The sequence below is a fragment of the Lacinutrix salivirga genome, from assembly GCF_053604675.1.
Map to the genome: position 1 here is coordinate 1 of NZ_JBSHNP010000101.1, position 57,671 is coordinate 57,671.

General features: G+C 31.8%; 51 protein-coding genes and 1 other RNA gene. 34 read left to right on the plus strand and 18 right to left on the minus strand.

All coding sequences use genetic code 11. The features are described from left to right. Positions 1-278 precede the first annotated feature (278 nt). Together ACVC5O_RS06520 and ACVC5O_RS06525 are read right to left on the minus strand one after the other, a co-directional pair. On the minus strand, positions 279-2,201 hold the full coding sequence (locus ACVC5O_RS06520; protein WP_452220668.1) for an ATP-binding protein: 1,923 nt from the start codon (positions 2,199-2,201) through the stop codon (positions 279-281). Positions 2,202-2,338: 137 nt separating this feature from the next. Beyond that, positions 2,339-3,343 (minus strand): hypothetical protein, encoded by a 1,005-nt coding sequence (locus ACVC5O_RS06525; RefSeq protein WP_452220669.1) that lies wholly within the window; start codon positions 3,341-3,343, stop codon positions 2,339-2,341. Positions 3,344-3,465: 122 nt separating this feature from the next. Here ACVC5O_RS06525 and ACVC5O_RS06530 point away from each other — a divergent pair, with 122 nt between their 5' ends. Further along, on the plus strand, positions 3,466-4,305 hold the full coding sequence (locus tag ACVC5O_RS06530) for a tyrosine-type recombinase/integrase (protein WP_452220670.1): 840 nt from the start codon (positions 3,466-3,468) through the stop codon (positions 4,303-4,305). Here ACVC5O_RS06530 and ACVC5O_RS06535 read toward each other — a convergent pair whose 3' ends face one another. Next, positions 4,306-6,771: a TonB-dependent receptor gene (locus ACVC5O_RS06535; RefSeq protein ID WP_452220671.1), complete on the minus strand. Its 2,466-nt coding sequence runs from the start codon at positions 6,769-6,771 to the stop codon at positions 4,306-4,308. It lies immediately after the preceding gene. Between the two features lie 12 nt (positions 6,772-6,783). Further along, entirely contained in the window at positions 6,784-8,478 is a 1,695-nt protein-coding gene (locus ACVC5O_RS06540) for a M23 family metallopeptidase (RefSeq protein WP_452220672.1), read from the minus strand. Positions 8,479-8,670: 192 nt separating this feature from the next. Here ACVC5O_RS06540 and ACVC5O_RS06545 point away from each other — a divergent pair, with 192 nt between their 5' ends. From ACVC5O_RS06545 to rny, 4 genes are all read left to right on the plus strand, one after another. Next, complete coding sequence (locus ACVC5O_RS06545; protein ID WP_452220673.1) at positions 8,671-8,961, plus strand: hypothetical protein; 291 nt, start codon at positions 8,671-8,673, stop codon at positions 8,959-8,961. Between the two features lie 15 nt (positions 8,962-8,976). Then, on the plus strand, positions 8,977-9,270 hold the full coding sequence (locus ACVC5O_RS06550; protein ID WP_452220674.1) for a cell division protein ZapA: 294 nt from the start codon (positions 8,977-8,979) through the stop codon (positions 9,268-9,270). A gap of 53 nt (positions 9,271-9,323) precedes the next feature. Continuing rightward, a non-coding RNA gene (gene ssrS, locus ACVC5O_RS06555) (6S RNA) lies at positions 9,324-9,452 on the plus strand. A 54-nt stretch (positions 9,453-9,506) separates the two neighbouring features. After that, positions 9,507-11,081, plus strand: coding sequence for a ribonuclease Y (gene rny, locus ACVC5O_RS06560; protein WP_452220675.1), 1,575 nt, complete (start codon positions 9,507-9,509; stop codon positions 11,079-11,081). A gap of 65 nt (positions 11,082-11,146) precedes the next feature. On the opposite strand, the gene ACVC5O_RS06565 is transcribed toward rny, so the two are convergent. Both ACVC5O_RS06565 and xerD read right to left on the minus strand, forming a co-directional pair. Further along, the gene (locus tag ACVC5O_RS06565) at positions 11,147-12,283 is read right to left on the minus strand and encodes a sensor histidine kinase (RefSeq protein WP_452220676.1); all 1,137 of its coding nucleotides are present in this window, start codon (positions 12,281-12,283) and stop codon (positions 11,147-11,149) included. A gap of 110 nt (positions 12,284-12,393) precedes the next feature. Beyond that, on the minus strand, positions 12,394-13,290 hold the full coding sequence (gene xerD, locus ACVC5O_RS06570; RefSeq protein WP_452220677.1) for a site-specific tyrosine recombinase XerD: 897 nt from the start codon (positions 13,288-13,290) through the stop codon (positions 12,394-12,396). Positions 13,291-13,463: 173 nt separating this feature from the next. Between xerD and ACVC5O_RS06575 the strand changes: the two genes are divergently transcribed. The 4 genes from ACVC5O_RS06575 (at position 13,464) to aroQ (ending at position 15,977) form a co-directional block, all read left to right on the plus strand. Continuing rightward, positions 13,464-13,958, plus strand: coding sequence for an outer membrane beta-barrel protein (locus tag ACVC5O_RS06575; protein WP_452220678.1), 495 nt, complete (start codon positions 13,464-13,466; stop codon positions 13,956-13,958). 129 nt (positions 13,959-14,087) lie between these two features. Further along, entirely contained in the window at positions 14,088-14,705 is a 618-nt protein-coding gene (locus tag ACVC5O_RS06580) for an outer membrane beta-barrel protein (RefSeq protein ID WP_452220679.1), read from the plus strand. Between the two features lie 142 nt (positions 14,706-14,847). Then, on the plus strand, positions 14,848-15,471 hold the full coding sequence (locus ACVC5O_RS06585) for a porin family protein (protein WP_452220680.1): 624 nt from the start codon (positions 14,848-14,850) through the stop codon (positions 15,469-15,471). 83 nt (positions 15,472-15,554) lie between these two features. Beyond that, positions 15,555-15,977 carry a type II 3-dehydroquinate dehydratase gene (aroQ, locus tag ACVC5O_RS06590; RefSeq protein ID WP_452220681.1) on the plus strand — a complete coding sequence of 141 codons (423 nt, stop codon included), beginning with the start codon at positions 15,555-15,557 and terminating at the stop codon, positions 15,975-15,977. 106 nt (positions 15,978-16,083) lie between these two features. Here the strand turns inward: aroQ and lpdA are convergent, their stop codons facing one another. Continuing rightward, entirely contained in the window at positions 16,084-17,460 is a 1,377-nt protein-coding gene (lpdA, locus tag ACVC5O_RS06595) for a dihydrolipoyl dehydrogenase (RefSeq protein ID WP_452220682.1), read from the minus strand. Between the two features lie 155 nt (positions 17,461-17,615). Beyond that, the gene (gene msrB, locus ACVC5O_RS06600) at positions 17,616-18,098 is read right to left on the minus strand and encodes a peptide-methionine (R)-S-oxide reductase MsrB (RefSeq protein ID WP_452220683.1); all 483 of its coding nucleotides are present in this window, start codon (positions 18,096-18,098) and stop codon (positions 17,616-17,618) included. Between the two features lie 248 nt (positions 18,099-18,346). Here msrB and ACVC5O_RS06605 point away from each other — a divergent pair, with 248 nt between their 5' ends. The 4 genes from ACVC5O_RS06605 to ACVC5O_RS06620 all read left to right on the plus strand — a co-directional run bounded on the left by ACVC5O_RS06605 (position 18,347) and on the right by ACVC5O_RS06620 (position 22,333). Next, positions 18,347-19,177 carry a M48 family metallopeptidase gene (locus ACVC5O_RS06605; RefSeq protein WP_452220684.1) on the plus strand — a complete coding sequence of 277 codons (831 nt, stop codon included), beginning with the start codon at positions 18,347-18,349 and terminating at the stop codon, positions 19,175-19,177. 68 nt (positions 19,178-19,245) lie between these two features. Next, entirely contained in the window at positions 19,246-20,583 is a 1,338-nt protein-coding gene (locus tag ACVC5O_RS06610) for an MFS transporter (RefSeq protein WP_452220685.1), read from the plus strand. A 37-nt stretch (positions 20,584-20,620) separates the two neighbouring features. Further along, complete coding sequence (locus ACVC5O_RS06615; protein ID WP_452220686.1) at positions 20,621-21,472, plus strand: hypothetical protein; 852 nt, start codon at positions 20,621-20,623, stop codon at positions 21,470-21,472. Between the two features lie 114 nt (positions 21,473-21,586). Beyond that, on the plus strand, positions 21,587-22,333 hold the full coding sequence (locus ACVC5O_RS06620) for a hypothetical protein (protein ID WP_452220687.1): 747 nt from the start codon (positions 21,587-21,589) through the stop codon (positions 22,331-22,333). A gap of 82 nt (positions 22,334-22,415) precedes the next feature. Here the strand turns inward: ACVC5O_RS06620 and ACVC5O_RS06625 are convergent, their stop codons facing one another. Genes ACVC5O_RS06625 through ACVC5O_RS06640 form a run of 4 tightly spaced genes read right to left on the minus strand, consistent with a single transcriptional unit; the run spans position 22,416 to position 25,437 of the window. After that, complete coding sequence (locus tag ACVC5O_RS06625) at positions 22,416-23,153, minus strand: head GIN domain-containing protein (protein ID WP_452220688.1); 738 nt, start codon at positions 23,151-23,153, stop codon at positions 22,416-22,418. A 51-nt stretch (positions 23,154-23,204) separates the two neighbouring features. Further along, positions 23,205-24,290 (minus strand): hypothetical protein, encoded by a 1,086-nt coding sequence (locus ACVC5O_RS06630; RefSeq protein ID WP_452220689.1) that lies wholly within the window; start codon positions 24,288-24,290, stop codon positions 23,205-23,207. Beyond that, positions 24,271-24,837 (minus strand): hypothetical protein, encoded by a 567-nt coding sequence (locus ACVC5O_RS06635; RefSeq protein ID WP_452220690.1) that lies wholly within the window; start codon positions 24,835-24,837, stop codon positions 24,271-24,273. The genes ACVC5O_RS06630 and ACVC5O_RS06635 overlap by 20 nt, the downstream gene beginning before the upstream one ends. A 42-nt stretch (positions 24,838-24,879) precedes the next feature. After that, a complete protein-coding gene (locus ACVC5O_RS06640; RefSeq protein ID WP_452220691.1) occupies positions 24,880-25,437 on the minus strand; it encodes an RNA polymerase sigma factor in 558 nt (185 codons plus the stop codon). 313 nt (positions 25,438-25,750) lie between these two features. Here ACVC5O_RS06640 and lon point away from each other — a divergent pair, with 313 nt between their 5' ends. The 3 genes from lon to porQ are packed head-to-tail and all read left to right on the plus strand — an operon-like array spanning position 25,751 to position 30,234. Then, positions 25,751-28,198 (plus strand): endopeptidase La, encoded by a 2,448-nt coding sequence (gene lon, locus ACVC5O_RS06645; RefSeq protein WP_452220692.1) that lies wholly within the window; start codon positions 25,751-25,753, stop codon positions 28,196-28,198. Position 28,199: 1 nt separating this feature from the next. Next, a complete protein-coding gene (locus ACVC5O_RS06650) occupies positions 28,200-29,162 on the plus strand; it encodes a LysM peptidoglycan-binding domain-containing protein (RefSeq protein WP_452220693.1) in 963 nt (320 codons plus the stop codon). A gap of 52 nt (positions 29,163-29,214) precedes the next feature. Beyond that, complete coding sequence (gene porQ, locus ACVC5O_RS06655) at positions 29,215-30,234, plus strand: type IX secretion system protein PorQ (protein WP_452220694.1); 1,020 nt, start codon at positions 29,215-29,217, stop codon at positions 30,232-30,234. Positions 30,235-30,247: 13 nt separating this feature from the next. Here porQ and ACVC5O_RS06660 read toward each other — a convergent pair whose 3' ends face one another. After that, complete coding sequence (locus tag ACVC5O_RS06660) at positions 30,248-31,138, minus strand: sterol desaturase family protein (protein ID WP_452220695.1); 891 nt, start codon at positions 31,136-31,138, stop codon at positions 30,248-30,250. A gap of 62 nt (positions 31,139-31,200) precedes the next feature. On the opposite strand from ACVC5O_RS06660, the gene ACVC5O_RS06665 reads away from it, so the two are divergent. The 6 genes from ACVC5O_RS06665 (at position 31,201) to ACVC5O_RS06690 (ending at position 39,198) form a co-directional block, all read left to right on the plus strand. After that, complete coding sequence (locus ACVC5O_RS06665) at positions 31,201-32,235, plus strand: o-succinylbenzoate synthase (RefSeq protein WP_452220696.1); 1,035 nt, start codon at positions 31,201-31,203, stop codon at positions 32,233-32,235. A gap of 3 nt (positions 32,236-32,238) precedes the next feature. Beyond that, complete coding sequence (locus ACVC5O_RS06670) at positions 32,239-33,189, plus strand: CPBP family intramembrane glutamic endopeptidase (RefSeq protein ID WP_452220697.1); 951 nt, start codon at positions 32,239-32,241, stop codon at positions 33,187-33,189. After that, the gene (locus ACVC5O_RS06675) at positions 33,173-34,243 is read left to right on the plus strand and encodes an AMP-binding protein (protein WP_452220827.1); all 1,071 of its coding nucleotides are present in this window, start codon (positions 33,173-33,175) and stop codon (positions 34,241-34,243) included. The genes ACVC5O_RS06670 and ACVC5O_RS06675 overlap by 17 nt, the downstream gene beginning before the upstream one ends. A 41-nt stretch (positions 34,244-34,284) precedes the next feature. Further along, complete coding sequence (sppA, locus tag ACVC5O_RS06680; RefSeq protein ID WP_452220698.1) at positions 34,285-36,045, plus strand: signal peptide peptidase SppA; 1,761 nt, start codon at positions 34,285-34,287, stop codon at positions 36,043-36,045. Positions 36,046-36,201: 156 nt separating this feature from the next. Continuing rightward, a complete protein-coding gene (locus ACVC5O_RS06685) occupies positions 36,202-36,834 on the plus strand; it encodes a hypothetical protein (RefSeq protein ID WP_452220699.1) in 633 nt (210 codons plus the stop codon). Positions 36,835-36,852: 18 nt separating this feature from the next. Then, a complete protein-coding gene (locus tag ACVC5O_RS06690; RefSeq protein WP_452220700.1) occupies positions 36,853-39,198 on the plus strand; it encodes a YfbK domain-containing protein in 2,346 nt (781 codons plus the stop codon). A gap of 77 nt (positions 39,199-39,275) precedes the next feature. On the opposite strand, the gene ACVC5O_RS06695 is transcribed toward ACVC5O_RS06690, so the two are convergent. Beyond that, positions 39,276-40,904, minus strand: coding sequence for an acyl-CoA carboxylase subunit beta (locus ACVC5O_RS06695; RefSeq protein WP_452220701.1), 1,629 nt, complete (start codon positions 40,902-40,904; stop codon positions 39,276-39,278). 146 nt (positions 40,905-41,050) lie between these two features. Here ACVC5O_RS06695 and ACVC5O_RS06700 point away from each other — a divergent pair, with 146 nt between their 5' ends. The 3 genes from ACVC5O_RS06700 (at position 41,051) to ettA (ending at position 43,698) form a co-directional block, all read left to right on the plus strand. Then, positions 41,051-41,581: an NADPH-dependent FMN reductase gene (locus tag ACVC5O_RS06700; protein ID WP_452220702.1), complete on the plus strand. Its 531-nt coding sequence runs from the start codon at positions 41,051-41,053 to the stop codon at positions 41,579-41,581. Positions 41,582-41,752: 171 nt separating this feature from the next. Then, positions 41,753-41,935 (plus strand): CAL67264 family membrane protein, encoded by a 183-nt coding sequence (locus ACVC5O_RS06705; protein WP_452220703.1) that lies wholly within the window; start codon positions 41,753-41,755, stop codon positions 41,933-41,935. A gap of 71 nt (positions 41,936-42,006) precedes the next feature. Continuing rightward, complete coding sequence (gene ettA / locus ACVC5O_RS06710) at positions 42,007-43,698, plus strand: energy-dependent translational throttle protein EttA (RefSeq protein ID WP_452220704.1); 1,692 nt, start codon at positions 42,007-42,009, stop codon at positions 43,696-43,698. Positions 43,699-43,781: 83 nt separating this feature from the next. On the opposite strand, the gene ACVC5O_RS06715 is transcribed toward ettA, so the two are convergent. Then, positions 43,782-44,030 carry a hypothetical protein gene (locus ACVC5O_RS06715; RefSeq protein WP_452220705.1) on the minus strand — a complete coding sequence of 83 codons (249 nt, stop codon included), beginning with the start codon at positions 44,028-44,030 and terminating at the stop codon, positions 43,782-43,784. A 91-nt stretch (positions 44,031-44,121) separates the two neighbouring features. Then, on the minus strand, positions 44,122-44,901 hold the full coding sequence (locus ACVC5O_RS06720) for an MBL fold metallo-hydrolase (RefSeq protein WP_452220706.1): 780 nt from the start codon (positions 44,899-44,901) through the stop codon (positions 44,122-44,124). A gap of 151 nt (positions 44,902-45,052) precedes the next feature. Here ACVC5O_RS06720 and ACVC5O_RS06725 point away from each other — a divergent pair, with 151 nt between their 5' ends. From ACVC5O_RS06725 to ACVC5O_RS06760, 8 genes are all read left to right on the plus strand, one after another. Next, complete coding sequence (locus tag ACVC5O_RS06725; protein ID WP_452220707.1) at positions 45,053-46,405, plus strand: microtubule-binding protein; 1,353 nt, start codon at positions 45,053-45,055, stop codon at positions 46,403-46,405. A gap of 208 nt (positions 46,406-46,613) precedes the next feature. Then, entirely contained in the window at positions 46,614-47,651 is a 1,038-nt protein-coding gene (locus ACVC5O_RS06730) for a hypothetical protein (RefSeq protein WP_452220708.1), read from the plus strand. A gap of 34 nt (positions 47,652-47,685) precedes the next feature. Next, positions 47,686-48,045, plus strand: a complete 360-nt coding sequence (locus ACVC5O_RS06735; protein WP_452220709.1) for a four helix bundle protein — start codon at positions 47,686-47,688, stop codon at positions 48,043-48,045. Between the two features lie 135 nt (positions 48,046-48,180). Beyond that, positions 48,181-50,142: an AAA family ATPase gene (locus ACVC5O_RS06740; RefSeq protein WP_452220710.1), complete on the plus strand. Its 1,962-nt coding sequence runs from the start codon at positions 48,181-48,183 to the stop codon at positions 50,140-50,142. A gap of 537 nt (positions 50,143-50,679) precedes the next feature. Continuing rightward, complete coding sequence (locus tag ACVC5O_RS06745; protein ID WP_452220711.1) at positions 50,680-51,915, plus strand: DUF6638 family protein; 1,236 nt, start codon at positions 50,680-50,682, stop codon at positions 51,913-51,915. 94 nt (positions 51,916-52,009) lie between these two features. After that, on the plus strand, positions 52,010-52,558 hold the full coding sequence (locus tag ACVC5O_RS06750; protein ID WP_452220712.1) for a hypothetical protein: 549 nt from the start codon (positions 52,010-52,012) through the stop codon (positions 52,556-52,558). A gap of 334 nt (positions 52,559-52,892) precedes the next feature. After that, entirely contained in the window at positions 52,893-54,659 is a 1,767-nt protein-coding gene (locus tag ACVC5O_RS06755) for a hypothetical protein (RefSeq protein ID WP_452220713.1), read from the plus strand. Then, positions 54,660-55,142 (plus strand): hypothetical protein, encoded by a 483-nt coding sequence (locus tag ACVC5O_RS06760; protein WP_452220714.1) that lies wholly within the window; start codon positions 54,660-54,662, stop codon positions 55,140-55,142. On the opposite strand, the gene ACVC5O_RS06765 is transcribed toward ACVC5O_RS06760, so the two are convergent. Together ACVC5O_RS06765 and ACVC5O_RS06770 are read right to left on the minus strand one after the other, a co-directional pair. Continuing rightward, on the minus strand, positions 55,126-55,596 hold the full coding sequence (locus tag ACVC5O_RS06765; RefSeq protein ID WP_452220715.1) for a GNAT family N-acetyltransferase: 471 nt from the start codon (positions 55,594-55,596) through the stop codon (positions 55,126-55,128). The two genes, ACVC5O_RS06760 and ACVC5O_RS06765, sit on opposite strands and share 17 nt — an antisense overlap. Beyond that, complete coding sequence (locus ACVC5O_RS06770; protein WP_452220716.1) at positions 55,586-56,605, minus strand: formimidoylglutamase; 1,020 nt, start codon at positions 56,603-56,605, stop codon at positions 55,586-55,588. The genes ACVC5O_RS06765 and ACVC5O_RS06770 overlap by 11 nt, the downstream gene beginning before the upstream one ends. A 111-nt stretch (positions 56,606-56,716) precedes the next feature. On the opposite strand from ACVC5O_RS06770, the gene ACVC5O_RS06775 reads away from it, so the two are divergent. Then, positions 56,717-57,610, plus strand: coding sequence for a chromosome partitioning protein ParA (locus ACVC5O_RS06775; protein ID WP_452220717.1), 894 nt, complete (start codon positions 56,717-56,719; stop codon positions 57,608-57,610). The last annotated feature ends 61 nt before the right edge of the window (positions 57,611-57,671 follow it).

Genomic DNA, 57,671 nt, shown 5'->3' on the forward strand with positions numbered 1-57,671 from the left:
AGCTATGCGATTTAGTCTCTACAGTTTTATGCCGAAAAGTCTCTACAAACGAGTAGGTAAGTAGCACGATTTTTTTAATAAATAGTCTGGAAAAAAGATCAGATTTACGGACTTTAAAAAATTAGCCCTTGTTTTGCACAACGTGTTTGTATATGGTTTGTTGCGTGGTTTAAGCACTAAAGTTAGCAAATAAAAACCGAATAGAAAATCCGCGAGGATTTTCGTAAGTAGGCTCGAACTAGCAATAAATTATATACGGTGTTGTAAGCTGGCTTTTTTTATTCTGTAAATTCTTTAATTTTATCTAACCAGTTTTTAATTTCATCATAACCTCCACGTTCGGTTAATCTTTCGACAGTCATTTTATTAATCGCATTTGTGTTTAATTGGCGTTTGGCTTTTGATATTTTTTTCTTTTGCTTTTCTTCCGTTTTTAATGGGTTTGGATTAATCGCATCCCAATCAGTATCACTTGTAACACTATGTACTTCTCTTGCAACTTTTTCAGGAACATCGTCTGTATCTATTATCTCTGTTAAGTTAATAGTAATATTTAAATCTTGATAACATTCGTTAATAGCTTCGTGATGTAAGTAGTTTTCAAACTCTAATTTAGTTGTGTTGTAACCAATTTTTTTATCATTATTTTCTGCATTCAAATCTGCGACACTTTGTACATATGCAGGAATATCTGAGTCATAAATATGTACTTGAGATTGAAGAAGACCATCTAAATATTTTTTTTCTATATAATACTTTAATTGAGAACCACCAGTAGGAATAAAAGCAACAGATTCATTGTTCTCTAAATTAATGATTGAGTTATCATTTGAGTTTAAAATTTTACTTATACCAATTAGGCCATTTATATCATTTTCGCCTTCTACAAAAATTAATACTTTGACTTTGTTTTTTGGGTCTGGTAACGCTCCTAACGTGTCTATAATTTTATCAATTATTTCTGTATTATCAGTACCATCTGGATTTATACCACTTTCAATTTTTGTATTACCATTGTCTGAATAAACATATCTCAATGATTTTTTTGGAATTTCTTTTGCAAGATTAGAATTATGTGTTGTAAAAAATACTTGAGCATTATCTGTCTCAGATAAATCTCTTAGAGCATTTACAATCATTAATTGGAAATCTGGGTGTTGAGATGTTTCAGGTTCTTCTAATGCATAAATAATGTTTGGAGCATTAGCAGTTCTTCTATTTTCAACTTGTGCTCTAAAAAAGCTTAGCAAGACTAAACGTCTCATTCCGCTTCCTCTTTTGTTTAAAGGAACACCTCTGTTATCTTCTAATGTTAATTTGAATATAGAATTCCAAGTCGGTTCTTTTGGAAAGTTAGAACGTAAAGTTTCAGCTAAATCTGAATCTAATTCGTTTAATTTATTTATTGTATCATCAGCAAGAGATGTAGAAGCGTTTTGAACAGCTTCTTTTAATTGAACTAATAAAGGTGTAATGTTGTCTCTTTTAAGAACTTCCTTTATTATTTCTTTCATTGGGTCTTGAATATCTGAATCTTGGTCAGTCAATGGTTTGTCTACGAAGAATAGAGAATATATTGGCAAGTATTTTTTTAAACCAGTCCATATTTTCTTTCTGTTATCTTCATTATCTAACTTTCCATCTATTTTTATTTCTGTGTTTATTTTCGTTATGTTTCCATCAGGGTAAAAGTGATTCCTTATTGCATTTCTTAATTCTTTACTTTTAGTTTTATTTACTCCCTCGGAATCAATGTTTAGCTCCTCAAATTGATTCTTTAATGTTGTTCTTTTTTTAGAAAGTAAATCCTTTAAATTCTCATTATCAGGATATTCACAGATAATAACAGATTCTTCTGAAACACTTCCAGATGCAGAAATTGGGAATTTCTTTTTAACTTCAAGTTTATTTTCAGGATTTAGTAGAAATTCATCTTTTAAACTCGTTTTTATCGTATCGTCAAGAATTAACTCTTCAGGTAAATCATCAAATACACACGTTATTTCTATTTGTGAATTGTCATTTGAAATACATAAATCATATTTGTCAGGCTTTCCATTAAAAAAAATGTCTAAAGCTTCTAAAATTGTTGATTTTCCAACATCATTTTTTCCAATGATAACATTCAAGTCTGAAATATCAATTTCTGTTTCTTGAGAATAGCTTCTGAAGTTTTTTAATTTTAGCTTGTTTAGTTTCATAGTTTATCGGTTCGGTCAGCTTGCTTACAACGTGTTTGTGTATGATTAGTTGCGTGGTTAGGCAACTAATTTAGCAAACTTTTACGAACCCGTGAAAATTCCGAAGGAATTTTCGCAAGTAGGCTAGAACCAAGCAATTAATTATACACGGTGTTGTGCCTCGTTATTTTTTCAGCAGTTATTAAAATCCTTTCCTCATTAGCCTCAAATTTAAATTCTGTATTATATAAAAAAGCCATTTTAGAAATTATCTCCAAATAATTAAAATCTGACTTATTCAACTGACAATATTTATTACATTTCTCTACTGCCTTTCTAAACTCCGTTTCGGTTGAAGCGTTTATGAAATATTTTTTTTCTTTTGTTTTATCTTTTAAGTTTGAAGTTATTTTTTCTTTTAATTCGCCATTCTTTCTATATGAAAAAAGAGTAATAAATTTGGGTTCTTTACTAAATGTTAAATTTTCTTTATCGAATTCAAACATCTTTTCTTCGATAATCACATCGTTTTCATATTTGCTTAATCTTTTAGATGATTCATAATAAGCAATATTACTTTTTTGTATTCTTTCCAATAAATTCTCGTTTTTGTCATATTTTTCTTGAAAATCAATTCTAACTGTTTTATCTAACCGTTCATAAATTTCAGTATAGCCACTTTTAGTATTATTTTCTGAATCGATTATTATTTCTTGCTTTTCGGTAAGAGTAGGTGCAATATCATCATTTGAAAAAGTCAAAACAGTTTCTTTATTACCTTCAATTGAGAAATCTGTGAACTCATCAATTTTCTCTTTTCCATTTTTTATATTGAATATTTCTTCCCCTTTTAATTGTTTGCCTTCATATTCTTTTTTAATAGAGTATTCTTCTACATTATATTCTCTAAATCCTTTTTTGAAGTTAGTTACTTTTACGTATGAAATTAAATTATCTTTATTATAAATTGAATCTTGAATAGTAAAATTGACTTTGATTTTTTCTTTTTCTGAATTTGATAGTTTTAACGATTTTATTTCATCAGTAAAATTATTATTCGATTCTTCTAATCTTTTTATTTCCTTCTCTTTTGTGTTTTTTTCATTCCAATAATAGATTAATCCAAATATTGCAATAATAGTAATGTAATTTCCAATATCCATATAGATTGGTTTTAATGAGGCACAACTAGTATATATCCAAACTTACTTAAATTTATCCTAAATTACAAACCAATTTAAGCATATATCCCAACTTTTTAGTAACTTTTTATATATTTGGGATTATGGCGGATATCACAACTTTTAAGAAATTTAAAGAACTCCTCTATATTAAACGATATAGTGAAAATAGTATAACAACTTATCTTGGTCTTTTAATGGCGTTTCATAAATTTATAGGTTTTCAAATTAATTTAGAAAACCTAGAAAATAAAGAGTTATTAGCACTTATAATAAAAGCTGTAGATCAAAAAAAATTAGCCTATGCTACACATAAACAGTTGTGTGCTGCCTTAAAATTGTTTTATAAAGAGATGTATGGTAGAAATATCGATTTTATTTCGGTATATCCAACACGCAGACCTAAGCCTTTGCCTAATATATTATCTCTAAAGGAGGTAAAAGCGGTGTTGAGTGCTCACGATAATTTAAAACATAAAACCATGCTAACTGTTATTTATGCTTTAGGTTTACGTAGTGGCGAACTTATTAATCTTAAAGTTACAGATATATATAGCGATCGTAAACAAATTCATATTAAAACAGCAAAAGGTAAAAAGGATAGAGTGTTACCATTTCCGGATTCTCTACGGCAAATATTAAGAGTTTATTATAAAGAATATAAACCTAAAGAGTATTTGTTTTATGGTCAAAAAGGAGGGAAGTACTCTAGCGAGAGTTTACGAAAAGTATTTAGTGAGGCTTTAATAAAAGCTAAAATTAGTACTCCTGTAACTTTACATGGTTTGCGTCATGCTTATGCCACACATTTAATGGATAAAGGGATTGATGTTAGAGTTATTAAAGAATTACTTGGTCACAACTCTATAAAAACTACTTTAATTTATACACATGTAACTACTAAAACTTTAGAAAACGTACCCAATCCATTAGATTTTTTATAATTAAAATCGCATAGTTGTTCTTACATTAAATACTCTAGGAGTTAAGTAGTTAGGGATTCCATATTGGCGTTTACTATACACATCTCTAACCCAAGTATTGGTAATGGAGTTTTGCACATCAAACACATTAAATATTTCAAAACCTAACGAGAGTTCTTTAAATGGTTTTTTCCATCCCGAATCAAATTGTCGTTTTGCATCTACTAAAACTAATTGTAAACCTAAATCTGCACGTTTGTAGTCTGGTAAACGATTTTGATACTGGTAAGGGTCTGCGTAACTTGGTGAGCCTCCAGGTAATCCTGTATTATAAACCAAATTTAAATATACTTTTAAATTTGGCACGTTAGGTACGTAATCTTGAAACAGCGCAGCAAACTTTAACCGTTGGTCTGTTGGTCTGGCTATAAACCCTCTATTATCTATGTTTTCTTCGGTTTTTAAATACCCAAAACTAAACCAGCTTTCTGTTCCTGGTACAAATTCGCCATTTAATCTTAGGTCTAACCCATACGCATAAGCTTCAGCATTATTATTAGCTCTGTAGCGTATTCTAACATTTTCTACTGTATAAGGATTAACATTTGTAATGGTCTTGTAATAAATTTCACTGGTTAATTTAAATGGCCTTTCCCATATTTTAAAACTATAATCGTTTCCTAATACTAAATGAAACGATTTTTGTGCTTTAACCTCTGGTTGTACTGTTCCATTAGCATCACGCAACTCTCTATAAAATGGTGGTTGGTAATATAAACCTGTTCCTAGCCTAAACAGCATATCTTTTTGCCAATTTGGCTTAATTGTAAACTGTGCTCTTGGACTAAAAACAACATCAGAGTTGGTTTCTAAACCATCTCCTTTAATTGTCCAACTATGCGCACGAACACCTGCATTATACCAAACATCGTGTTCGCCTAACTTACTGCGTTTACTCCATTGTACAAAGGCTTGTAAACGATTAATTTTTGTGTTATTTGTAGCTCTTACATTTTGGAAGGGTGTAATGGGACCTTCGTCTGGTGCATAAGGTTGCTCGTTAAAAAAGTCTGAGTTTGGCGGATTTATAGAAAAACCTGCCGAGTCTATCACTTCCCATTCTACTAAACGGTCTCTAATATCTTCGTTTGTATATTTTACAGACCATCTAAACTCATTATCATCTATTGTGTAATCTCCTTTTTGTTCTACAGTTGTAATTAAGGCATCCAAATCGTTTCGCCCATGGTTTAATTGGCTTCCAATCCCTTCGCTAAACTCAACTTCACCTAAATCTTCATCACCAATATTACTGTTAACTTCTCCTAATCTGTATTGTGCTAAAATATCAAAATACTCTTCTTCTGTAGTGTGGTAGGAGGAAGCCACAAGGTCTAAATTTAAATCCTCATTTACTTTATAACTTCCTTTTAAAGCTCCAAAAACGGTTTGGTATTGGTCTTTTTCTTGTCCTTGATAAAACACTAACAATGCTAATGGATTGTCCAATGTGCCAAAATTTGTTTGTCTGGTTTGTGGCTCGTAATTATATTTGTTAATAGAGGCATTTCCTAAAAAACTAAGCTGAAACTTATCGTTAAAATCATAAGTTAAAAAGGTTTGTAAATCTGCAAATGTAGGATCGTAATTAGTTTCTGTTTCTTTTGCATTTACTAGTAAACTATTGTCTCTGTAACGAATGCCTGCTATTGCCGAAAATTTTGAGTCCTTACTCACAGTTTCTACTGCAACACTTCCTCCAAGCAAACTTAAATCGGCTTGTACACCAAAAGCATAAGGTTTTTTGTAAGTAATATCTAAAACAGAAGAGAGCTTGTCGCCATATTTTGCTTGGAAACCACCTGCAGAAAACTCAACGTTATCCACCAAATCTGTATTTACAAAACTTAAACCTTCTTGTTGGCCAGAGCGAATTAAAAATGGTCTATACACTTCAATACCATTAACATACACCAAATTTTCGTCGTAATTTCCACCTCTAACGGAGTATTGTGTACTTAACTCGTTATTACCACTTACACCAGGTAAAGTTTTTAATAAGTTTTCTACTCCAGCATTGGCACCAGGTATTTTACGTATGGCTTTTGGCTCTAAAGTGATTATCCCTTCAATATTATCTCTTTGCTTTGCCGAAATTACAACCTCGCTAATTTGTGCAACATCAACAATCATAATAGGATTAAACTCTAAGGCTTCATTTTTTTCTAAATTGAAAATTGCCGTAACCTTTTTATGCGAAATATGTGTAAATTCAATTTTTACATCTATATCTGAAGGAATTTTAAGTAAATAAAAACCATTCTCGTTTGTGGTTGTACCAGAGCCAGTTGCTGTTTTTATATTTACGCCTTCTATGGGTAATTTAGCATCGTTTAAAATTACACCTTTAATAGTAGCTTGTTGTGCAAGGCTTAATAACGGAAGCACTAGTATTATAATGAATAATAAGTTAGGTTTTAAAGTCAAAGTATAAGGGTTTTATTTTCTGTAAAAGGTTGCTTCAAAAGTAGAATTATTTCCAACATTATCTGTAACAATTACTTTTAATTTATTTTCGGTGTCTGTGTTTACGCCATCGTTAAAATCATAAATCAGCGTTTTTTTCTTATAGTCGTACTCCATTAAAATCCATTTTCCGTTTATAGTTGCTCTATAATTAGAAATTCCAGAGGTTTTGTCATCAATTTTTAATTTTAAAAAGCGATACTTACTTAACCATTTTTTATTCTGAAAATTAATAGGTGTAATTGTTGGATTATCTGTGTCTGTTGCCAAAATATAAGTGCCTAAATCTTTAGTTCTGCACACCAAGTTTTCACCTTCTCTTTTTGTCCAAGCATAACTAGCAAAATTATTCCAGCCCACTAATTTTGCAATGTAAAGCTGGTTTTTATCTTCTTTTTTATACCTACTTAAATCATAAGTAATAGTCATGTATTTTGTTAAAGGTACTGTAGGTTGGTGTATTTTAACAGTGTCGTTTTTAATTTCAAAGTCTAAATATAAATCTTCATAAAAGCTGTTGGCTGGTATAGAAACAGTTATATTATCTTGTTTTAATTCGGTTTTTTGGTCTGCAAAAATATAATGGTCTGTCACTAATTTATCTTCACATTCAATATCTTTTAAATCTAACTCTTGCCCTTTAATATTTATACTTATCCAAACATCGTTATCTTTAAAATCTTTTACACGCACTTTGTAAACAGACGACGTGCTATCCTCTACAGTCAGGATGCCTTCTTCTTGCACATTTTTATATAAGCTTAAAGGGTTGTTGGGTTCTCTATATAGTTTTTGTATGCGATGTTTATGGTTTTTGTAATGTTCAAAATCTATTAATCTATTAAGGTGTTTTGTTTCGTCAAAAGAAAAACGCTTAAAATCAATTTCAAAAATAGGAACTCCATTAAAAAAGCTTTGTATAGCATAAACGCCATTTTTGTTGGCAGCCATATTTTGCCTGTCTGTAGTAGATACTCCAAAGCCTATACGACCAAAAGCTTTAATATCTTCAATTATAAAGTCGCCAGAAGGCTGCGATATTAATCTTAATTTTTGTTTTTGGTTAGATTTATTTACATGAGAATACTCATCTAAAGGATAAGCATAAAAACTAGCAATTAAAGGTTTTTTGGTATCTTCCACATCAATACCAAAAAGTAACGGATTTATAGGTCGCTCTGCATTATCTCTAATTTCGTAATGTAAATGTGGTCCACCAGAACTCCCTGTGTTACCAGTATAAGCAACAATTTCGCCTTTAGTTACAATAAGCTCGTCCATAGTAGGAAAAACTTCAATCTCAAACGATTCTTTTTCGTATTGTTTAGCTTTAATATAAGCTTCAATTTTAGGACTAAACTTCTCTAAGTGACCATAAACAGTGACATAACCATTTGGGTGTGTAATATACAGTGCTTTACCATATCCAAAATGCGCAATTTTAATTCGGCTTACATAACCATTTGCTGCAGAAAAAACTTTTTTTCCAGTACGTTGTTGTGTTTTTATATCTAAACCAGCATGAAAGTGATTGTTTCTTAATTCTCCAAACGTGCCAGAAAGTACGATAGGAATGTCCAACGGACTCCTAAAATAATCTTGAGGATATTCTGCTTGAGAGAAGCAAAAAGAAGAAAATAGTAATAAAAAGAATAAAAGTGATCTCATAAGATTGTTAATAACGCTAAAATATTAAAATGAAGTATAAATAACGCAACAAATAGTTAATTACTGCTACAAATTGTTTGTTATTAGTATTGAAAACAAGGCGACTAAACTTAAAAATAAAATTTATGATAAAACTATTGTAAATTATAGTAACTTCTGTTAACTTTGTAAGGTAAGTATTGATATTTGTAAATGAGTCATATTGAAGATATTGTCGATAATCTTGAAACTAAAATTACTAAAGTCTTAAAAAAACTCGATGTTTTAAAGCAAACTAATAGTAAATTAAATAAAGAATTAGCACTATCAGAAACCAAAATAAAAGCACAACAAATAGAGTTGCAAACTTGGGAAGATAAATATGAAGCATTAAAAATTGCAAATACAATGCTAGGTAGTGACGAAAATAAAAGAGAAACTAAACTCAAAATAAATACATTAATTAGGGAAATTGATCATTGTATCGCTCAACTTGCCGAATAATGTTAACTTTACATAATGTCTAATAAGCTTAAAATAAAGCTCTCTATAGCAAATAGAGTTTATCCTTTAACCATTCCGCCAAGTCAGGAAGAAGGATTAAGAAAAGCTGCAAAAAGCATAGATGCGATGATAAAACAGTTTGAGCAAAGTTATTCTGTTAGAGATAAACAAGATGTTTTAGCCATGTGTGCTTTACAATTTGCCTCTCAAGTAGAACAGAAATCTATAGATAAAGTAAATGTTTCTAAGCATGTAGAGGATAAATTAAATTCTCTAAACATGTTGTTAGAGGAGCATTTAAACTCTTAACGTTCTTATAAATAAACATAGGTTACTGCCTACATTAGTTATTTTTTTGATAAACTCAACGTTAATTCTTTTGAGAAGGGTGAGTTTAAGTTGTAAAAGCGTGCTGCTATTGCTATGTATTTAGCTCTTTAGGCAGATTATTGATCAGCTTGTTAGCCCTAAACTTGTATTTAAAGGAGTTTATACAAAACCAAAACTAGTGTAGGCTTTTTTTATATAATTAACTTAACTAAACAATGGATAATCCAATTATACTGGTAGTAGCAGGAATAGCAATAGGAGCAATAATAGGCTATATTATTGCTAAAGTATTAGAAAAAAACAATGCCTCTAAGGTGATTAAAAATGCCAAAAAGAGTGCAGCCTCTATACTTAAAGATGCAAAAAGCGAAGGCGAAAGCATTAAAAAAGATAAAATATTACAAGCAAAAGAAAAATTTATTGAATTAAAATCTGAGCACGAAAAGGTTATTAATTCTAGAGATAAAAAAATGGCAGATACCGAAAAACGTATTCGCGATAAAGAGTCTCAAGTATCTAGCGAACTTTCTAAAAACAAAAAATTAAATTTAGAAGTAGAAAATAAAGTCGCAGATTACAATAAACGTTTAGAATTTCTTGATAAAAAGGAAGACGAAGTAAGTAAAATGCATAAGCGACAAGTAGAGCAATTAGAAGTAATTTCTAGCCTCTCTGCAGAAGAAGCCAAGTCGCAACTCATAGAATCTCTTAAAGGAGAAGCCAAAAACGAGTCTATGGCCTACATTCAAAATGTAATTGAAGAAGCTAAACTTACAGCACAACAAGATGCTAAAAAAATAATTATAAACACCATACAACGTATTGGTACAGAAGAAGCTGTAGATAACTGTGTCTCTGTATTTAATATTGAAAGCGACGATGTAAAAGGACGCATTATTGGTAGAGAAGGTCGTAATATTAGAGCTATCGAAGCTGCAACAGGAGTAGAAATTATTGTGGACGATACACCAGAAGCTATAATACTATCTTGTTTTGACTCTGTTAGAAGAGAAATTGCACGATTGTCGCTACACAAATTAGTAACAGACGGTCGCATACATCCTGCGCGTATTGAAGAGGTTGTTAGAAAAACACAAAAACAAATAGAACAAGAAATTATTGAGGTTGGTAAACGTACAGTTATAGATTTAGGTATTCATGGTTTAAATCCAGAACTTATAAAAATGGTAGGACGTATGAAATACCGTTCGTCTTATGGACAAAACCTATTACAGCACTCGCGTGAGGTTGCAAAACTTTGTGGTGTAATGGCTGCAGAATTAGGTTTAAATCCAAAATTGGCCAAGCGAGCAGGATTACTACACGATATTGGTAAAGTGCCAGATGCAGAAACAGATATGGAAACTCCACATGCGATTTTAGGAATGCAATGGGCAGAAAAATATGGTGAAAAGCCAGAAGTTTGTAATGCTATTGGTGCACACCATGACGAGATAGAAATGACGTCTCTACTATCACCAATAATACAAGTTTGCGATGCCATTTCTGGGGCAAGACCAGGAGCAAGGCGTCAAGTATTAGATTCGTATATACAACGTTTAAAAGATTTAGAAGATGTTGCTTTTGGGTTTAATGGTGTTAAAAAAGCTTATGCTATACAAGCAGGTAGAGAATTACGTGTAATCGTTGAAAGCGAAAAGGTGTCTGACCAAAATGCAGCAGATTTATCGTTTAATATTTCGCAAAAAATACAAACAGATATGACGTATCCTGGTCAGGTTAAAGTCACAGTAATACGAGAAACAAGAGCTGTAAATATTGCTAAATAGGATAGTAGTAAAGTTTACATATAAATAATTTTAAAAAAACCAATTAATACTATTAATTGGTTTTTTTAATGTCGTCTGGCAGTTATTGTAAATGTGGTTCCTTTGTTAACCTCGCTATTTACAGTTATAGAGCCTCCAAACGTTTCTATCTGATTTTTTATGAGGTACAATCCAACACCTTCAGAGTCTGAGTTGTTATGAAACGTTTTGTATAAACCAAAGATATCTTTTCCGTATTTATTTAAATCGATTCCAATACCATTATCTGTAATAGTTACTCTTACTGCATCACTAGAAAAGTGAGATTCAATTGTAATTACTGGATCTCTATCAGGATGTTTATACTTAATTGCATTTGTAAGTAAATTTTGTATCACACTTTCAAAATAAGCAGCATTATAATAAACATATAATTTAGGATCAACTTTATTGTAAATAGTAGCATTGCTTTCTGCTATTACCATATTTAACATCTCCATAATTGTATCAATCTCTTTAGCAATATAAATTTTATTAATAACCTCTTGCTTTTTGGATTGTACAGAAACTACATCGTTTAAATTGGCAATGGTTTTACTTAGAGAGTGCGATACTGCATTAAGGTGGTTGATTAATTCTTCTTTTTCTTCTATGGTTTTTGCTTCAATATAAAATTGTAAAAGACTTTCTAAATTACCAGCATGCTGTTTTAAATTATGTGTTACAATATGTGCAAAGTTTTTTAACTTATTATTTTGCTCTGTAGCAATTTTTAATGCAATATGGTTATTTTCTTCACTATTTACTGTTTCAGTAATATCAACATGAGTACCAATAACTCTTATTTCCTTGCCTTCTTCATTTTTTTCAATAACTTTCCCTCTATCTAAAACCCATTTGTAACTTCCATCTTTACAAAGTATGCGATGTTTGTTTTCGTATATAGGTTGTAATCCGTTAAGATGATTTTGGAAATCCTGAAAGTATTTTTCTCTATCATCAGGATGTACTCTATTATTCCATGCATTAGGATCGTCTCCAAAAGAGGCATCATCCTCAAAGCCAATAATTGCTTTCGAGGCTCTGGAAAAAAATACCTTATTTAATTCGCTATTATAATCCCAAATACCAACATTAGAAATATTTAATGCTAATTGCCACTTTAAATCTTTGTAAATATCAATAGTATTATCTTGGTTTAAATTCTCTTTTTCAATAGCCATTGGTTTAAATTTAACAGAATTAGGCTAGGGATATTACTAAATCTGAATTTTAAATGGATAAATATAAGTTTTTTATCCGATTAAAAACAAATAAAACCGACAAAATGAAACTATTTTCTGGGATGGAATGTATTTACAACCTGTTTAAGGAGGCTTCTATCTACATGCATATATATTTCTGTGGTCGTTATACTTTCGTGGCCAAGCATAAGTTGTATAGCTCTTAAATCGGCACCATTTTCTAATAAATGTGTAGCAAACGAGTGTCTTAAGGTGTGTGGAGAAATGTTTTTTTGTAGATTTATAGCTTTTGCCAGTTGTTTAATAATGGTAAAAATCATGGCTCTAGTAAGTTGCTTACCGCGTCGGTTTAAAAACAAAATGTCTTGGTGACCATCTTCGATTTTTAAATGGACTCTAACCTCATTTTTATAACAATTAATATATTTTTTTGTCGTTTCCATTATAGGAATAAACCTTTGTTTATCGCCTTTGCCTGTTACTTTTATAAAGTCTTCATCAAAAAACAAATCAGAAATTTTTAGATGTATTAATTCGCTAACTCGTAAGCCACAACCATATAAAGTTTCTATAATAGCTCTGTTACGTTCCCCTTGTGGTTTGCTCAAATCAATGGCATCAATAAGCGCGTTAATTTCATTTTCGTTTAATGTATCTGGTAATTTTCTGCCAATTTTAGGTGATTCAATAAGCTCTAAGGGGTTGGTTTCTCTATAGTTTTCAAAAATAAGATAATTAAAAAAACTTTTTAAACCAGAAATTATTCGCGATTGCGATCTACTATTAACTTCTTTAGCAATGGTATAGATAAAGTGTTGTATAGTGTCTTTGTCGATGTCTAAAGGAGAAACATTAATTGTGTTAACCTCTAAAAAGTTAATAAGTTTATTAACATCTAGCACATAATTGTTAATAGAGTTAACCGAAAGGCCTCTTTCTATTTTAAGGTATAATTCGAAATCTTTTAGTGCATGTTGCCATTTCATTGGTTAAATGTATGAATTTTTTAGAAATTACTGGTTAATTGTAAGTGATTGAAAACTAAAAAGTTAAAAACAAATTGTTAACAAAATTGTTAATAAGTGGTTAATGGATGATTAATTATTGGAAAAAAAGTATTTAGTTTGCACAGTAATAACAACTTAAAAACTTTTAAATTATGAAAAAATTAATGTTAGTTGCTGTGTTTGCACTAGTTGGGTTCACAGTAAATGCTCAAAATTTTAATGCTGGAATCAGTGCAGCTCTACCAATTGGTGATGCTGGTGATTCTTATACTTTTGGTATCAATTTGGATATTAACTATTTATGGGAAGTGTCTGATCAATTTGATGCTGGTATTGCTTCTGGTTATGCTCATTCATTTGGTGATTCATTTGAAGTTCTTGGTACTTCTTTCGATGTTGAAGATGCAGGTTTTTTACCTATTGCAGCAGCAGGTCGTTTTAATGTTTCAGATCAATTTACTTTAGGAGCAGACTTAGGTTATGCGGTTGGAATTAGTCCTGACGGTAATGATGGTGGTTTTTATTATGCACCAAAATTACAATATGGAGTTTCCGAAACAATAGATATTGTTGCTGCTTACAGAGGAGTAAGCCTTGATGGTGGGTCTTTTGATACTATCACTTTAGGTGTTGAATTTGGTTTGTAAATTCTACCATTTATAAATTTAAAACCGAAGCAATTTGCTTCGGTTTTTTTTGTTATAATTTTAACATTTAACATTTGCTCATTTTATACAATACCTATAATTTCGCCAACTAATTTTAAACAATCTATTATGAAAAAAACTTTACTTATCGCTGCAATTGCAGTATTTGGATTTTCAAATGTTAATGCACAAGAAGACAAACCTACTTATGGTTTTACAGAAGGAAATGTTTTAATTGAAGGGAACTTAGGTTTTAACAGTGAAAACGATAAAAATTCTGAAACTAAAACAAGTAATTTTACATTTAATCCTAAAGCAGGATATTTTTTAAATGAAGATCTTGCTGTTGGTTTAACATTATCTTACAACTCGTTTAATGAAGAAGTTGCAGGTACAGATACTGAGGATGGCTCTACTTTTGGAGCTGGAGTTTTTGCACGTTACTATTTTTTAGATTTAGGAAAGCGTTTTAAAACTTTTACTGAATTTAACGTAGGATTTGATACTACTAAAGATGATATATCAGATTTTAAATCTAACGGATTAGGTTTAGGACTTGGATTAGGTATTAACTATTTTGTAAAAGAAAATATAGCTATTACTTTTGGTTTATCAGATGTCTTATCATACAGATCAGATAAAGTAGATGTTGATGGAGCAGAAGCTGTAACAGAATTTAACGGAAATGTAAACGTTTTCAATAACTTTTTTGAAACTGCACAATTTGGATTAATGTTCAAATTCTAATTTTTTTAAAAAAATATAAAAACCGAAGCTATGCGCTTCGGTTTTTTTTATGTTTAAATTTTTCAAGATTTTTTAACGTATTTGCCTTGTAAGAAATTTAGTGATTATTTAGTTTTGCAAATAAAATTTATAAAATTTTAAAATGAGAAAATTACTTTCTATTGCTGTATTTACAGTGCTTGGTTTATCGTCTATAAATGCACAAGAAATAAAGTTTGGTGCTAAAGGAGGTGTTAATTTTTCTAGTATTTCTGGTGAGAATACAGATGGAGTTGAAAATCTAACCTCTTTTCATGCAGGAGCTGTTGCAGAGATTATGATTTCTGATAGAGTGTCTTTTCAGCCAGAAGTATTATATTCTAAACAAGGTGCAAATTCTAGTTTCGAAAATGAACTTGAAAAAGATGAGTATAAATATTCACTAGATTATATAAATGTTCCTTTATTAGCTAAAATATATATTGCTGAAGGTTTTAGTGTTGTTGCAGGACCACAAATAGGCTTTCTATTAAATGCAGAAGAAGAGTATAATTATACAAGCAAATCTGGTGTTGTACGTAATATATCTACAACAGAAGATGTGAAAGAATTTTATAAAAGCACAGATTTTAGTACAAGTTTAGGATTAGGCTATCAATTTGATAATGGACTAAATTTTGGAGCACGTTATAATTTAGGCTTATCTAATATAAACGATGGTAATGATACAGACGACTCTAAAAACCAAAATAACGCTATTCAAGTTTCTGTAGGGTTTATGTTTTAAATCTTATTCATAATATACTATTTTAAAACCGAAGCAGTATTAACTTCGGTTTTTTTATGTCTTAAATTTAATATCTTTACTTTATGAAACAACTCATCATCATTAATGGACCTAACTTAAATTTATTAGGTAAGCGCGAAACTAATATTTATGGCGACCACACTTTTACAGAATTTTATGAGACTGTAAAAAGTAAATATTCCTCGATGTCTATAGAGTATTTTCAATCTAATATAGAAGGTGAAATTATAGACAAAATACAAGAAGTAGGTTTTAGTTACGATGGTATAATTTTAAATGCTGCAGCATACACACATACCTCTATTGGTATAGGAGATGCGGTAAAAGCCATTGAAACTCCTGTGGTAGAGGTGCATATTTCTAATACTTTTGGTAGAGAAGAGTTTAGGCACCAATCGTTTGTGTCACCCAATGCTAGAGGTGTAATTTTAGGTTTTGGATTACAAAGTTATGAGTTGGCTATACAGAGTTTTATTAATAAGTGAATAGTGAATAGTGAGAGGTATAAGTTGAAAAATGAAAATAAAAAAATGCGAATTAACTAATTCGCATTTTTTTATTTTCAGCTATCAGCTATCAGCTATCAGCTAATTATAAATGGATCACTTCATCATAAGCGTCTGCAACAGCTTCCATAACAGCTTCACTCATTGTTGGATGCGGATGTATTGCTTTAAGCACTTCGTGTCCTGTAGTTTCTAATTTTCGACCTAAAACAGCTTCAGCAATCATATCTGTAACACCTGCACCAATCATGTGGCATCCTAACCACTCACCATATTTAGCATCAAAAATTACTTTTACAAACCCATCTTTTGCACCAGAGGCGCTTGCTTTACCAGAGGCAGAGAATGGGAATTTACCAACTTTAATATCTAAACCTTGCTCTTTGGCTTGCTTTTCGGTTAAACCAACACTTGCAATTTCTGGAGAACAGTAGGTACAACCAGGTACATTTCCATAATCCAAAGCTTCAACATGCTGACCTGCAATTTTTTCTACACACAAAATACCTTCTGCAGAGGCTACGTGTGCCAATGCTTGACCAGGAGTAACATCTCCAATTGCATAATAGCCAGGAATATTTGTTTGGTAATAATCGTTTACCAAAATTTTATCTCTATCTACTGCTATACCAACGTTTTCTAAACCAATATTTTCAATATTAGACTTAATTCCGACTGCAGACAATACTAAATCAGCCTCTAAAACGTCTTCTCCTTTTTTAGTTTTAACTGTCGCTTTAACTCCAGTTCCAGAAGTATCTACTTTGGTCACTTCTGCAGATGTCATTACCTTAATTCCACTTTTCTTAAATGAGCGTTCTAATTGCTTAGACACATCCTCATCTTCAACAGGAACAATATTTGGTAAATATTCTACAATAGTTACTTCTGTTCCCATAGAGTTATAGAAATAAGCAAACTCAACACCAATTGCTCCAGAACCAACAACAATCAATTTTTTTGGTTGTTTCTCTAAAGTCATTGCTTGTCTATAACCTATAACTTTTTTACCATCTTGTGGTAAACTTGGTAACTCACGAGAGCGTGCACCTGTAGCAATAATAATATGGTCTGCGCTATATTCTTTTCCATCCACTTCAACTTTTTTACCAGTTTTAAGTGTTCCAAAGCCTTCAATAACATCAATTTTGTTTTTTTTCATTAAAAACTGAACGCCTTTACTCATTCCATCTGCAACACCACGACTACGTTTTACCACTGCATCAAAATCGTGAGTAGCTTCTTTAACATTCAAACCATAATCTTCGGCATGTTTTAAGTACTCAAAAACTTGAGCAGATTTTAGTAGCGCTTTTGTAGGTATGCAACCCCAATTTAGGCATACACCTCCTAAGTTTTCTTTTTCTACAATAGCAGTTTTAAAGCCTAATTGCGAAGCTCTAATTGCTGTTACGTAGCCTCCAGGACCACTACCTAAAACTAAAATATCGTATTTACTCATGTGTGTTATTTTTGTCTAATTTTTAAGGTTACGAAGTTACAAAACCTAATGTAAAAATTACAAATTACAAATACAAAATTTCAAAATCCAAAACCTATATAAGCAATGCTTAATTTTTTGAATTTTGAGCTTTTGTTTTTTATTTTAAGTAGTATTTATTTCTCTGGTACAAACTTTAATGCCACACCATTAATACAATGTCTTTTGCCTGTTGTATCACTTGGTCCATCATTAAATACATGACCTAGGTGACCACCACAAGTTGCGCAGTGCTCCTCATTTCTGCTATACCCTAATTTATTGTCTTTACCATAAGCCACATTGCCTTTTATTTCTCTATCAAAACTAGGCCATCCAGTACCTGAGTCAAACTTGTGCTCACTTTTAAACAATGGCGTATTACAGGCAGCACAATGGTAAGTTCCTTTACTATATTCCTTGTTTAATTCACTAGTAAATGGACGTTCAGTTCCTGCTTGTCGAAGTACATAATACTGTTGTTCTGTTAATTGTTTTTTCCATTCGGCTTCTGTTTTAGTAACAGGAAACGCTTTTTTTTCTTTTGTTTCACTTTTTTGAGCTGAAGAATTACAACTAAAAAATAAAGTGATTACAAATACTATTATTATCTTTTTCATACTATAAAAATACTTTTTTGTTTTAATAGTGTCGAAAGGATTAACAAAATCTTACCAATAAAAATAAGTAGGTTTAGGTGTTAAAATGAAGAATTTGTGCTTCCTTTTTAAATATTTTAATAATTAAATGCATTTTAAAGTCATTTAACGTCTTTAATCGATTATTAGCTATCTATTATTATTCCACTTTTGTACATTTTAGGAACAGTTTTTGTAAATTTATAATCAAATAATTAAAACCATTAACAATGAAATTGAAAAATAACGTACTTGGACTTTTGGTAGTTATACTATTTGTCTCTTGTGCAACAAACCCTTTTACAGGAAAAAAGACTATGGCTTTAGTGCCAAACTCGCAATTATTTCCTACAGCTTTTGCACAGTATAATCAAGTATTATCAGAAAGTAAAGTAGTGACAGGAACTGCACAATCCGAAATGATTACTAGAGTAGGACAACGTATAGCAGTAGCTGCAGAACGTTGGCTAAATGCTAATGGATACCAAGGGTATTTGTCAGACTATAAGTGGGAATATAATTTAATTGAAGAAGATGTAGTTAATGCCTGGTGTATGCCTGGAGGAAAAATAGTTTTTTATACAGGAATTTTACCAGTAGCTAAAAACGAAACAGCCATTGCTGCGATTATGGGACACGAAGTTGCTCACGCACTAGCAAACCATGGCCAACAACGTATGAGTGCTGCTTATGTACAACAAGGCTTAGCAGTTGCTGGAAACATAGCAATACAAGACGATGATGCACGTAATGCTTTTAACCAATATTATGGTGTGGGATCTAACGTATTAGGAATGTTGCCTTTTAGCAGAAGCCATGAAACCGAAGCCGATAGAATTGGTTTATACCTAATGGCAATTGCAGGATATAATCCTGATGAAGCTGCAGAGTTATGGAAACGAATGAAAGCTAAAAGTGGTGGTCAAGCTCCACCAGAATTTTTAAGTACGCATCCATCTAGTGATAGCCGTATTGTAAACCTTAAGCAATTAGCACCACAAGCTAAAGCTGAAGCTAAGAAATTTGGGACAACATCGTTTAGACCATTAGGTAGCTATTAATTTTAAATGGATTAAAAAATAAAAAAACTGCTCACATTGTGAGCAGTTTTTTTATTTTTAGCAAATCTATGAGAACACTCGAAAAAGGCAGTAAAAAATTATTAAATGCTTGGGCATTTTATGATTGGGCAAATTCAGTATATACGTTAACTATAGCCTCTTCAATATTTCCAATATTTTATGGTAATTTATTTGACTCTAAAGACCAGTTAGTTTCTGCCTTTGGTTTCGAAATGAAACAAACCGTATTAATTTCAATTATCACAGCATTTACTTTTTTAGTTGTTGCTTTCTCTTCTCCAATATTATCTGGTATTGCAGATTATATTGGTAATAAGAAAACGTTTATGAAGTTTTTCTGTTACGTTGGTGGATTAGGTTGTATAGGTTTGTATTGGTTTAGTTTAGACCATATCCATTTAAGTTTATTATTTTATTTTATGGGACTTATTGGCTATTGGGGCAGTTTAGTGTTTTATAATTCCTATTTGCCAGATATTGCTTTTGAAGAGCAACAAGATGCCATAAGTGCCAAAGGATTTTCTTTAGGGTATTTAGGTAGTGTGCTGTTGCTTATTTTAAACCTGGCAATGGTAATGAAACCTCAATGGTTTGGATTTGATATTGGTACAACCCAAGCGGAGTTAAATGCAGCAAAATTTCAGGCCATGAAAATTTCGTTTATAACTGTAGGTTTATGGTGGATTATATTTAGTCAATACACCTTTTATATTTTACCAAAAGGCGTTTCCGCAGGTCGAAAAGTCACTAAAGCTGTACTATTTAATGGATTTAGAGAATTAAAACAGGTGTGGCAACAATTGCAACAAAATTTAAGACTAAAACGCTATCTGTATGCTTTTTTTGTATTTAGTATGGCAGTACAAACCATTATGTTAATGGCTGTATATTTTGGCGAAAAAGAAATTGCTTGGGCAGATAAAGACGAAAAAACCAGTGGGTTAATAATTAGTATTTTAATCATACAACTTATTGCAATACTTGGAGCTGTTATTACATCGAAAATTTCAGAAAAATTTGGAAACATAAAAACACTAATTGGGATTAATTTTATTTGGATGTGTCTTTGTTTTTACGCCTATTTTATGGAAACTCCATTTCAATTTTATATAGCAGCAACTTTAGTAGGCTTTGTTATGGGAGGCGTTCAATCTTTGGCGCGCTCTACCTATTCTAAATTCTTACCAGAAACAGAAGACACCACATCCTATTTTAGCTTTTACGATGTCGCAGAAAAAATTGGAATTGTAATTGGGATGTCTATTTTTGCTATAGTGGACCAAATAAGTACAATGCGCTATGCTATTTTATTCTTATTTGTATTCTTTTTAATAGGTATTGTCTTGTTGTTAAGAGTGCCTAAAAACAATAGTATAAATCATTAATATTTTACTATTTTTGTTCATATATAAAATTTTAAAAATGAAAAAATTATTATCTATAGTATCATTATCCTTTTTGTTAGTTACTTTAAGCTGTAACGATGAGCCTTTGGAAGGTGATTTTGTAACAGAAAACCCAACCAATTGTGCTGAAACCACACAAGCCTTAGCTACAGCAGCTTTAGATTTTATTAATGTTTCTGATGAAAATTACACAACGTTATGTAATGCTTATAAAGTCGCTTTACAAAACCAAATTGCTGCTTGTGGAGACGAGGATAATAGTTTACAAACTATACTTGAGAGCTTAGGTAATTGTAATGATGATACAGAGCCAGATGCTTGTGAAACTGCTGAAAACGCTTCAAGTGTTGCAGAAGATGCTTTTGATAATGCAACTCAAGACAATTATAACGCACTTTGTGCTGCATTCAAAATGGCATTAGAGAATGAGATTACAGAATGTGGTGATGCAGATGGAAGCTTACAAGCTATGATTGATAATTTAGGAGATTGTACGTTTACTGCTCCAAATGTAGAAATTAGCCTTAGTGCTGGCACACTACCAATTGAGTTTGATTTAGTAAACGTGGTAACAGTTGGAACAACTTTACAGGTTACAGGAGAAACTTCTGCTCAAAATAATTATTCAATATATTTTGAAGTTGAAGAAGGTGCCACAGGAATGGAGATTATAAATAGTACTTTTGTATTAACATTATCTACAACAGATCCTGATTATTTTCCTTCAACGCAAGGATTTGATGATTTTACTTCTACAATTACCGAAAATGGTGCAGGAACCTTAGTAGGTTCTTTTGGAGGAATTGTAACTAATACTAGTGGAGGAGATTTAAGTTTAACACAAGGCACAATTAATATTATGTACTAATTAGTATAAATTTAATAATGCCACAGGTCTTAGTTTAAAGAGTTGTGGCATTTTTTATGGAGTATGACCTCGTATTATTTTTTTTTATTTAAGTTTGCTATCTAAATAATTAAAATGAAACATATCCAATCCTTAATATCTGTATTTATATTATTAATCACTTTAAGTTGTAACGATGAGCCTTTAGAAGGTGATTTTGTAACAGAAAACCCAACTAATTGTGCTGAAACTACACAAGCTTTAGCGACAGCAGCTTTAGATTTTATTAATGTTTCTGATGAAAATTATACCACGTTATGTAATGCTTACAAAGTGGCTTTACAAAACCAAATTGCTGCTTGTGGAGACGAGGATAATAGTTTGCAAACCATATTAGATAGCTTAGGTAATTGTAATGATGAAGAACCAGACGACAACGTAGAGGTTGTTGGTACATGGTTATTAACAGCATGGAATGGAGAAGAAGGTGCAGATTTAAATAACGATGGCACTTCTAGTACAAACTTTTTAGATGAAATGGATTGTTATAATAACGAAACTTTTGTCTTTAATGCAGATAATACAGGTACTGCAATGAGTACTTCTTTTGCAACCTTTACTTTTGAAATTGAAACTGGTACCACAGATTCTTATACATACACAGTAGAATGTGATCAAGAAATAGAAAATAATGATTTTACGTGGACGCAAACAGGAAACGTTATCACAATCACAGATACTGCAACTTCACAAGCTTCTGATTGGACACTTAACGGAAACGAACTGTCAACAGTAGTGCCAAGTGGGTTTGTAGCTTTTGATAGTGAAGATATAACAGTTACTGTAACACAAGATTTAACTTTTGTATATACTAAACAATAGAAATTTATTAAATAAGCAAAAGCCTCAAACGTTATTTAGTTTGAGGCTTTTTTTATAAAATAATGCTAAAAGTATTTGAAGTTTAATTTTGGTCAATATCTCCAGAACCTGTTATTTTTGTATTTATAGTACTAGGATTCCCTTTATAATCTATATCACCAGAACCTGTTACTTTAGCCTTTAATTTTTTAGTACTAACGACTTCAACATCTCCAGAGCCTGTTACACTAGCCTCAGTATTACTAGCATTTAATTTAAAGCCATGGAAATCTCCAGAACCTGTTACACTAGCTTCCAAATCCTCTGTATTACCAGTTAACGTTAAATCTCCAGAACCCGTTACTTTAGCTTTAATACTCTTTGCTTGCACATCTAAAATAATATCTCCAGAGCCAGAAACAGAGGTTTCAAAACGATTTTCTTTTATAGTATCTTTACTAGTAATGTCTCCAGAACCAGTGAGTGTCACTTTATCAATACTTTTAAAAGGAATAGTAATTGTTATAGTGTTATTTCGGCTTGTTTTTAAAGTAGTATTGTTTTCTGTTTTAATTATTAACTCATTGCCTTTTACTTCTACAACAATATATTCTAATAAGTTTTCTTCACCTTTAATAGTAATTTTACCTTCTGTTCCTTCTTCTAGTACAAAATCCATCCATCCAGCACATTTAATACTATCGTAATCACTTGTTGTTTTAGTGATTGTGGTTATAGTTCCATTACCTTTAATGGTTTTGTTTCCCCAAAGTTGGGCTTGTGCTGTTGTAGTTGTTATCACAGCACAAATTATTAAGATGCTTTGTTTTAAATAGTTCATAATTTTTTTGTTTTAATTGATGTTTTTTAAATGAAATGTTATTGGTAAATCTTAGTTTTTATAGAAGGAGACGCTTCCGTAGTCAGACTCTATTTTAACTAAGTTTCCAGAGTTGCTGTTTCCGTAATAGCCTTGGTAGTATTTACTTGTAGATTTAGTATTCTTTCTGGTAAACTCAAAGTCGTTTTCGTCTCTTAAAGAACCATAAGACAAGTCTAAATCGAAATTAAAATAATATTCAGGATCATAGCCAATTTTAATACCAACATAGTCTGAGTTAATATTAACATTACCAGCACCTTTTGCAAGTTTTTCAATTTTAATAGACCCATAATCGGCATCTATATTAATGTTTTTATATACTGTACCAATCACAACAGTAAGGTAGTCGCCATTTCCACTTAAATTATTTACGTTGTTTACAGTTAATCCACCATAATCGCAATTGTATTTTACGTTTTCTGCAATATCAATTTTAGATTTTGTATAGTCTGCATTAATATCTAAGTCTTTAGCTTTGGCAACTGTGTAACCACTATAATCTGCGTTAATGCTTCCGCTTTTTATATACTCAAAATAACAATTGTTTGAGTAATCAAATTCAATTTGATTATTGTCTGCCAATAACTCTTTTGTAGTTATTTTACCATAATCACAATTTAATTCTGCACGACCTTCCAAACGGTCTAAATTAATACTACCATAGTCATTATCTAACTTTACATTGTTTGTAATAGGCATTTTAACCAGGTAATTAATCTTCATGTTTACAGTATTGTTTGAGGTCCAACTAAACCATGATTTAGATTTGTTTTTTTCAAATTTGGTTTCTGCAGAGACCCATTCTTCCGAAGCTGAGAAATCCACATCAATATCGTTTAGTTTTTTCTGTACTTTATCTTCGTTATCTCCTGTGGTTGTGATAATGATTTCAAAAACAATTCTGTTTTCGTCCCAAGTTACTACATCTAAATTGCCATAACTATTATCAATTTTTAAAGTTGCATTGCTGTTAACATTAAACTCTTTTTTTATGGTTTTTGTCTTTTTATACTTTCCGTCTTTGTCTGCAACTGCAAAGCTAATTGTAGGAACTAAGAGCAGGAGTAAAGCATATTTATATAGTGTTGCTTTCATAGTTTTCGTTAATTTTAAGTTGTTTAATTTCTTCTATTTTTTGTAGTGTTGTTTGTAATACTTCAATTCGGTTTTGGAAATTGCTAATCATAGCATAAATCACACGCTTATCGTCTCCACTTTCTGCCAAATCTGTTTTTAATGCGTCATAAGCAGCTTCTAATTTGTTTAAACGCGTGGTAGCATCCTTAATAAGTTGTTGTGCTTCTGGTGTTTTTTCTTCATTTAGTTTTTGAAGTTCTTGTTTAATTGTTCTTGAGAAAAAGCTTTGCGTTTCTGCCATTTCTGGAGAGATACTCGCTAAGTCGTTTTGAGCAGTTTCGGTTTTTAAACCAAAAGTGAATACTATTATTAATGTTACTGTTGCAGCAATACCTAACAAAGGTTTCCAGAGTGAGACTGTTTTCTTTTTAACACTTATAATTGCTGTGTCGTTTTGGTGTTTTAATTTGTTTAAAAACCGAGCTTCGTGTCCAGCATTTGGCGCTTCACTATCAAATTGATTAGCAAGTGTTTCAAACAAAGTATCTAAATTATCTTTTTTCATCTTTTATTTCCGCAAAAGCGGTATTCTTTTAATAATTTAATTTTAGCCAACTAAGGCATGCAATTTTTTTCTTAAACTTTCCTTTGCTCTAGAGATAGTTGTTCTGCAATTGGCATAGCTTATATCCATTATTTTACTAATTTCTTCGTAATCGTAACCTTCGATTAAATGTAGTGTTAGTGCTACTCTGTAATTTGCTTTTAAGTGATTCATAGTCTCTAACACTTGTTTTGCTCTTAGGTTTGTAAATTCGTAATTTTCAACAATACCATCATTGTCTTCAATTTTATAAAGCACATCGTCTAAAGGTGTTTCATTATACTTTGCATTCTTTTTATAATGATAAATACTATTATTAATCACTATGCGTTTTAACCAAGCTCCAAAGGTTTTAATTTCTTTTAAACTATTTAACTTTGAAAAGGCAGTTAAAAACGATTCTTGCATTATATCTTCAGCCTCAAAACTATCTTTCACAATACGAAACGCTGTGTTATACATAGCGTTGTAGTATCTGTTATACAATTCCAACTGCGCAAATTGGTTTTGAGATTTACAGAGCGTTACAAGCTGTTCAATATTGTGGTTAATTAAATTCAATTATGATGGTTTGTTATTATAAAGAGGCTATTTAAATTGATTTGTTACAGTTTACTAAATTTTTTTTAACTTTTTTTCAAAGTTAAAAGATTAACAGCTTGTAATTGCTTGTGGTTGCATATAAACTGAAATGTAGAGTTATTCTATAAGAACATAGTTTTGGCATATTAATTGAACTTTTACAAGTAATGCTATACAACCTGTTGTGCTTAAATGCTTGTTTTACAGTAGGTTTTAATTGAAGTACATTGTATTAATATAAAAATAGAATTGTGTACACTTAAATGAAGTGACATAATGACTTAAAATAGTTATGAAAAAATCAAATTTTATAAGCCTTGACAGTTTGTCATTACAGGATTTTGATGAAAATTCAGAATTAATCCCATTAATGACTCCTGAAGATGAAGAAAAAATAAATAATGAGAGTTTACCAGAAACATTACCAATCCTGTCGTTAAGAAACACAGTCTTGTTTCCTGGTGTAGTAATCCCAATTACTGCAGGACGCGATAAATCCATAAAATTAATTAACGACGCTAATAAAGGGAGTAAAGTAATTGGTGTTGTCTCTCAAAAAGATGAAGCTGTAGAAAATCCAACAGCGCAAGACATTCATTCCATTGGTACAGTTGCTAGAATCCTAAAGGTATTAAAAATGCCAGACGGAAACACAACAGTTATTATACAAGGCAAAAAAAGGTTTAGTGTTGCAGAGGTTATTACTGAAGAGCCTTATATGAATGCTACCATTCGCGAAGTTGCAGAAGCCAAACCAGCGAAAAAAAATAAAGAATTTGAAGTTATTGTGGAGTCTATTAAGGATATGGCACTACAAATTATAAAGGACAGTCCAAATATTCCTAGCGAAGCGTCATTTGCGATTAAGAATATTAAAAGTCCTTCGTTTTTAATCAATTTTGTGTCTTCTAACATGAATTTATCTGTAGCAGATAAACAATCCCTTTTAGAGACAAACGATTTAAAAGAGCGTGCTTTAGCAACTTTAAAGTTTATGAACGTAGAGCTGCAGAAACTTGAACTTAAAATAGATATCCAATCTAAAGTTCAAAACGATATGAACCAGCAGCAACGCGAATATTTTTTAAACCAACAGCTTAAAACCATTCAAGAAGAGTTAGGCGATGGTAATGCAGAGGAAATAGAAGAAATGAAAGCGCGTGCAAAAGAAAAAAAATGGAACGAAAAAGTCGCTAAACATTTTGAGAAAGAAATCGCTAAAATGCAACGTATGAATCCTCAAGTTGCAGAGTACTCCATACAACGTAACTACTTAGATTTGTTTTTAGATTTACCTTGGAATGAGTATAGCAAAGATAAATTTGACTTAAAACGCGCTAAAAAAATATTAGATCGCGATCATTATGGCTTAGACGATGTTAAACGTCGTATTATAGAATATTTAGCTGTTTTAAAGCTCCGTAACGATATGAAATCACCAATTTTATGTCTTTATGGACCTCCAGGAGTTGGTAAAACCTCTTTAGGAAAATCCATAGCAGAAGCTTTAGGAAGAGAATATGTGCGTATGAGTTTAGGAGGATTAAGAGACGAAGCCGAAATTAGAGGACATCGTAAAACCTATATTGGCGCAATGCCAGGACGTGTAATCCAAAGTCTTAAAAAAGCAGGAACATCTAACCCTGTTTTTGTGTTGGATGAGATTGATAAATTATCCAATTCTCATCAAGGCGATCCGTCTTCTGCAATGTTAGAAGTGTTGGATCCAGAGCAAAACAGCGAGTTCCACGATAACTTTTTAGAAATGGGCTACGACCTCTCTAAAGTGATGTTTGTAGCTACTGCAAATAGTTTATCCACCATTCAACCAGCTTTACGCGACAGAATGGAAATTATAAATGTTACAGGTTATACAATTGAAGAAAAAGTAGAAATTGCTAAAATTCACTTATTACCAAAGCAATTAAAAGAACATGGTTTAACCAAAGAACATTTAAAAATTGGGAAAGCGCAACTAGAAAAAATAGTTGAAGGTTATACTAGAGAATCTGGAGTACGTGGTTTAGAAAAGCAAATTGCAAAAATGGTACGTTATGCAGCCAAAAATATTGCAATGGAAGAAGAATATTCTATAAAAGTATCTAACGAGGATATAATTGAAGTGCTTGGAGGTCCAAAACTAGAACGCGATAAGTACGAAAACAATAACGTAGCAGGAGTCGTTACAGGATTGGCTTGGACTAGAGTAGGAGGCGATATTTTGTTTATTGAGTCCATTTTATCTAAAGGAAAAGGAAACTTAACCGTTACAGGTAATTTAGGAAAAGTGATGAAAGAATCTGCAACAATTGCTATGGAATACATAAAAGCAAATGCAGACGAGTTTGGTATCGCATCAGATGTTTTCGATAAATATAATGTTCACATTCACGTGCCAGAAGGTGCAACTCCAAAGGATGGACCAAGTGCAGGAGTCACTATGTTAACGTCTTTAGTCTCTTTATTCACACAGAAAAAAGTAAAGAAAAGCATCGCCATGACTGGCGAAATCACATTAAGAGGCAAAGTATTACCAGTTGGAGGTATTAAAGAAAAAATACTAGCTGCAAAACGCGCAAGAATAAAAGAAATCTTACTTTGCGAAGATAACAGAAGAGATATTGAAGAAATTAAACCAGAATACTTAAAAGGATTAACCTTCCATTATGTTTCAGAAATGAAAGAAGTTATTAACTTAGCGCTTACAAATCAGAAAGTTAAAAATCATAAAACCCTCTAATATGAAAGCTTTAATTTACATTTTATGCTTTGTTTCCTTAATTACCTATGCACAGGAAACTAACGAAGTTAAAGAAGAATTTATTCCTATAATTATTGAAGACAAAGAAGCATTTATCTCAACAAAAACAGGTGAATATACTTATAGAGAACATGCAATTACAGATCCAACACAACTACAAACAACATCGAGTGGTGTAATTTATAAGGATATTAAAACGCATACAGTGAAGAAAAAGGAAACCTTATCTTCTATTGCTAAAAAACATAAAATATCTATAGATGAGCTTATAAAAGACAATGCATTAAAATCAAACGATTTAAGTATTGGTCAAGAACTTAAAATCATAAAACGCTTGCTTATAACCTCAAGTAGTCCTGTTATTGGATATTCTGGAGAGAAACGTATTTTAGCCAAATTACGTCCTGGTCAAACTCCTGGAGAATTAAATCCTCCACCACCTCCAAGTGAAATTCAGGTTTCAAAACCCACTAAAAGCACAAAACCTGCTGCAGGAATAACTCCTGCTGTAAAAGTAACAGAGACAGACGATTTATTTCAGGACTTAACAACTATGGAATCTGCCGAAAATGATAAAAATGAAGAGCAAGAAGATGTTGAAGCCGAAGTTAAAGCTAAAGTTGAACCTAAAATTGTAACTAAAGAACCTTCTCTTAAAGAAACTAAAGAAGACAGTAAACAAGAAATTGAAGAAGTAGTTGAAGTAGTTGAAGTTGCAGAAACAGCTATAGAAAATACAGAGTCAACACATAAAATAAAAAAACCAGAAGTTTTAAGTCCTTCGGAAGACGAAGCAGATGACACTAAGATTTATACAGTAGTAAAAGGCGATACCTTATATGGTATAGCCAAAAAACATAAAATGACTATAATCGCACTTAAAAAATTAAATAATTTAACCTCAAGTAGTTTAAGTATTGGGCAAAAGTTAAAAGTAAAATAAAAATATTTTCAATAGTTATACGTTTAACTATAGATTTATTTACTTTGCAACCATGATAAAAAAAATTGCCTCACTCTATTGTTTGCTACTTAGTTCAATTGCCTTTGCGCAATTAGGAGGTCAATCTACCTATCAATTTCTTAACCTAGTATCATCGCCAAGGCAAGCCGCATTAGGAGGTAAAGTCTTAACTAATGTAGATTGGGACGTTACACAAGCCTTATATAATCCCTCTACGATTAATCCAGATATGGATAATCAATTAGCCATAAACTACACTAATTATCTTGGAGGAATTAGTTATGGAACTGCAGCCTATGCCTATACTTGGGACAGACGTGTGCAAACCTTTCATGCAGGAATAACGTATGTAAATTATGGACAGTTTGATGGTTATGATGAGCAAGGAAACTCCACTGGTACTTTCTCTGGTAGCGAAGCAGCGCTTTCTGCTGGTTATGCGCTACAAATTGGCTATTCTGATTTTTACTTTGGTGCAAACTTAAAACTTATAAACTCTAGCTTAGAACAGTATAACTCTTTTGGAGTGGCAACAGATTTAGGTGTGTTGTATTTAGACGAAGATTTAGACTTCCAAGCCACACTAGTAGTACGTAACTTAGGAACACAAATTACTACGTACGCAGGTCAAAACGAATCCTTACCTTTAGAAATAAATGCTGGTTTATCGCAAACTTTAGAAAACGTACCATTACGTTGGCATTTAACTTTCGAGAATTTACAACAATGGCCAATTGGTACAGCAAATCCTGCACGTGCAACCACAGATTTAGAAGGCAATCAAACACAAGAAAAAGTGGGCTTTTTATCGCAAGTTGTTAGACATACCATTTTAGGCGCAGAGTTATTTCCAGAAGGTGGATTTAATATTCGCCTAGGTTATAATTTTAGACGAGCAGAGGAACTACGTATCGAGGACCAACGTAACTTCTCAGGACTTTCAGCTGGTTTTTCTATAAAACTTAATAAAATGCGTTTTAGCTATACACATGCTAAATATACGAGTGCAGCAAATTCTAATTTTTTCGGTTTACAAATTGATTTAAGATAATTTTTTTTAAAAATTATGTATTCTCCTTAAGCCATTCTTCTTTTAAGTCATTACTTAATTTCCCAGTGCCATCATGTTTCCAACCAGGAGGCTTAATAAGATATAACAGCCTGTTTTTAATCGAAATACCTTCAGTAAAAAAATCTTTAAACAGTTCAATCCATTCAACAAAAGCAATTTTAATAGGATTGTAGGTTTCAATATTTTTAACCAACCCATAAATCACTTTTTCTTCTTTTATCTCTGGCTGAAAAGTACCAAATAACTTATCCCATATAATTAATATTCCTGCATGATTTTTATCTAAATATAAAGGATTACTGCCATGATGCACTCTATGATGCGAAGGTGTATTAAAAACAGCTTCAAACCATTTTGGGAGTTTGTTAATAGCTTCTGTATGAATCCAAAACTGATAGAGTAAACTAATGGACATTTGCAAAATAATCATCCCAGGATCAAAGCCTAAAATAGGAAGCCACAACCAGAATATAAATGTATAAAAGCCGCCAGACCACGTTTGTCTTAATGCAGTACTTAAATTGTAATGTTGTGATGAGTGATGGACAACATGTGACGCCCAAAATAATCTACACTCATGCGAAATACGATGAAACCAATAATATGCAAAATCATCTAAAACAAATAGTAGTAAAAAACTCCACCAACTAATAGGTATAGTGAACACTCTAAAATACTCATAAACAACAAAAAAGGAAGCCAATGCCAAAGCTTTACTTAAAAAACCAAGTATAACATTGCCTAAACCCATAGCAATAGATGCAAAGGCATCTTTTGTTTCATAGGTTTTAATGCCTTGTTTTATAATAACATATAATTCTAAACCCATAGCAACCAAAAAAAATGGGATGGCATACAATAGGATATTTGGGAATTCAGACATTAAATAACTTGTTATTTAGTGTTACAAATTACAAAATTAATTAAGTACTTTTGGTGTACATTATGAAAGCAAATTATAAACAACATATATTAGAATTTAAAGTCCCAAGCGGAACGTCTCGTGGTGTTCTAAAAACTAAGGAAACTTGGTTTATAATTATAGAAAACGAAGGAAAACAAGGCATAGGAGAGTGTGGTATATTAAGAGGCTTAAGTATAGACGACAGACCAGATTACGAAAGTAAATTACAATGGACTTGCCAAAATATTGATAAAGGTTTAGAGGTTTTGTGGAGTGAACTTATTGAGTTTCCAAGTATTCAAATAGGTTTAGAAATGGCATTTAAATCTTTACAAAGCGATCATGAATTTAAACTGTTCCCTTCTGCTTTCACTAAAGACAACGCAACAATACCAATAAACGGTTTAATTTGGATGGGAAACGAAGCGTTTATGAAAACTCAAATTAAAGAGAAATTAAAAGCAGGCTTTAGCTGTATAAAATTAAAAATAGGTGCTATTGATTTTAAAACGGAATTAAATCTACTTAAATCCATACGTAAAGAGTTTTCTGCGGAAGATATTGAACTTAGAGTAGATGCCAATGGTGCTTTTACGCCAACTGAAGCTTTAGAGAAATTAAAACAGCTTTCAGAATTTCAATTACATTCTATTGAGCAACCCATAAAACAAGGTCAATACCAAGCTATGGCAACACTTTGTGAGCAAACACCATTACCAATTGCTTTAGACGAAGAATTAATAGGGCTATTTACTGCACAACAAAAACAAGAAGCATTACTTACAATACAACCACAATATATAATTTTAAAACCTAGCTTTATAGGTGGATTTAAAGGTACAGACGAGTGGATTAATCTTGCCGAAAAACAAAATATTGGTTGGTGGATTACAAGTGCTTTAGAAAGTAATATTGGTTTAAATGCCATTGCGCAATACACCTATTTAAAACATAATAAAAGGCCTCAAGGATTAGGCACAGGAAGCTTATTTACTAATAATTTTGATTCGCCATTACAAGTAAAAAATGGTACATTGCAATACAATAATAACTTAAATTGGGATTTTAAATTATAATTTATGAATTACATACAACAAGCCTTTAAAGGAAAAAACCAAACACTAACATTATTACTAGTTATAATATTTATTTCAGGAATATTTATCGCTAATTTTATAATGTTTCTGTTTACTTCCAAGGAAGATATGGATGCGTTATACGATAGTATGAAAGGCATACCTGCAAATCTCTCTTTAATTATTAATTTGGCACCATTTGCAATTTTATTAATCCTTTTATTTTTAATCGTAAAGTTTGTAAACGAAAGAAGCATATTATCACTAACTACTGCAAGATCAAAAATAGATTGGAGCAGAATTGTATTCTCTTTTTTGTTAATAGTAGGCTTAACTGTTGTAACCTTTGCAATCTCTTATTTTAGTGATCCTAGCCAAGTAGAATTGCAATTCGATGCTACAAAATTTGCCATACTTTTTATTATTAGTATTGTTTTATTTCCGTTTCAAATTGGGTTAGAAGAGTATTTGTTTAGAGGCTATTTTATGCAGCAAATAGGTATAATGGTTAAAAATAAGTGGTTTCCATTAATTTTCACTTCTTTGTTTTTTGGTCTAGCGCATAGTGCAAACCCTGAAGTTGCCGAAATGGGAATGATTACTATGGTGTTTTACGTTGGTACAGGTTTAATGTTAGGTATAATGACTTTAATGGACGATGGTTTAGAACTAGCACTTGGCTTCCATTTAGGAAACAATCTATTAGCAGCATTACTAGTCACAGCAGATTGGTCTGCTTTGCAAACCGATGCTATTTTTAAATACACAGCAGAAGAAGCTAACAATACAGCTTTAGATATTATTTTACCTGTATTGGTGTTTTATCCAATTATTTTATTCGTTTTTTCTAAAAAATACGGTTGGACAAATTGGAAAGAAAAATTAACAGGAAAAGTAATAGAGCCACCAAAAGAAGACTATAAAATTATTGAAGATAGTGGTACCACAGTATAATAAAATTCATAATAAATTCAGATTAAATAACAGTACGTATTTATTTGAAGAGCTTAAGGAAGTCGCTTATAGCCATATAAAAGAAGGACTCCCTTTTGAGAAAACTATTGGCAACTTTTTAATAGATTGGTTAGATGCCAAAGACTATGTAATTGTTAACACGTCTGGCTCTACAGGAAAGCCAAAACCAATACGGTTAAGTAAACAGGCAATGGTACATTCTGCTATTGCAACTGGAGATTTTTTTAATTTACAGCCTGGAGACAAGGCCTTGCATTGTTTACCTAGCAATTTTATTGCAGGTAAAATGATGCTTGTAAGAGCAATGGTTTTAGGTTTAGAGCTAGATTTAACCGAGCCAACATCACGACCAGTTTTTGATTACGAAGTCCCTTATAAATTTTGCGCTATGCTACCAATGCAATTGCACAAAACAATGAGTTATATTCAAAATATAGAGCAACTTATTGTTGGAGGTGCTGCTGTTTCTGGTCCTTTAAAAGCAAGTGTTCAAGGTTTACAAACAACCATTTATGAAACTTATGGAATGACAGAAACCATAACTCATATCGCAGTTAAACAAATTAATAATAGTGGTAATGCTGAAGTAAATCACTTTAAAACATTGCCAAACGTAACTGTTTCTAAAGATTCTAGAAATTGCTTAATAATTAATGCACCAAATATCTTGGAAGAAAACATTGTGACTAACGATGTTGTAAATATACATTCTAAAACAGAGTTTGAATGGCTTGGTCGTTATGATAATATTATAAATTCTGGAGGGTTAAAAATAAATCCAGAACAAATTGAGGAACAATTAAAATCGAGTATAAAAGAGCGTTTCTTTATTGCTTCAGAAAAAAATGAGACTTTAGGAGAGCAATTAATTTTAATTATTGAAGCCGATGAGGTAACTATTACACCTTCAGCTTTTAAAAATTTAAACAAATTAATGAAGCCTAAACAGACTTACGCTATTTCTAAATTTGTTGAAACACCTTCTGGTAAAATCAACAGAAAAAAAACATTAAAACTTTTAAATAAGTTGTAACAATTTATTTAAAACACCTACTAACAAAACAAAAATTAGATATGAATTTTATAAAACGTGTATTTTCTACAGTAATTGGCATCTTTGTCTTTCTATTTATCTGTTTCGGATTTTTAATTATTATTGGTTTACTTTCTGGCTCGTCCTCAAAAGATAAAGTAGTGGTTAAAAAAGACTCCGTTTTGGAGTTAAAATTAGACTTCCCAATAAAAGATTATGCTGCTAAAACAACATTTAAAGACTATCCTTTTTTAGACGAAAACAAAAAAAATGGACTTTTTGATATTATTTATGCCTTAGAATATGCAGCCACAGACGATAATATTAAAGGAATATCAATAGACAATAACTTTGTAATGGCAGGAATAACGCAAACAAAAGCGTTACGAGATGCATTAATAAAGTTTAAAGAGTCTGGTAAATTTGTAGTGTCTTATGGAGATGTATATTCTCAAAAGGATTATTATTTAAATTCTGTTGCAGATACTCTATATATAAACCCAGTAGGTGTTATGGAGTTTAAAGGCTTATCTACAGAGCGTTTATATTTTAAAGATTTTCAGGAAAAATCTGGTATTAAAATGGAAGTTATTCGTTTAGGAAAATACAAAAGTGCTGTGGAGCCTTATTTAGAAAATGAAATGAGCGATAATAATCGTGAGCAAATTAGTGCCTATTTAAATGGAATTTGGACTGAAGTTAAAAAAGAAGTTTCAGAAAGCAGAAACATTTCAACAGAACAATTAAATACAATTGCAGACGATTTATTATCTAGAACACCAGAATTAGCGGTCAAATCGGGTTTAATGGATAAAATTGCATACCACGATGAGTATTTAAACGGAATTAAAAAAGCAGTAGGCATAGACTACAAAAAAGAACTGAATACTATAGAAATTGAAGAGTATGCTAAATATGCCTCAAATAAAAAGCCATTTACGGCAAAAGATAGAATTGCTGTTATTTATACCGAAGGTCAAATATTTTATGGCGAAGGCGACGAAACTTATGTTGGACAAGGCGCAGTAAACAAATCTTTAGAGAAAGCTCGTAACGACGATAAAATTAAAGCAATAGTACTTAGAGTAAACTCTCCTGGTGGAAGTGCTTTAGCGAGCGAGCTAATTTGGAGAGAAGTAGAGTTAACCAAAAAAGTAAAACCAGTAATTGTGTCTATGGGAGACGTTGCTGCTTCTGGTGGTTATTATATTGCTTGTAATGCCAATAAAATTTATGCAGAACCAACAACAATTACAGGTAGTATTGGTGTATTTGGAACTTTACCTAACATAAAAGGGTTAGCAGATAAATGGGGAATTAATGCCGAACAAGTAGTAACCAATAAAAATGCCGTTACGTATAGTTTTTTCGAGCCAATGGACGATAACCAACGCGCGTTTATAAAAGAAGGTGTAAGCTCAATTTATGACTTATTTACCAATAGAGTAGCACAAGGTCGTAACATGACTCAAGAAGCTGTACACGAAATCGGACAAGGTAGAGTTTGGACAGGAACAGACGCAGTAACTAATGGGTTAGTAGATGAGTTAGGTGGTTTAGATGCGGCTTTAGCTTATGCTGCAGAACTTACTGAAGTTGAAGAGTATAAAATAATTGAATATCCTGTGTTTGAAAAAGATTTAGATGCTATTTTGCAAGGTTTTGGCTTGGTACAATCTAAAGAAGCACTTTTAAAAGAAGAACTAGGTGAAGAAAACTATAAAATTTTGCAAGAAGTAAAATCAATGTCTAAACAAAAAGGAATACAATTAATGTTTCCTTTTGCTACAGAAATTAAGTAGTTTTAAAATAAATTCCCAAAATAATAAAAGGTTAAGCATTTCGCTTAGCCTTTTTTGTGTTTAGGGTTCACTCACCCAAAAGTACACTTCACTCATTATTGGTTTTATACATTGCGATTTGGTTATAGGTTTGAGTAAACTTTAAAACCAATTATTATGAAATCAATACTACCACTTCTCTTGTTACTAATAACATTTAATAGTAATGCGCAAAGTAAATCTGTAGAAACAGATTCTATTATTTTGGATGATTTTATTTCTTTTATAGCTGAAAATTTTTCAGTTCATACTAATGAGACTACACCAAATGAAGAAGAAGTAAAGTCGAAACACATCACTTTTCTTCTAGAAACATCAAACAGAAGCTTTTCTTCAGAAGACAAAATTATACTTCAACAAGCATTTAAATTCTTATCAAAACGTTTAAATGAAACCGATAGATTTTCAATAGTACTTTACTCTAAAGTAAACGGATTAATTTTAGAAGAATCGACTCCAAAAAACATAAAAAAAACACTTAATGCTTTAAATAATGACTCTTCTAAATTCATTAAAAACTATAATGATGGTATTACAAGTGCTTATCAATTAGCCGAAAGTTATGCAAATGAAACTACTGAGTCTTCAGTAATAATGGTAAGAAATCCTAACGCAAGTAAAACGGTTGAAGCAACTGCACAAAAAGATATAAAATCAGATTTGACTACTGAAACAAAGCCAAAAAACAATATGGTTTTATTAACTGCAATTGCAGTGTTACCAGAATTAATTTCAATTATTAAAGACTAATTATAAAAACCAATTATTATGAAACAATTACTACATCTGCTCATCTTGTTAATTACACTACAAGTAAGCGCACAAGAAAAAACAATTTCTGGTATTATTACAGATGAAACAGCCATACCATTACCAGGATTAACGGTTATGGTTAAAGGAACAACCTCAGGAACCCAAACCGATTTTGATGGCAAGTACTCAATTAAAGCTAAAGAAGGTGATGTTTTAGAGTACTCTTATGTTGGCTATATCACACAACAAAAAACCGTAGGAAAAGCAACAACAATAAGTTTTTCTATGCAACTAGATAACAACGCTTTAGAAGAGGTTGTTGTTATAGCATATTCAACACAAAGAAGAACAAAGTCTAATACATATTCTGTAAACTCATCATCAATTTCAAACAACTATAAACCATCTGCTTCACAAATAAAAAAGCAAAAACAAAAAACCTATCACAACAAATTGGCAAATCAACTAAATAGCACTTCTACAGTACAAGCTTTGCAAGGTCAAGTTGCAGGTTTAACTGTTACAGAAAAAAAAGAAAACAATAATTCTAGAATTATATTAAGAGGTGTTAATAGCTTAAATGGTAATAGTGAGCCTTTGGTCGTAGTTGATGGAAAAATACAAAGCTACAAGTCAATGCAAAAAATGAATCCGAAGCATATTAACAACATTAATATACTTAAAGATGCTGGAGCAACAGCTATTTATGGAAACAGAGGCAGCAATGGAGTGATAGTCATTTCGACTAAAAATAATAAAAAAAATAACTCTAAGGAGTTGCTATATATTGTAGATGGAAACCCTATTAAAAAAGAAAATAATTTTTTAATCGAAAATTTACCACAATCCGAAATAGATAGTAAAGTGGTTTACGATAAAGCACAATCTAAAAATAAATTTGGAGATATCGCAAAACAAGGCTGTGTTGTAATCACTACACACAAAGGGAATTTTAGAATTAACACGCAAGAGAGTTATGCTGTAATAGACGAAAACCAGTTTGAGCATACAAATGCTTCGCCACTTTCAACCTTTTCTATAGATGTGGATAAAGCTTCTTATAGCAATGTAAGACGAATGATTAATAACGGACAATCCATTGCTCCAGACGCTGTTAAAATTGAAGAAATGGTAAATTATTTCAATTATAATTATCCGCAACCAACAGGAGATCATCCTTTTTCAATACATACCGAATTAGCTATAACGCCTTGGAATACAGAAACTAAAATTGTTAAAATTGGACTACAAGGTAAAACGTATAATAATGAAGAATTGCCAGCCTCTAACTTAACGTTTTTAATAGATGTTTCTGGCTCTATGAGTAACCAAAATAAACTTCCATTATTAAAATCTGCGTTTAAACTATTGGTAAATCAACTTAGAGAACAGGACAAAGTATCTATAGTAGTTTATGCAGGAGCTGCAGGAGTGGTTTTAGAACCAACCTCAGGAAGCGATAAACAAACCATTTTAAAGGCTTTAGATAATTTAAATGCTGGAGGTTCAACAGCAGGAGGAGCTGGCATTGAACTGGCTTATAAATTGGCACAAAAGAATTTTAAAAAGAAAGGCAACAATAGAGTGATTTTAGCAACAGATGGCGATTTTAACGTTGGTATGTCTAGCAATAAAGATATGCAAACACTTATTGAAGAGAAGCGTAAATCTGGAGTGTATTTATCGGTTTTAGGATTTGGTTATGGAAATTACAAAGATTCTAAATTAGAAATTTTAGCAGATAAAGGCAATGGAAATCATGCCTATATAGATACAATGCAAGAAGCACAAAAAGTGTTTGGTAAAGAATTTGGAGGTACTTTATACACTATTGCAAAAGATGTAAAAATACAAGTAGAATTTAATCCTAAAAAAGTACAAGCTTACCGATTAATTGGTTACGAAAATAGAATGTTAGCAGACGAAGATTTTATAGACGACACTAAAGATGCTGGCGAACTAGGAAGCGGACACACAGTGACTGCCTTATACGAAGTCATTCCAACAGGAGTTAAGAGCAACTATTTAAAAACAGTTCCAAATTTAAAATACACTAAAACCACTACAGTTGATGGCTTTAAAGACGAATTGCTAACCGTTAAATTTAGATACAAAAAGCCAGAAGGCACTAAAAGTATAGAAATGGTACATGTGCAAAAGGATAAAATTGAAACCCCTTCCGAAGATTTAAAATTTGCATCTGCAGTAGCACTTTTTGGAATGCAATTAAGACAATCCCAATTTTATAATAACGCAACAGTTAATGATGTTGTGATGTTAGCAGAAGCAGGTAGAGGCAAAGATAAACAAGGCTATAGAGCAGAGTTTATTAGGTTAATAAATTCGTATCAAAATATGTAAATTATTCTAGAAGTAAAAAACACTCCTAATTTGTATTAGGAGTGTTTTTTATTAATCAAATATTTTATAGACGTAATTTACACTTGTAAAATACCCATATTAAATTTCTTTTCAATAGGAGCGTGGTTAGCAGCTTCAATTCCCATGCTAATCCAAGTTCTGGTGTCCAATGGGTTAATAACTCCATCTGTCCAAATTCGTGCAGCTGCATAATAAGGAGACACTTGGTTGTCGTATCTGTCCTTTATTTTATTAAAAAGTTCAGCTTCTTTTTCTGGGGTAATTTTTTCCCCTTTCTTTAAAAGAGAAGCTTTTTCTATTTGTAATAATACTTTTGCTGCACTATTACCACTCATCACAGCAAGTTCTGCACTTGGCCAAGCTGCAATTAATCGTGGGTCGTAAGCTTTTCCGCACATAGCGTAATTTCCTGCACCATAACTATTACCAATAATTATTGTAAATTTTGGTACCACAGAGTTACTTACTGCATTTACCATTTTAGCGCCATCCTTTATAATTCCTCCATGCTCAGATTTACTGCCAACCATAAAACCAGTAACATCTTGTAAAAATACTAATGGTATTTTTTTCTGATTACAATTGGCAATAAAACGTGTCGCTTTATCTGCACTATCATTATAAATTACACCACCAAATTGCATTTCGCCTTTTTTAGTTTTTACTAATTTACGTTGGTTAGCAACAATACCAACAGCCCAACCATCAATCCTAGCGTAAGCAGTTATAATTGTTTTTCCATAACCTTCTTTGTACTCGTCAAACTCACTATTATCTACTAATCGCTTAATAATTTCTTTCATATCGTATTGATCTGCTCGCGATTCTGGTAGGATTCCAAATATATTCTCAGGATTTTCTTTAGGTTTTTTAGCGTCAGTTCTATTAAAACCAGCTTTATCATAATCACCAATTTTATCCATTAAGCGTTTTATAGTATCTAAAGCATCTTTATCGTCTTTCGCTTTATAATCTGTAACACCAGAAATTTCGCAATGTGTTGTCGCTCCACCTAAAGTTTCATTATCAATAGTTTCTCCAATTGCAGCTTTTACTAGGTAGCTTCCAGCCAGAAAAATACTTCCTGTTTTATCTACAATTAAAGCCTCGTCACTCATAATTGGTAAATACGCTCCACCAGCAACACAACTTCCCATCACTGCAGAAATTTGTGTAATTCCCATACTACTCATCACAGCATTATTTCTAAAAATGCGACCAAAATGCTCTTTATCTGGGAAAATTTCGTCTTGCATAGGCAAATACACACCAGCAGAATCCACTAAATAGATTATTGGTAGCTTGTTTTCAATAGAAATTTCTTGAGCACGTAAATTCTTTTTTCCAGTTATAGGAAACCAAGCTCCAGCCTTTACAGTAGCATCATTAGCAACTACAATACATTGTTTACCCTTTATATAACCCATTTTTACAACAACGCCTCCAGAAGGACAGCCACCATGTTCCATATACATGTCTTCACCAGCAAAAGCACCAATTTCTATAGATGGTTTTTTGGTATCTAATAGATAGTTAACACGCTCTCTAGCAGTCATTTTTCCTTTTGCATGGTGTTTTTCTATGCGTTTTTCTCCGCCACCAAGCTTAACTTTTACTAGGCGTTTTTTTAAATCGGAAAGAAGTAATTTATTATAATCTTCGTTTTTATTGAAGTTAATATCCATAGTATAATTTTATTTCCCACGAATTTACGAAACCAAAACTGGTATTAAAAATGAAAATTTACAAATATGTATTACATGTCATTATATATTTAGTAATATAAAGCTGTGGTTACTATATTTGTTATTCAATATTTAATAAAAATTGTATGAAAAACATCATCGTATTTGCAGGAAGTAATAGTAAAACATCAATAAACAAAAGGTTAGCGACTTATGCGTCCACATTAGTTAAAAATGTAGAAACCAAAATCTTAGATTTAAATAATTTTGAATTACCTGTTTTTGGAGTTGATTTAGAAAAGGAGATAGGTATTCCTGAAAACGCGATAGAGTTTTTACAACATATTAAATCGGCCGATGGTATAATTGTTTCGCTTGCAGAACATAATGGAGCGTATGCAGCTGTATTTAAAAATTTATTCGATTGGATGTCTAGAGAAGAACCAAAAAATTTTTATAATAAGCCTATGCTTTTAATGGCTGCTTCTCCAGGAGGAAGAGGTGGGAAATCGGTTTTAGAAATGGCTTCAGATCGTTTCCCTAGGCACAATGCCAATATTGTTGGTAAATTTTCTTTTCCATCTTTTGGCGATAATTTTAAAGATGATAAGATTAGTAATGAAGAATTAAACAAAGAATTATTAGAAAAAGTTGAGCAGTTTCAAAACAGTTTATAAGTGTATAGATGTATTATGCCATAATTAATATAAAGCAGAAGCAATACAACATAATAACCTATTAGATAAAACAAGATAAACAATTATTAAATTAATAAAAAAGCATTCTAAAATAGGATGCTTTTTTTGGTTAAAAATTGCGATATTTGTTATTCGCTTAAAAATTAAAATATGGCAATGAATAAAAACACAGTGTTGGCTTGGGCTACCACTATAATGATAATAGTAGGATTAGGTTTAATCGCTTTAGGCGCTTTTAGATACGATGATACTGCAGGTTGGGGTTTTGCTTCAGTTGGTATTGGGTTTTTCGCAATCGCTTGGGTGTTTAATGCTTTAAAAGGTAGAGTTTAACCAGTTCTAAAACAAAAATTAAAATTAACATTGTAATTCGTAAATCGTAATTCGCAAATCAAAAATTAACAATGGCTGACGATAAAAAAATAATTTTTTCAATGTCTGGTGTAACCAAGACGTTTAAATCTGCAAACACTCCAGTACTTAAAAACATCTATTTAAGTTTCTTTTATGGAGCCAAAATAGGAATCTTAGGTCTTAATGGATCTGGTAAGTCCACACTTTTAAAAATTATAGCTGGTGTCGATAAAAATTACCAAGGCGACGTGGTCTTTTCTCAAGATTATTCGGTTGGGTATTTAGAGCAAGAACCGCAATTAGACGACAATAAAACTGTAATGGAAGTGGTTAAAGAAGGCGCTGCAGAAACTGTTGCTATACTAGATGAATATAACAAAATTAACGATCAATTTGGTTTAGAAGAAGTGTATAGCGATGCCGATAAAATGGAAAAGCTAATGGCAAGACAAGCCGTTTTGCAAGATCAAATAGATGCTGCTAATGCTTGGGAATTAGATACCAAACTAGAAATCGCTATGGATGCACTGCGTACTCCAGATGGCGATAAAAAAATAGGAGTACTTTCTGGTGGAGAACGTCGTCGTGTCGCTTTATGTCGTTTACTTTTACAAGAACCTGATGTCTTATTATTAGATGAACCAACTAACCATTTGGATGCAGAATCTGTACATTGGTTAGAACATCATTTAGCACAATATAAAGGAACTGTTATTGCTGTAACACACGATAGATACTTTTTAGATAACGTTGCAGGTTGGATTTTAGAGTTAGATAGAGGAGAAGGCATCCCTTGGAAAGGAAATTACTCGTCTTGGTTAGATCAAAAATCAAAACGTATGGCTCAAGAAAGTAAAACAGCCTCTAAACGTCAAAAAACCTTAGAGCGTGAGCTAGATTGGGTTCGTCAAGGTGCAAAAGGAAGACAAACAAAGCAAAAAGCGCGTTTAAAAAATTACGATAAATTAATGAGTCAAGATCAAAAACAACTTGACGAGAAATTAGAAATCTACATACCAAATGGTCCTCGTTTAGGAACAAATGTTATCGAAGCAATTGGCGTAAGCAAAGCCTATGATGATAAAATACTGTATGAAGATTTAAATTTTAACTTACCACAAGCAGGCATTGTTGGTATTATTGGACCAAATGGCGCTGGTAAAACTACAATTTTTAGAATGATTATGGGAGAAGAAACTCCAGATAAAGGCGAATTTAAGGTTGGTGAAACAGCCAAGATTGCTTATGTAGATCAAAAGCATTCTAATATAGATCCTAGTAAAACAATTTGGCAAAACTTTAGCGACGAGCAAGAGTTAATTATGATGGGAGGAAAAGAAGTGAATTCTAGAGCCTATTTAAGTCGTTTTAACTTCTCTGGTGGAGAACAAAATAAAAAAGTAGAACTTTTGTCTGGTGGAGAACGTAACCGCTTACACTTAGCAATGACACTTAAAGAAGAAGGCAATGTATTGCTTTTAGATGAGCCTACTAACGACTTAGATGTTAATACATTAAGAGCATTAGAAGAAGGTTTAGAAAGCTTTGCAGGTTGTGCAGTTGTTATTTCACACGATAGATGGTTTTTAGATCGTGTATGTACTCACATATTAGCTTTTGAAGGTAACTCTCAAGTCTATTTCTTTGAAGGTAGTTTTAGTGATTACGAAGAAAACAAAAAGAAGCGTCTTGGTGGCGATTTAATGCCAAAACGTATTAAGTACAAAAAATTAGTACGTTAATAGTGTTACTTATATAAACTAAAAAAACCTGCATTTTGCAGGTTTTTTTAGTTTATACACATATTTTTTATGTTCGATTTATTTTAATCGTTTTTATTTTCGGTATTATACATGTGTCCATGAGTAAAATCTTTATATTTATCATCCATTTCATCAAAGGGATTAAGTTTACTTAAACGCTCATTATCAGCTTTAAGTCTATAATTTTTTATAACTGCCATCGCAATTAAAATTATAAAAACAACACTAACTAATACAAGGAGGTAAGTTAAACTCGAAGTGCTTATAAGTACCACAGAATTGAAAGCTAATTTAGAGATAGCTAAATACATAATTGTTTGTTTGTTAAATTCTGAGGGAACTCAAATATAAAAATTTATTTTAATTAAAGACGTAAAATTAAAATAATTAACACTATTTTGACTATTTATACCAATTTAATTGTATAATTTCTATAGAATTACTGCTCTTTGTTACCAATTCTTTAAATAATGTAACATCACTAAAACCGTCCGTTCCTCTATAATGGTAAGGATAAATTTGTTTTGGTTTAAACTCTAAAACAGCATTTGCTGCACTTTCTACAGTCATTGTATAAGGTAAATTCATGCAAATAAAGGCTCTATCAATATTTTTTAAAGCACGCATTTCTGGAATATCTTCTGTATCTCCAGAAATATAAATGCGCTCACCTCCTAAAGTTAATACATAACCATTTCCACGTCCTTTAGGGTGAAATTTTAGTGCTTCATCTCTTAAATTATACATTGCAATAGCTTCAACAGTTAACGTATTAATAGTATGTTTGTCGTTATTATTTAAAGTCACAATTGTTTTTGCAATGGTTTTAGGTAAAGTTTTAGTTACTGCTTCTGGAGCAATTAATGTAGCATTATTTAGTTTCAATTCTTCTAGCGTAGCTAAATCTAAATGGTCACCATGTATATCTGTAATTAAAACCAGTGTTGGCGTTTTTTGCGCTTCAAAAGCTTGAAGTCCTCCAACAGGATCAACGTAAATCACTTCGTCTCCAGACTCCAAAACCATCGTAGCATGTTCTATTGGTATTATTTTTAAAGGTTCTACAGGTGTCTCTTCTTGTTTAGCTTCAGTTTCAACAATGGTTGTTTCGGTCTTTTTTTCTTTTTTACAAGCAACTACAAATAAGGTAATTAAACATAAGGTTAAAAGTGATTTTTTCATAATTTAGTTTTCTTATAAAGATAAAATAAAAACTCGTGTAACAAATTATATAATTTCGCTACATATATTTTAGGCAGTTTAATTTTATTATACATAAATTTTAGCGAAATTGCTTATCCATAAATTGTTCAACTAAAAAACACTACACAATATGTCTGATGATTTTGATTTATTAGAAACAAATTCCAACGAAAAAACAGAAAAAGTAGATGTCAATTGGGGAAAAGCCATTGACCAAATGAAATCTAAATTGGCACAAGAAGACGACCCAGAAAGTCGCCAAAAAATCTTAAACGCAACTTTAGATAACGTTGTGGATATGGCAGAAAAGGACAGATCAACCTTATTAGATGCTATAAAAGATTTAACAGATTATCAAGATGAAGTAGGTATAATGTTCGAAGGCTTTTCGGCATTAAACGCTGAAGAGCAAAAGATCATTGACGATGCGATTAAACGTTTAGAACGCGCAAAAGTAGAGTTGGAAGATGCTAATGCTAAACCAGATACTTTTTGGAATAACCTTTGGGGAAGAAAAGGAAAAATCAAAAAAGCAGAGCAAGAATTAAAAGACGCACAAAAAACACGCGATGCAGCAGATAATAAAGCAAAAGCACTCTTTCAACAACGTATAGAAAGCGCAGATGTACAAACCTTATTAAATGAGTTGTCGTTTAAAAGTCAAGCAGCAGTAAAACGTTTAAAGGATAGAGAGTTAGAAATTAAAGAAGTTGAAGAAAGCCTTAAAACAGCAATAGTAGAAGCTAGTAATAACCACACGAAAGCACTACAAAAAAAGAAAGAAGTAGAAGATAAGTTAGAGGAGCAATACGCTTTACTAAAGCAATCGCGACAAGCACTTGAGGAAGTTGCAGATAAACAATCCACAGAATATTCAGATGCCTTGGCAAAAGTGACACAATTAGAGCAAAAAGTAGAAGAGTTAGAAGGTCTTAAAAATGCCTACACAACCCTTGCAGCCTCTAAGGATAGCTTTGTACACAAGCACAATTTAACCATTAAAGTATTAACCTCCTTACGTAGCAATTTACAAACACATCGTGCAAAATTAAAGAGTGATACAGACGAAAGATTAAAGTATTACGATGGTTACATCGTAGCTTTAAAAGCACGTACAGACCAAGAATTTGCAGCAATTTTAGAGCATTTAGGTGTTAAAACCGATGAGCATATTGGCGAAACTCTAGCAGCAATGCATACAGCAAGCGCCAAAGCACGTCAGGAAATGATGGATAATATTCCAGTACACGAAAAAGTGATGCAAGGCGTTTATGGTAGCTATGCAGAGGCATTAAGCGAAATTAGAGCTAAAGATTCTGAAATCCAGAAAAACTTCGCAGATCGTTATGGTATAGACATGAAAGAGATTTTCGACGAGTATTATAAAGCAGATCCAAATGCACCTTCAGGTGGAGATGATTCTGGTGGAGTTGGTAATGGGAAGCCAGAGCCAAAAGCCAACGACGACGATTTATTAGGTTAATAAGTAATATAAAATTATGGCGTTACCAACTTTTGCTTTTAAGGCAAAAGTTGGTCAGGCTTTCGGCAGTCGCTCTCTGCGAGGAGCTCCAACAAAGCCTCAATCCTTAACGCAAAAAAGAACTCTCAAACAAATTTTAAACTAATAAAGTAATTTGTTATTACGTGGCAAAACTGCTTACTGAATACTGTAAACTGAATACTTATTTATGATAGTAACCCCTTTAGATTCAGCACAATTAGACTCCAAAGAGCAATACGTCTTCTATCATAAAATGGTAGATTTTGCACTAAAAGAACTTATTGTAGTAGTCCAAGAACAGCAATTGTGTAACAAACAAGAAGTGTTGTTGTTTAAGCAATACAGTGATTTGTTGTTATATTCTATCGAAGCCATGCGTGTAAAATACATGTACGATGATGAAGATAATATGAAGGTAGATTTAACCGATTCTGGTTTTCCTAACTATCTAGAGTTTCGATACCTATTTAATGATTTAGAATTACGCGAAGAGTATCTTGGTAAGTTAACACCAATAGAAACGCTCAAAGAAGAGTTTTTAGACACCTTAATGCGAAAAAAAGAGCCTATTAAAAAGCGCGATTTATTTCAAGCAGCTTCCATAGTCTATTATACTTCAGCAAAAAAAGAATATATATTTAACCGTTTTGTGCAAGGTAAAATTATAGAAGCACCAGAACAGTCGCCTGCAAAATATTTGGTGAGTTGGAGCTTTTATGATGTGTCACACAACAGACCATTTATATGTTACCTATATTTTAATTACGACGGAAAACAAGTAGAAGATTATAAAACCGAAATTTACCAAGTATTAAAAACCGTTGCAGATCGAGAAATGAATATGGAAACAATGGCTTATGCAATAGATAAAAAACTAGCAAAAGTATTCCCAAAATTTATAAAACGAATAGATTTAGGACCAATACATAACGTATTTGCAAAAGACGAAAACAAAGTCACACACGCTATATTAGAAGGCATCGCAAAAAAAGACATTCCTTTAGAATCCTATGCAATATCTTTTAAAATAGACGAATTAAAATCAGGAAGCGAATTTAAAGAAGGGGGTTTTTTTAGTAAACAAACCTACCAAAAATGGGATGGAATGTTTAGAAAACGCTACGTCTTTGCACCTCATAGAATCATACAATTACTATATAACAAAACACCTGAGGTTATGAATAAGCTGGCTAAAGCGCCAATACAAGTAAGCAGTTTGCAGTAATCAGTTTGCAGTCAGAAAAATTATTAAGTATAATATGTCGTTTAAAACATTATTAGCATATCAAAAAGGATTCAATTTAGCAATGGAGATTTTTTATTTAACTAAAGAATTTCCTAAATCTGAATTGTTTGGACTCACTTCTCAAATGGTACGTTCAAGCAGATCTGTATGTTCTAATATTGCTGAAGGCTATAGAAAACGACAATATGAAAAGCATTTTAAAAGTAAAATGTCTGATGCAGATGGTGAAAATTCCGAAACACAATTATGGTTAGACTTTGCAGTTGCTTGCAATTATATTTCGGATGAAAAACAAATGGAACTACAAAATAAAAGTAAAGAAATAGGAAAGCTCATTAATTACATAATGAAAAATCCTGAAAAATTTAAATAGAAAGAAAAGAGTTATCATTAGACGGTCTTCAGTTGGCAGTCTTCTGTATAATTTATTATAATAAAACTAATAATTTGAGTAAGCAAATTTGAGTAAATACTGAATACTGCTTACTGCAAACCGAAGACTGAATAAATGGAACACAACTCAACATTCCCAATAAAACAAAGCGAATTAGATATGCTTCGAGATGAAGCGACTTCTTACCTTAAAAGTATTCAATGGGAGCAAAGCCAACGTGCTAAAAACAAAGATAAAGACGCTAAAGACGAGTCTATTTTACTCTATTTATCTAGAGCTAATAATGGAAGTAATGTAAATGTAACTTCGGTTTCTAAAACCATTTTAGCATTAAAAAAGCGCTTATTGCCAGAATCTGTTGCTTTACCAGTGTATTTAAATCAAAGCTTATTTGCAGTACAAGAAGGGATTACTTTAGGAATTTGGGTAAAAGAAAGTTACTACGATGCGTCTGGACTATCTAATTTAGCCGAAAACAAATCGGCTTTAGATAATTCAGAAAAACGAGAATACGAAAGTAAAATGCATACAGCTACAGCATTTATGCTATTTGCAACTGCTTATAAAATTTTACACGATTTAAAACCACATGCTTCAGACGATTTAACTGTAATGAAACAGAAGTTTGCTGGTATTCCAGAAGTGTCATTTTTGTCGCCTTTAAAAGGAATGTCGTGCCAGTTGTTTTATTACGATAAGTATTTAGCACATCCAGACATTGTGAAATCCGATAAGGATGTCATCGATTTTACTGTGGTTTATTTTGAAGCCTTAATAGACGAAATTCAACTACGTAAAAGTAGCTTAGAATATACAGAAACTATAATAGATAGAACGTATAAACTAGAAAAATCTGACTTTGCTATCAATGGTTGGAATAATGCATTCTCTGGTACAGCACAAAGTATAGAATTTAATAAAATTCAGTTTGAGCAAATTGTAGGTAATAGAGATGCAAAACACTTTGCACGTCGTTTAACAGAACGCCTGTTAAGCTACGATTTTGAAGCCAAAAAGAATCCTTTTCAGGAACTTGGTGGTTTTATGCCAGTGTTTATGGGTTATGGAATTCCAGGAACAGGAAAAAGTATGCTAATTGCAGCAATTGCAACTAGACTCAAAGAGCATTGCGATAATTTAGACATTCCGTTTTTGTTTCATCCAATGCCAGACACGTTAATTAGTACATTTCAAGGAGGTTCTGCCGAGAAAATGGTAGAGTGGATGAAACCCTTACAAGATCCAACACGATTAATATTTGCGCCAATTGACGATGCCGAAAACAATCTACAAGAACGTACTGCACAAGGCGTTTCTGCAGGTGTAAAAGAAGTGATTGGAGTCTTTTTACGTTATACAGAAGGTGCTTATGCAGTAAATTATGGAAACAGTTCTGTTGGGTTATTTACCAATTTACCAGAAATGTTAGATAAAGCTGTGATTTCGCGAGTGCAAGGTCGTTTTAAAATAGATGGAGCACGTAATGAACACGATTTTGTAGATCAGGATTATTTATGGTGGCGAAAATTAGATAACACCATGCCAGATTTTGTAAATATGAGTAATCCCAATGATTATAAGTATTTAGACGCGCAACAAGTCGCCAAAAATTTAGGTGAAATTTTAGATAAAGTAGAAAAACCAAACGAAGAACGTGTTAGTGATACTTTCGATAGAGTATCTAAAAAGTATAAAGACAATGAGCACATGTTTTATGCACATTTATATACCGAAATTCAAAAAATATTTCCTTTCTTTTCATCTCGTGATGTACGAAATATACAAAAAGCAGTATCGTTGCGTTTAACCGATTTTGATTTAGAAAACGATTGGTTTGATAATCCAGAAATCTATTTTAAACAAGATTACTATACTAAATTCGGAATGCTTCAAGAATTAATGAGAAGTAATATGAAAGGTTTAGATTTTTCAGATATAAGAAAACAAGAAGTTATTAGATATTTAGATAACGTTGCAACCATTGCAGATACTGACTTTAAACGAAAAGTTGATGCAAGAGTAAATCAATTAAATATTGATACAGAAGCACGCGAGCAGTTTGGTAAACGAGATTAGCGATTGACGATTAACGATTAACGATTAACGATTTGCGATTGACGAATGATGAATAACGATTTGCGATTGACGAATGACGAGGACTCTCAAATTTTTGATTAACGAATGATGAATAACGATTAATGATTTTAGATTTTCTTTGTCATTCAGACAGAAAGAGGCACGAATGACGAGGAATCTCAAATTTTTGATTAACGAATGATGAATAACGATTAACGATTTATGATTTAAGATTTTCTTTGTCATTCCGACAGAAAGAGGTACGAATGACGAGGACTCTCAAATTTTTGATTAACGAATGATGAATAACGATTTGCGATTAACGATTTATGATTTAAGATTTTCTTTGTCATTCCGACAGAATGAGGCACGAATGACGAGGAACCTCAAATTTTTGATTGACGAATTGCGATTGATGATTTAGGATTGACGGCTGACGAGGAATCTTTAAAATAATTTTTTCTGTGAATTTCTTTGAAAACCTAGAAGATCTCAATATAAAAAATATAAATATTACCACTTTCGAGGGAAATAAACATGCAAAAACTAAAACAAGCAAACCTATACAGAAGCGAGCTAATACCAATTAGCGGCAAACTCGTTGAACGTTATAATAAATGCTTAGTGCAGCTTGGTTTTACAGCCACTAAGTTAGCTGCATTTAGTATAGATGGTAAGGGTTGGAGTCCAGAAATTGCAGAAGAAAAAGGCACTATTCACTACTTAAATAATGGAGAGGCAAATCCGCATGGCATAATTATTACACCATTACAAAAAGGAAAGCCTGTATATATTCCGTTTCATACTTTCGATAAAGCCATGATGCAATACGTGTTTAGAATCCATGGCGAAAAAATTAATAATATTACCAGAGACAGTGCTATTTGTTTAGATTTTGATCAAAAAATAGACACATTTTACGAACCTTTAGATGTTTTAAAATACCAAAACATAAATATTCATTTTCATCTAATAGATAATTTAAACGCAGTACAAGAAGAGCAATTTCGCTTAATAGACACTTTTAAATCTAGTAATAATTTTATAGACGAAACGCTTCATGCAAAACTCTTAGATTCTGCTAAAACGTATGGCGATTTACGACATCGCGATTTAAGCTTACATAGTCTTCAATATGCATCCAATTCCTTTTTTACTAGAGCTTTTGGAGGTGTTTATGTATTACGCGACTTTATTTCAGATATAGTAGTTTTCGAAGATTTTAAATGGTATAAAGAAGCTATTAAAGACACTACTTACGATGTGCTTATTTATCACATCTCCCAGCCAGAGCTTATGGAGAAACTGAGAAGTCACTCTATTATTGAATGCGATTTAGAAACTATTGTAAAATCACCAAGATACGAACGCGTTAAAAAGTTCGAATTTGCTGCAGCTTTAAAAGAAACACAACATCCTAAACATGAGATTTTAAGTAATAACGTATTGTTTAAGAGTTATTTAAATAAAATTGATATAGAATCTAGAAAACGAATAATGAGTGTAGAACGGTATTTGGAGAAACTAGAAATGAGTAACGAATTTAAATTAAGTGATATTGTAGATGCAAAACTGTATGAAGCCTTGCACGAACCACATTCGTCTTTAGAAGCAAAACACTTCGATTTAATATGGAAACTGCTTATAAATATTGCGCCAAAAGATGTGTTATTCTTGTATTGGTACGATAAAGAGGAGTTTTATAAAGTGTACGACACTTGGGATGATTCCTTTAAGGATTGGGTTATTGATACAATTAGTAACAATATTTAAAGAAATTAGACTAATTTTATAAATAACAACTAAAATAATATTTCTACTGTCACATTTAGTGCAGTCGAAATGTTTTTGAAAACAACACAAAAAAATGGGATTAGAAGTTATTATTTTTATAGCAGCGATACTCTTCGGAATAGTTATTTATTGGAGAGAATCTAACGGAAATGGTTTATATCGTTTTGTAAATAAAATGGTAAATAGTAAAGAGTTACAAATGAAACCTTCCGACAAAAAAGGATTTGTGTACAAACAATCATTTTTACCAAGAGTTGTGTATGTTGCTGGAGTTTTTTTGCTAGTAGCTGTAATTTTTCAGTTTTTAACACCTTTTAAAATATTTAGTAATTATTATGGCATTTCCATTTTTGCCTCTAGTATTGTTGGAACCATAGTAGGAACGTATTTGGCAAATTTCGTCTTTAAATCTGGCGAAGTGATTGATGACAAGTCAGATTCTATTGAAGAAGTTTATCATGAAACATTAGAAAAAGGAAAGGAGTTTTTAAACGATTTAAAAAACAAAGACAATAAAGCCGTTGAAACTGCTAAAGAAGAAATAATACAAGAACCAAAAAAGGAGAGTAAACCAAACGAGAAAAGTGCTCGAGAACGATTAAAAGATAAGGGATTGATGTAGCAAATTTCTACATAAAAAAAATTTTAAGAAGTAAAAATTAAAAAATCATGTTGTTTTCAAATAAATACAGATACATAATTATAGTTGTTACTTGTATATTACTTATAGTACAATTAGCACTTCTAGATAAAACTAATTTTCATTGGAAAGATAGTTTTGGGATCATAGCTCCAATACTAATAATAATATCTATGGTACTTTCTATAAGAAGTGTTAATAATGAAAAAAACAATTAAATAATGGTCTGGCTGAGCGCAGTCGAAACCTAATAGAACATAAAATAATTCAGAATTAAAAAAACAGATTCCTGCCTTCGCAGGAATGATAAATAATTATGATAAAAAACTACTGGAATAAAGGCGGAAAGCAAAAAAGGATAGTTGTAATCCTAACTTTAATTTTATTAATAGCCTTGTTTGTATTGCGAGACGATTACCAGCCAGCATTGCTATTTGTTAGAAAATATATATTTATAATCCTGTTAAGTGCTATTCTTTTATTCTTCGGATTACGAAAATTTAGAAGTTCGGCTTCCACAGGAAATCGAATTGGAATATTAGTACTGTTAATAGTCTTTTTTGGCGCTTTGTATATTATAGGTTGGCAAACAAAAATGTACGATTACATGAAAACCTATAACGTATTTAATAATCTTAATAAAGTAGAAATTGATGACTTACCCTTAACACAAAACGAGCGTATTCAACCTTTACGCAATATTTATTCTATGGCAAATGAAAGTGTTGGAGAAACTAAAGATGTCTCGTTACCACATTTAGTACGAGTAGATGATGAGAATAAATGGACTATGGCCATACAACCAACCGAAAAATACTATTGGCAAGGCTTAAGCGATAATACAGAAGAAGTGTTTTCGGTATCTAGTACAACACCTTTTCCACGTTTTTCTAACGAAAATCGTATTCCAGTAACCTTTTCCATTGGAGAATCTTTAAAATTTAGTCGTAACACGTACAATGCAGTTGTACAACGTTTTAATCCTTGGATGCTTTTAAATTATGAGCCAAGCGATACATTTTACATGAAAAACGATACAGGACAATGGGTTCAGGTAGTGAGTTTAATAAAATGGAAAGGTTTTTTCTTTCCTTATCCCACTTTTGGAGGCGTAATGGTTGTTGACAATGGAGCACATAATTTTAACGATTATATAGAGCGTATTTTAATTGGTAAAGGCACTTTCATCTCTCGAGAAGAGATTAAAAATTATCCGTTTTTAACCAAGCAAAATACATTGTCCGAAAAAGTGTCGCGCTTACAAGCCGAATCTTTAAAATTTTTAGGTGGATTTAACGATCCATTACCTTGGAATATGGAAACTGCAGTTAAAATTCCTGAATTACCAAAAGATCAAAACCAGCAACCGTTTGTAACCGATTTTGATTTTTCAGACACTAATGTACCAACCTACAGTGGTTTATACCATTGGTTTGGCTTAGAGCCAGTAGGAGACGAGCGTACAAGTTTAACTTTTAGTGTATTTGTACCAGCAGATGGAACAGACCAATTGTTTTATTATAATCACTCGGCTAAAAAACAAGGTTATGCAGGCGTTTCGGCAATGCCATTAAAGGTAAAAGAATCTAAAAAAGAATACGATTGGAGTGCAAATACACCAGTAGAATTTAGACCATATATAAAAAATATTGCAGGTCGTAAACGCTTATTCTTTTTAGGAACTGTATCTGCCATTAGCGAAACTAATGCCAAGCAATTTGATGGTTCTGCAACACCAGATTTAGCATTAATTGATAGCGAATACAGAGATGTAGTATGGATTGATGCTAAACATCCAAGCCAATGGGAGAAAACAATATACGACCAATTAAACGAAGCGTGGAGAGCAAGTGAAGGTATAGGAGAGTATTTTGTTGAAGACCAAAAAGTAATAGACGTCATTGAAGATATTAATAATCAATTTACAGCAATAGATTCCACAACTTTTAAAAATGGTATTAATAAAGATGGTAAAACTGTTGAAGAGTTACGTGGACAAATAGATTCTATTAAAAAAGCAAGAGAAGCTACAGAAATAGAGCGTTTACAACGTGAGTTAGATTCTTTGAAAGCCTTGAATTAAATGGGATGTAATGGTTATTTTTCATTTTTAAAACCTATTAATAAGGAGCTTCAAGCTAACTTAAGTGTTTTAAAGCTTAAAGAAATTACTAGCACTAATGATGATAAAAATTTCTTTACGCATTGGTTAAATGCAAATGAGTTTTTAATAAGTTTAAACTTTTCAATAGGCACAAATTATGTGTTTGATATACACTACAAGACTAAAAGTTCAATTATTGCTCATGGCGTTGTAGAAGAATTAGATGATAATACTGTAAAAATAAAGCTTCAAACAAGCACTAAATATTGGCTATTTACAATTTTAACCATTCCGTTTTTTGCACTCACTGTAAATTTTATTTTTGATTTAGAAATTCCTTTATTTTTGTTAATTCTTATTTTTCCTTTTTTTCTTTGTATTTATTTTATGTTGCACTTAATTGTATTTGAAGAAGAAAAGAAATTAATAGCCTCTTTTATTAAAATTATAAAAGCTCAATAAACTCCATTTTAATATCACATCGCTCATAGACACAATTTTCTTCGACAGGAATTTCTATAAATCCGAATTTGCGATATAAATAAATTGCGTTTTCTAGTTTTCGGCTAGAGTAGAGTAGTAGTCTTTTAAAAGAACTATTTTTAGCAAAATCAATACAATGTTGTAATAAGTGTTGTCCAATTTTTTGTCCTCTATAATTTGGAGACACTGCCATTTTGGTGAGTTCAAAAGCATTTTGTTTTGGTAATGGCATTAAAGCATAAGTACCAACAACTTTAGCGTTAAGTAGTGCAAAAAAGATAAAACCACCTTTGTTTATTATATAATCTTCTGGTTTGCTAAGCACTTCCTCGTCGTAAGGTTCTACATAAAAATAAGTGTCTAGCCACTCTCTATTAAGCGTATAAAAAGTATTGCTATACTCTTTTTTAAATGGGATAATATTAATTTCCATGAGCTCTAATAAAATCGGTAATAAGATAAGTAATTAGTTTTCCTACTTGGTTAGTTTGTTTTTTGGATGGAGCAGCTTCGCAAATGTGTAGGTATTTAATGTTCTGTTCTTTAGCAAATTCAGTTATAAAACGTCTGGCTTTTTCAACTGAAAACCCACTAGGTGTCATCGCACTACTTGGTATGTTGATTATACTGTCGCAATCTAATTCTAACCCAAAAGGCGCTTTGCAAACAAAGTTTTTTCCTTGTTTAATTCCTTTGTTAAAAGAGCTAGTTTTACTAATCTGCATCGCTTCATAGGACACAAAATCTAAAGATTTAGTAGTTTCAAATTGTTCAAAAATAGGTTGTGAGGTGTAATTGTTGTGCAATCCAAAAACAAAATAATTTTTTAAAAACCCTTCTTTTGTAGCATAACTAAATCCATTTCCGCTATGCCTACCTTCAAGAGCTCTAAAGTCTGTATGCGCATCAAAATTAATAGCGTTAATAGGCTTTTTTAAAGCAAGTGACGTCCCTTTAATCATTCCGTAGGCATTGTTATGTCCACCTCCAATAGCTATTGGAATTTTCCCTGCATTTACAATAGTTGACATTAGGTGACTAACGTGTGTATCGATGGTTTCGACTATAGATCGCGCTTTATTAAGGTCTTTTTTCTTATTCTGGTTAAGTGTTTTAATTTGTTCTTCTTCATCTGTAAAATCTAAATGACCCAAAAGAAGTAGTTTTTCTGGGTGTGTTAAAGGGTTACTTTGCACATTTAACAAAACTTTAATTGTAGCTTGCCAAGCCTTGTAAGCTCCTGTTTTTCCGTAGTTTGCAAAAACACCAACAGATTCTGGGATGCCTACTAAAACATATAAAACATCCAGACTTTTAAGAGCATCGTATATACTTGTGTTTGGCTGTAGTAGCTTAATATGTTCTCCAAATTTGGTTTCGCCTTGGCGTTTGTTTATAAATTTTTCTACATTTGACGAATTATAGACAACAAGTTTATCCATTTTTTTTGAATAGTTTTAGCATTTAAAATTACAGTTTTAATACTTAAAAAAATAATTATTAATCCAAAAACAAAGTTTTAACTTATAACTGTTGAATTTAATTTTTTATTTATGATGAATAGCACAAATAATGCAAGTAGTATTGGTTTAAAAGTAGCTTTAGGAATTGCTTTAGCGCTTTTTATTGGTACAGGAATTTATACTTCGTCTTTGTATAAAGAGAAGAAAGAAACCGAAACTCAACTTACTGAGGAAAAAGTTGCAGTCATGAAGGATTTAACCGCTATGGCAGCACAATATGACCTAGCAATTAATGAAAATGATATTGCAAACCAGAATTTAATTGAAGCTAAAGAACGTATTCAAGGTTTAATCGACTCGCTTCAAACCGCAGAAACCAACGTAAAAAGTTTGTGGAAGTACAAGAAAAAGTATTTAGCTTTACAAGACGAAATGAATACGTTATTAGCTGAAAACGACAAACTTAAAGTAGAAAACCAATTATTAGCAACCTCATTAGATAGTACACGTATTAAGTTAGACGAGCGTTTGGCTTTTAACGACTCTTTATTAATACAAAACACAGCTTTAGCACAAGTTGTAGAAAGTGCTGCAACATTAAATACTACTGGACTTAAAGGTTTTGGAGTTATTGAGCGTAGTTCTGGGAAATTAATACCAACAGAACGTGCAAGACGTAGCGATAAAATTAGAGTGTGTTTTACAGTTGCCAAAAACAAACTTATTGATGCTGGCGACAAACAATTATATGTTCAGGTTTTAGACCCTTTAAACAATATACTTGGAGCCAATGCAGCTGTACAGTTTGGAGAAGAAACATTAAATTATAGTATTATAAGTAAGTTTAATTATGAGAATGCGAATTTAAATATTTGCGAATTTATTCTTCCTGATGGCGATAAAAAGTTTGAAAAAGGACGTTACGTGGTTAATGTTTTTAGTGAAAACGAAAGAGTATCAACTTCTGAATTTACTTTAAGATAGTAAGAATATTATAAAACAAGCCCTTTAAAAAATGCCAATATGCTACAAAGTGTATTGGCGT

What these genes read in the sequence shown, in the direction of transcription:
- ACVC5O_RS06520 (WP_452220668.1), bottom strand. Translation starts at nt 2,201, where the DNA reads ATGAAACTAAACAAGCTAAAATTAAAAAACTTCAGAAGCTATTCTCAA.
- ACVC5O_RS06525 (WP_452220669.1), bottom strand. Translation starts at nt 3,343, where the DNA reads ATGGATATTGGAAATTACATTACTATTATTGCAATATTTGGATTAATC.
- ACVC5O_RS06530 (WP_452220670.1), top strand. Translation starts at nt 3,466, where the DNA reads ATGGCGGATATCACAACTTTTAAGAAATTTAAAGAACTCCTCTATATT.
- ACVC5O_RS06540 (WP_452220672.1), bottom strand. Translation starts at nt 8,478, where the DNA reads ATGAGATCACTTTTATTCTTTTTATTACTATTTTCTTCTTTTTGCTTC.
- ACVC5O_RS06545 (WP_452220673.1), top strand. Translation starts at nt 8,671, where the DNA reads ATGAGTCATATTGAAGATATTGTCGATAATCTTGAAACTAAAATTACT.
- ACVC5O_RS06550 (WP_452220674.1), top strand. Translation starts at nt 8,977, where the DNA reads ATGTCTAATAAGCTTAAAATAAAGCTCTCTATAGCAAATAGAGTTTAT.
- rny (WP_452220675.1), top strand. Translation starts at nt 9,507, where the DNA reads ATGGATAATCCAATTATACTGGTAGTAGCAGGAATAGCAATAGGAGCA.
- ACVC5O_RS06565 (WP_452220676.1), bottom strand. Translation starts at nt 12,283, where the DNA reads ATGGCTATTGAAAAAGAGAATTTAAACCAAGATAATACTATTGATATT.
- xerD (WP_452220677.1), bottom strand. Translation starts at nt 13,290, where the DNA reads ATGAAATGGCAACATGCACTAAAAGATTTCGAATTATACCTTAAAATA.
- ACVC5O_RS06575 (WP_452220678.1), top strand. Translation starts at nt 13,464, where the DNA reads ATGAAAAAATTAATGTTAGTTGCTGTGTTTGCACTAGTTGGGTTCACA.
- ACVC5O_RS06580 (WP_452220679.1), top strand. Translation starts at nt 14,088, where the DNA reads ATGAAAAAAACTTTACTTATCGCTGCAATTGCAGTATTTGGATTTTCA.
- ACVC5O_RS06585 (WP_452220680.1), top strand. Translation starts at nt 14,848, where the DNA reads ATGAGAAAATTACTTTCTATTGCTGTATTTACAGTGCTTGGTTTATCG.
- aroQ (WP_452220681.1), top strand. Translation starts at nt 15,555, where the DNA reads ATGAAACAACTCATCATCATTAATGGACCTAACTTAAATTTATTAGGT.
- lpdA (WP_452220682.1), bottom strand. Translation starts at nt 17,460, where the DNA reads ATGAGTAAATACGATATTTTAGTTTTAGGTAGTGGTCCTGGAGGCTAC.
- msrB (WP_452220683.1), bottom strand. Translation starts at nt 18,098, where the DNA reads ATGAAAAAGATAATAATAGTATTTGTAATCACTTTATTTTTTAGTTGT.
- ACVC5O_RS06605 (WP_452220684.1), top strand. Translation starts at nt 18,347, where the DNA reads ATGAAATTGAAAAATAACGTACTTGGACTTTTGGTAGTTATACTATTT.
- ACVC5O_RS06610 (WP_452220685.1), top strand. Translation starts at nt 19,246, where the DNA reads ATGAGAACACTCGAAAAAGGCAGTAAAAAATTATTAAATGCTTGGGCA.
- ACVC5O_RS06615 (WP_452220686.1), top strand. Translation starts at nt 20,621, where the DNA reads ATGAAAAAATTATTATCTATAGTATCATTATCCTTTTTGTTAGTTACT.
- ACVC5O_RS06620 (WP_452220687.1), top strand. Translation starts at nt 21,587, where the DNA reads ATGAAACATATCCAATCCTTAATATCTGTATTTATATTATTAATCACT.
- ACVC5O_RS06625 (WP_452220688.1), bottom strand. Translation starts at nt 23,153, where the DNA reads ATGAACTATTTAAAACAAAGCATCTTAATAATTTGTGCTGTGATAACA.
- ACVC5O_RS06630 (WP_452220689.1), bottom strand. Translation starts at nt 24,290, where the DNA reads ATGAAAGCAACACTATATAAATATGCTTTACTCCTGCTCTTAGTTCCT.
- ACVC5O_RS06635 (WP_452220690.1), bottom strand. Translation starts at nt 24,837, where the DNA reads ATGAAAAAAGATAATTTAGATACTTTGTTTGAAACACTTGCTAATCAA.
- lon (WP_452220692.1), top strand. Translation starts at nt 25,751, where the DNA reads ATGAAAAAATCAAATTTTATAAGCCTTGACAGTTTGTCATTACAGGAT.
- ACVC5O_RS06650 (WP_452220693.1), top strand. Translation starts at nt 28,200, where the DNA reads ATGAAAGCTTTAATTTACATTTTATGCTTTGTTTCCTTAATTACCTAT.
- porQ (WP_452220694.1), top strand. Translation starts at nt 29,215, where the DNA reads ATGATAAAAAAAATTGCCTCACTCTATTGTTTGCTACTTAGTTCAATT.
- ACVC5O_RS06660 (WP_452220695.1), bottom strand. Translation starts at nt 31,138, where the DNA reads ATGTCTGAATTCCCAAATATCCTATTGTATGCCATCCCATTTTTTTTG.
- ACVC5O_RS06665 (WP_452220696.1), top strand. Translation starts at nt 31,201, where the DNA reads ATGAAAGCAAATTATAAACAACATATATTAGAATTTAAAGTCCCAAGC.
- ACVC5O_RS06670 (WP_452220697.1), top strand. Translation starts at nt 32,239, where the DNA reads ATGAATTACATACAACAAGCCTTTAAAGGAAAAAACCAAACACTAACA.
- sppA (WP_452220698.1), top strand. Translation starts at nt 34,285, where the DNA reads ATGAATTTTATAAAACGTGTATTTTCTACAGTAATTGGCATCTTTGTC.
- ACVC5O_RS06685 (WP_452220699.1), top strand. Translation starts at nt 36,202, where the DNA reads ATGAAATCAATACTACCACTTCTCTTGTTACTAATAACATTTAATAGT.
- ACVC5O_RS06690 (WP_452220700.1), top strand. Translation starts at nt 36,853, where the DNA reads ATGAAACAATTACTACATCTGCTCATCTTGTTAATTACACTACAAGTA.
- ACVC5O_RS06695 (WP_452220701.1), bottom strand. Translation starts at nt 40,904, where the DNA reads ATGGATATTAACTTCAATAAAAACGAAGATTATAATAAATTACTTCTT.
- ACVC5O_RS06700 (WP_452220702.1), top strand. Translation starts at nt 41,051, where the DNA reads ATGAAAAACATCATCGTATTTGCAGGAAGTAATAGTAAAACATCAATA.
- ACVC5O_RS06705 (WP_452220703.1), top strand. Translation starts at nt 41,753, where the DNA reads ATGGCAATGAATAAAAACACAGTGTTGGCTTGGGCTACCACTATAATG.
- ettA (WP_452220704.1), top strand. Translation starts at nt 42,007, where the DNA reads ATGGCTGACGATAAAAAAATAATTTTTTCAATGTCTGGTGTAACCAAG.
- ACVC5O_RS06715 (WP_452220705.1), bottom strand. Translation starts at nt 44,030, where the DNA reads ATGTATTTAGCTATCTCTAAATTAGCTTTCAATTCTGTGGTACTTATA.
- ACVC5O_RS06720 (WP_452220706.1), bottom strand. Translation starts at nt 44,901, where the DNA reads ATGAAAAAATCACTTTTAACCTTATGTTTAATTACCTTATTTGTAGTT.
- ACVC5O_RS06725 (WP_452220707.1), top strand. Translation starts at nt 45,053, where the DNA reads ATGTCTGATGATTTTGATTTATTAGAAACAAATTCCAACGAAAAAACA.
- ACVC5O_RS06730 (WP_452220708.1), top strand. Translation starts at nt 46,614, where the DNA reads ATGATAGTAACCCCTTTAGATTCAGCACAATTAGACTCCAAAGAGCAA.
- ACVC5O_RS06735 (WP_452220709.1), top strand. Translation starts at nt 47,686, where the DNA reads ATGTCGTTTAAAACATTATTAGCATATCAAAAAGGATTCAATTTAGCA.
- ACVC5O_RS06740 (WP_452220710.1), top strand. Translation starts at nt 48,181, where the DNA reads ATGGAACACAACTCAACATTCCCAATAAAACAAAGCGAATTAGATATG.
- ACVC5O_RS06745 (WP_452220711.1), top strand. Translation starts at nt 50,680, where the DNA reads ATGCAAAAACTAAAACAAGCAAACCTATACAGAAGCGAGCTAATACCA.
- ACVC5O_RS06750 (WP_452220712.1), top strand. Translation starts at nt 52,010, where the DNA reads ATGGGATTAGAAGTTATTATTTTTATAGCAGCGATACTCTTCGGAATA.
- ACVC5O_RS06755 (WP_452220713.1), top strand. Translation starts at nt 52,893, where the DNA reads ATGATAAAAAACTACTGGAATAAAGGCGGAAAGCAAAAAAGGATAGTT.
- ACVC5O_RS06760 (WP_452220714.1), top strand. Translation starts at nt 54,660, where the DNA reads ATGGGATGTAATGGTTATTTTTCATTTTTAAAACCTATTAATAAGGAG.
- ACVC5O_RS06765 (WP_452220715.1), bottom strand. Translation starts at nt 55,596, where the DNA reads ATGGAAATTAATATTATCCCATTTAAAAAAGAGTATAGCAATACTTTT.
- ACVC5O_RS06770 (WP_452220716.1), bottom strand. Translation starts at nt 56,605, where the DNA reads ATGGATAAACTTGTTGTCTATAATTCGTCAAATGTAGAAAAATTTATA.
- ACVC5O_RS06775 (WP_452220717.1), top strand. Translation starts at nt 56,717, where the DNA reads ATGATGAATAGCACAAATAATGCAAGTAGTATTGGTTTAAAAGTAGCT.